The sequence below is a fragment of the Burkholderia sp. LK4 genome, assembly GCF_001043615.1.
Classification (GTDB): Bacteria; Pseudomonadota; Gammaproteobacteria; order Burkholderiales; family Burkholderiaceae; genus Burkholderia; species Burkholderia cepacia.
Genome location: NZ_LDUL01000084.1, coordinates 1 through 56,528, shown reverse-complemented (window position 1 = coordinate 56,528; position 56,528 = coordinate 1). Strand labels below are relative to the sequence as shown.

Here is a 56,528-nt window from a genome sequence, read left to right as displayed (position 1 = left end):
GGTACGTCGCGCCGTCGCGGCCGTTCACACCTCCGCCGCGCGTGTAGTCGTACGCGACGCCGCCGAACAGGTAGGGTGTGAACTGGTAGCGCACGCTGCCCTCGACGTTGTTGAACACCGCATTGCCGGACACGCCGCCGGGGTTCGGCCCGGACGACAGGTCGCCGAGCCCGCGGAACGACGTGTTCGTGTACATCGCGCCGAGCGTCACCGCGCCCATCGCGTAGGTGCCGCCCGCCGCCGCGACCTGCAGCGTGCGCGCCGACGCATAACCGGAATACACGGGCGACAGCATGTTGTTGCCCGGCACGCCGCCGACGACCGGCGCGGGGCTGCCGGTCGTGCCGAAGAACGACACGTTCGGGTTGCGCGCATTCAGGTAGCCGGCCGCGACCACGAGCGGCCCGCGCGTGTAGCCGGCCGTCATCGACCACACCTGGTTGCGCGTCGCCGCGCCCGCGATGCCGCCCACGCCGTACATGGCCGCGAAGCGCAATCCGCCGTAGTCGTTGCTGGTGAACTTGATCGCGTTGTTGGTCGAGTTCGCGTTGTTCACGTTGTCGAGATCGCCGGGGTGCGCAACCATGTAGCCGCCGAACAGCGCGGCGGCCTCGAGCGGCCCGAGGAAGTCGACGTTGGTGTCGTACTGGCGCCCGAGCGTGACGGTACCGAACGGCCCCGACAGCCCGACGAACGCCTTCTTGCCGAAGATCAGCCCGCCCTGCCCGAGCTTGCCGGTGCTCGGGTCGAAGCCGTTCTCGAGCGTGAAGACGGCCGCCAGCCCGCCGCCGAGATCCTCGACGCCGCGCAGCCCCCAGCGGCTCGCCTGCTGCACGCCGCCGAGCATCCGCCACGCCGGCTTGCCGCTCACGGTGCCGTTCGGGCCGGCGACCGCAAGGTTGCTCGTGTAGGTCAGCCCTTCGTCGATAATGCCGTACAGCGTCACGCTGCTCTGTGCGTGCGCCGCACCCGCGATCAGCGCGACGCCCGCGCCTGCCAACAGCCGTTTTTTCATCGGAAGGTCTCCATTGCGCGGGTCGAATGGCAAAACGCAGGCGTGCGCGTCCCCCGCAGGCGCGCGGCCTGCTCCGGAGCAAACCGGAACGGTCAGGGATAAATCGGGGAGGACGGCTAGCGCATCGCGTCGGCGACGACCGCCGGCGGGGCCCAGCGGCGGCCGGCCGCGACTTCGTATGCGTGACCGAACTGCAGCACGCCCCAGTCGTCGCGATAGCGGCCGACGATCTGCATGCCGATCGGCAAACCGGTCGCGCCGAAGCCGCACGGCACCGACAGGATCGGCGCCTCGGTCGACGACAGGTACCAGCACACGCGCATCCAGTCGATGTACGACGTGCTCGCGGCCCCCTGCACGTGCGCAGGCGAGCGCAGGCCGACGTCGAACGGCATCACCTGTGTCGTCGGCAGCACGTAGAACGCGTAGCGCTGCATGAACGTGCGCATCCGCTCGAACAGCCGCGTCTTGCGCACGAACATGCGGCCGAGATCGGCGGCCGTCAGCGACCGATGCAGCCGGTATTCATCGTGAATCTCGGGCTTCAGCGCCGCACGCTGCGCATCGTCGAACCCGTCGACCAGCGTGCCGATCATCCATGCGCGCTCGATGCGGAACACGTCCTCGGCGTCCGACAGATCGGGATCGTCGAATTCGACTTCGCAGCCGAGCGCCGCGAACACACGCGCCTGCGCATCGACCGCCCGCGCGATCTCGGGATCGACCGGCACGCCGGGCAGGCCGCGCGACATCGCGATGCGCGTGCCGCGGAAGTCGCGTTCGAGCGGCTGCGCGAAGCGCGCGCCCGGGTCCGCGAGTTCGGTCGCGGTCTCGCCGCCCGGCCCGGCGATCGCCGACAGCAGCAACGCGGTATCGGCCACGTCGCGCGCCATCGGCCCGTCGACGCCGAGCGTCGCCCAGCCGTTCAGGTCGGGCGCGCGCGGCACGCGGCCCGGCGACGGCCGCAACCCGACGACGTTGTTCCACGCGGCCGGGTTGCGCAGCGAACCGCCCATGTCGCTGCCGCATGCGAGCGGATTCATCCCGCACGCGAGCGAGGCCGCCGCGCCGCCGCTGCTGCCGCCCGCGGAACGCGTCAGGTCCCACGGGTTGCGCGTCGCGCCGAACACGTCGTTGAACGTATGCGACCCGGCGCCGAATTCGGGCGTGTTCGACTTGCCGATCATCAGCGCACCGGCGCTCGCGCAGCGGCGCACGACGAGCGCGTCATGCAGCGGCACGTGATCGGCGAACAACCGCGAACCGTAGGTCGTGCGCACGCCGCGCGTCGCGGTGAGATCCTTCTGTGACACCGGCAGCCCGTGCAGCGGCCCCTGCCATTCGCCGCGCATCCAGCGGGCGTCGATGTCGCGCGCACGGGCGCGCAGCACGTCGGGATCGACGACGGTCACGAGCGCATTCACGCGTGGGTTGACCGTCGCGATCCGCGCGAGATGCGCATCGAGCAGGTCGCACGCGCCGATCTGCCGTGTCTTCAGCAGGTCGAGCATCGTGCGGGCGGACAGGTCGCACAGGTCGCCGGCCATCACGTCGGCGGGCGGGGACGATAGCGAAACGGTGGCGGTCATACGGTTCGGGGCGAAGAGGGAAAAAAGCGGGGAAGAAAGCGGAAAGGAAGGCGGCGGCAGCGGTCACGCATCGTGTTCGCTGCGATCCGATGCGAACGCGAGCGCGACGAGCGACAGCACGCCGCAGACGATCACGTACCACGCTGGCGCCGCCGGATTGCCGGTCGCGCCGATCATCCACGTGACGATGAACTGCGCGAAGCCGCCGAAGATCGACACGCCGCCCGCATATGCGATCGACAGTGCGGTGGCGCGCGTGCTCTTCGGGAACAGTTCCGCGAGGATCACGCCATTCGCGCCCGCGTTGATCGAGTGCAGCGCGGCGAGCAGCATCACGACCGCGTACATCGTCGCGATCGACGGCACCGCGCGGATCAGCCAGAAGCCCGGCAGGATCAGCACGGTCAGCGCGAGGCGCGACCACAGCGCGACGCGCTTGCTGCCGTTGCGATCCGACAGCCGTCCGCCGACGGGCGCGGCGACGAACATCACGGCACCGGACAGGATCCCGCACCACAGCGCGGTATCCATCGGCAGGTGCAGCACCTTGATCGCGTACGTCGACATGTAATACAGCACGATGAAGTGCGCGGCCGTGCCGCCGACCACGAGGCCGAGCGCGGTCAGCACGGCGCCGCCGTCGCGCCGCAGCACGGTGCCGAGCACGGCCGACGAACGCCGCGCGGCCGCGGCCGGCGCGTGCTGCTCGAGCGCGCTGAAGCGTGCGCGCAGGTAGAGGCCGATCGGTGCGATCAGCACGCCCAGCAGGAACGGCACGCGCCAGCCCCACGCTTCGAGCGAGGCGGTATCGAGGAAATGCGACAGCAGGAAGCCGACGAACGAACCGGCCAGCGCCGCGGCGCCCTGGCTCGCGAACTGCCAGCTCGTGTAGTAGCCGCGTTCGCCGGCCGGCGCGCGCTCGGCGAGCAGCGACGTCGATACGCCGACCTCGCCGCCGGCCGAAAAGCCCTGCAGCAGCCGCGCGACGACGACCAGCACGGGCGCCGCGATGCCGATCTGCGCATAGGTCGGCAGCACGCCGATCATCCCGGTGCCGATCGCCATCGTGACGAGCGTGAGGTTCATCGCGGGCACGCGGCCGAAGCGGTCGGCGACGAGCCCGATCACGACACCGCCGATCGGCCGCGCGATGAAGCCGACGCCGAAGGTCGCGACCGACATCAGCAACTGCTGCTGCGCGGAGACCGCGGGAAAGAACAGTTTGCCGAGCAGCACCGCGAAGAAACTGAACACGGTGAGATCGAAGAATTCGAGGCCGTTGCCGATCGTGATCGCGACAATCAGCTGACGATTGGACGGGGATGCGGCAACGTCGCCGACATGCCCGCCGAACATGCTGCCTGCTCGGGGCGCCTTCATGAAGGTGTGTCTCCGTACTGGTGATGCGTGTCGTGTGCACGGCCCGTTGGACGGCCTGCGCATGCAGTCTAGGCATTCAAAATACGCAGCCCGGAGCGACATTTTTCGATCGTGATAACGCACGGTTATCGCGTGCTTTCCGCGCGGAAACGCGGTGTAGGATACGAACGTCGCCACCGCCGCCGCGCCCCGCCTCGCCGTGAAACACCACCAGCTCCGGGCGCTTGCCGCCATCGCCGAACACGGCAGCCTGCGCGCGGCCGCGCGCGCGATCCACCTGTCGCAGCCCGCGCTGACGAAGGCGATCCGCGAACTCGAACTCGATCTCGGCGTGCCGCTCGTCACGCGCAACGCGCGCGGCGCGCAGCTCACGCGTTTCGGGCAGGCCGTCTATGCCCGCGCGCGGCTGATCCTCGCGGAGATGCAGCACGCGCGCGACGACGTGATCCAGCTGTCGGGCGGCAAGGAAGGTGCGCTCGCATGCGCGCTGACGCCGCTGGTGTCGCTCGGCTTCCTGCCGGCCGCGCTCGACGCGTTCCGGCAGCGCATGCCGACGATCCGCCTCGACGTGCGCGAAGGATTTCTCGACACGGCGCTGCCGCGGCTGCGCGACGGCTCACTCGACTTCGTGATCGCGATCGTCGACGCGGCCCGGCTGTCGCCGGAATTCACGTTCCGGCCGCTGCTCGAATCGGAACTGATCCTGATGACGCGCGCGAGCAATCCGCTGCGTCACTGCACGTCGCTCGCGCAATTGCAGGACGCGCAGTGGATCCTCAACACGTCGCCTGAAAGCATCGGCCGGCTGCTGCAGGACGTGTTCGTCGCACACGGTTATCCGGCGCCGCAGCCGATCGTCGAATGCACGTCGTTCAGCGCGGCGTTTTCGCTGTCGGTGCACACCGACACCGTGTCGTGCGTGCCGAAGAGCTTCATGGAAATCGACTGGATTCGCGAGCGGATGGTCGCGATCGACGTGGAGGAAACGATTCCGGCCGTGTCGGTCGGCGTGCTCACGCGCCGCGATGCGCTGAACACGATTGCCTGCGACTACCTGATCCACTGCTTCGTCGAAGCCGTGCGCCGGCACGATCGCGCGACGCTGCTGTGGCGGTAGCGCCAGCGTTCAGACGAACAGCGCGATGCACAGCGCGGCCCCGCACAGGTACGTGCCGAGCGCGCCGATGAAACGCACGGGATTCGGGTTGGCCATCGTCGGCCATGCGAGCAATCCGATCACCAGCAGGCAGCGGCACGCGGTTGCCGCGACGATCAGCACGAGGATCGCGCGAGACGGATCGTGCGCGCCGAAATGGAGAAACAGCACCGCGAGGAACGGCGCGTATTCGGCCGTGTTGCCGTGCGCGCGCACGATCTTGTGCAGCCCGTTCGTCGGGTCGGACGCACACCCGGACCCGATGGTGCATCGAAAGCGCGTGACGGACACGACGAACCCGAGCCCGAACAGCAGCAGCCCGAGGATGGCCGTGCACACGAGTGCGACGGGATGGATCGCCATGGGACTCCGGGCGGAAGCGGACATGCGCCGCACATCCGGCGATCGTACCCGCCGCCGGCGCGCGCGGCTATCGCGGAAACCCGTAGCGTCGCCGTGCGACGCCTCTCTTTCACGAACGGGTTCCGGCCCGAATTGGAACGATGCCGCAGCGCACGAAATCCGTGCATCGTCCGTCGGCCCGGCCACGTGGGCCTGCCCGGCGTCGCCCCTGCCACGCGGACGTCGCCGCGCGCAACGCGCAAACGTTTAAGCCGCAGCGGCGCGCACCATCGCGGCGCGGCGCCCGTTGCCCCGCATCACAGGCATGCACGTTGCGTCGACGCATCTCGGTAGTCGACGCCCTTGGCAGCCCGCTGCGGAGGACTACACTAATCCTTAATGGGGTGCGGCCGGAGCCCGCGCCTTCAGGGAGACGCCGCCATGAATCGGCCGCTGAATCGTATCCTGCCGCGCGTGACCGGTCCCGCATCGGTCTGGACGTGGGTCAAGTGGTCCCTGCTCGCCGCGCTGCTGATCGCGGTGGCGATCGTCGCGCGGCTTGTGCAGAGCGAGATCGAAACGTCCCGGCTGCAGGCGCACTACCTGTCCGATCTCACCCGCGACGTCGGCTACACGCTCGAGGCGGGCCCGAGCGATCGCATCCGCTTCCCCGCGAACGGCCCGTACGACCAGCGCCTCGGCTACGCGATGATTCCGGCGTTCCAGGAGCGGCTGCTCGCGCGCGGCTTCGTCGTCGGCAAGCAGGCGCGCGATTCGCAGCGGATGCTGTCGATCGGCGATCGCGGGCTGTTCCTCCCGTTCGAGGAGAAGGACCAGGCGGGCCTGACGCTGTTCGACTCGACCGGTGCACCGCTGTTCGCGACCGTGTTCCCACAGCGCGTCTATGCCGACTTCGACAGGGTGCCGCGGGTGATCGCCGATTCGCTGCTGTTCATCGAGGATCGCTACCTGCTCGACGCGAACGAGCCGAACCGCAACCCGGCAATCGACTGGGGACGCTTCAGCCGCGCGCTCGCCGACCAGGCGCTGCACGTCGTCAACCGCCACCAGGCGCGCCCGGGCGGCAGCACGCTCGCGACGCAGATCGAGAAGTTCCGACATTCGCCCGAGGGCCGCACCGCGACGCCGCCCGAGAAGCTGCGGCAGATCGCGTCGGCGTCGGTGCGTGCGTACCTGAACGGCCCGCAGACGATGCCCGCGCGCCGTACCATCGTCGTGCGCTACCTGAATTCCGTCCCGCTCGCCGCGCGACCGCACATCGGCGAGATCACCGGCATCGGCGATGGGCTCGCCGCGTGGTACGGCCGCGACTTCAACGACGTGAACCGCATCCTGTCCGCGCCGACGACGGGCGACAACGTCGACGAACAGGGCAAGGCGTTCCGCGAGGTGCTGTCGCTGATCATCGCGCAGCGCGCGCCGTCGTACTTCCTCAATCGCGGTTATCCGGCCCTGGAGCGGCTGACCGACAGCTACCTGAGGCTGCTGTCGAACGGCGGCGTGATCTCGCCGGCGCTGCGCGACGCCGCGCTTGCCGCGCAGATCGAACGCAGCGCGCCGCCGGCCGCCGCGCACGTGCAGTCGTTCGTGTCGCGCAAGGCCGTGACGTCCGCGCGCGCGTCGCTGCTGTCGGCGCTCGGCATCAGCGACCTGTACCAGCTCGACCAGTTCGACCTGCAGGCGACCAGCACGCTCGACAACGGCGTGCAGCAGGCCGTCGCCGAACGGCTCGCACGGGCGTCGACGCGCGACGGCGCGCAGGCGGCCGGCCTGTACGGTTTCGAGATGCTCGCGCCGAAGGACGACCCGTCGCACCTCACGTACAGCTTCACGCTGTACGAACACCGCAACGGCGCGAACCTGCTGCGCGTGCAGACCGACAGCGTGAACGAGCCGTTCGACGTCAATCGCGGCGGCCGCATCAACCTCGGCTCGACCGCGAAGCTGCGCACGCTGATCACCTACCTGCAGATCGTGTCCGACCTGCATGCGCGCTACACGAACCTGTCGAACGCGGAGCTGGCCCGCGTGAAGCCCGACCCGATCGACGGGCTGTCGCACTGGGCGCTCGACTACCTGTCGCATACGCGCGACCGCTCGCTGCAGGCGATGCTCGACGCGGCCGTCGAACGCAAGTATTCGGCGAGCCCCGACGTGTTCTACACGGGCGGCGGCGCACAGGTGTTCTCGAATTTCGAAAAGTCCGACAACGGCCGCATCCTGACGCTGCACGCGGCCTTCGAGCACTCGGTCAACCTCGTGTTCGTGCGGCTGATGCGCGACATCGTCCACTACGAGACGCTGCAGGCGGCCGGCCCGTCGTCGTCGTGGCTCGGCGACCCCGAACAGCGCCGGCATTACCTGCAGCAGTTCGTCGACGGCGAAAGCCAGGTCTACGTGAAGCGCTACTACACGCGCTATGCGGGCAAGGCGCCCGACGACGCGCTCGCGCTGATGCTGAAGGACGTGCGCAAGTCGCCGCCGAAGATCGCGACGGTGCTGCGCAGCGTCGCGCCGAACGAATCGCTCGCGTGGTTCGACGCGCAGATGCGCGCGCAACTGAAGGGCACGCCGGCCGCGACACTGTCCGACGACGATCTCGCCAGGCTCTACGCGAAGTATGCGATCGACCGCTTCAACCTCAACGATCGCGGTTATATCGCGAGCGTGCATCCGCTCGCGCTGTGGACGCTCAACTACCTGCGCGCCCACCCGGCGGCGCCGCTTGCCGATGTCCAGCGCGACAGCCGCGACGCGCGTTTCTACACGTACTCGTGGCTATACAAGACGCGCTACCACGCGACCCAGGACCGGCGCATCCGTCGCATGGTCGAACTGCGCGCGTACGCGGAAATCACGAAGTCGTGGCGGGCACTCGGCTACCCGTTCGCGGAAGTCACGCCGTCGTACGCGGCCGCGATCGGCGCATCGGGCGACCAGCCCGACGCGCTCGCGAAACTGATCGGCCTGATCGCGAACGGCGGGCAGAAAGCGCCGACCGAGACGATCACGCAGCTCGACTTCGCGAAGGGCACGCCGTACGAAACGCGCTTCGTGCGCGCGGCCGCGCAGCCGCAACCGATGCTGTCGCCGGAGATCGTCAACGTCGCGCACACGCTGCTGCGCGACGTCGTGCTCAACGGCACCGCGCGCCGCCTCGCGGGCGGCTTCACGCTGCCCGACGGCAAGACGCTCGACGTGTACGGCAAGACCGGGACGGGCGACCAGCGCTTCAACGTCTATGCGCGCGGCGCACGGCTGATCGAGTCGCGCAAGGTGAACCGCAGCGGCACGTTCGTGTTCGTGCTCGGCGACCGGTTCTTCGGGGTCCTGACGGCAACCGCGCACGAACCGTACGCGGCACGCTACGACTTCACGAGCGCGATGGCCGTGCAGTTGCTGAAGTCGATGGCGCCGGCACTCGCGCCGCTGATCGAACGCCCGGCCGGCACCGGCACGCATACCGCGGGCGCCGCCCCGCAGGCGGCAGCGCCGGCGACGGGTGCCGCGGCCGCGCAACCGTCCTGACGGCCGCACGTCGTGTCATGCGGCGACGCGCCGCTCAGTGCGAGCGGCCGTCGTAGTGCGTGACCGGCAGCGCGTCGAGATCGACACCTTCGAGACAGCGCACATTGATCGCGACCATCGCGGTGCCGTTCGGGTGGACGCCCTCGCCGAACGTGTGAATCCCGCAGCGCTTGCAGAAGCGGTGCTTGATCACGTGCTTGTTGAACATGTAGGTGGCGAGGTGCGCGTCGGGCGTGAGCAGCGTCATGCGATCGCGCGGCACGAACCACATCAGCGCGCCCTTGCGTTGGCAGATCGAGCAGTTGCACGCCATCACGCCCTGCAGGTCGCCTTCCGCCTCGAACTTCACGTCTCCGCAATGACAGCTTCCGCGATAAATCATGGTCGTCTCCCGGTGCGGCCCGTGCGCATCGGCGGCGCCCCGGCGGGACACCGTTGGCCAGACCGATCCAGGCGGGTACAGTAGCGCGCAGATGCGCCGCGCGCAATGTCCGGCGGCGCCCTTCCCGCCCCTGTCCGAACAAGGAAAACCGTCATGCTCGAAATGCGCCCCGGCTGCGAATGCTGCGACAAGGACCTGCCGCCCGATTCGGCGGATGCCCGCATCTGTACGTTCGAATGCACGTTCTGCGCGACCTGCGCCGACGACGTGCTGAAGGGCCGCTGCCCCAACTGCGGCGGCGACTTCGCCGTGCGCCCGCGGCGACCGGCGAGCCTGCTCGCGAAATACCCGGCGTCGACCGAGCGCATCCACAAGCCGGGCGGCTGCGCGAACGCCTGACCGCGCCGCCCGCCGTTTCGCGTCACGACATCTCGATCCGCGCGCGCGTCACCGCGAGCAACGCCGCCATCGCGCGGCGCGCACCGTCCTCGTCGCGCATGCGGATCGCGTCGCTGACGGCCGTGTGCTCGGCGAGCGACGCGTTGTACACGTCCGCGCGGCGCGCGTTCAGGTGCAGCTGCGCCTCGAGCGTGCGATCGATCAGCGTGCCGAGCGGCACCAGCAGTTCGTTGCCGCCGGCCTCGAGCACGCTCAGGTGAAAACGCAGGTCGGCACGCACCCATTCGTCGACGTTGCGCGCAGCGGCCATCGCACGCGCCGCGCCGTCGATCGCCTCGAACGTTGCCGGTGTATGCATGCGCGCGGCGAGCGCGGCCGCGTATGGCTCGACCATCTCGCGCATCTCCTGCAGCTTCAGCGCGAACGCGAGCGGCGGCGCGACGCGCGCATACCAGTCGAGCAGGTCGGCGTCGAGCAGGTTCCATGCGCCGCGCGGCCGCACGCGCGTGCCGATCTTCGGCCGCGACTCGACGAGCCCCTTCGACGTGAGCGTGCGCAGCGCCTCGCGCATCACCGTGCGGCTCACGCCGTACATCTCCATCAGGTCGGGTTCCCTCGGCAGCAGCGACTCGGGCGGGTAGTCGCCGCGCAGGATCGCCGTGGCGAGCCGGAAGGCCGTCTGTCCATGCAGGTCGCGTCGAATGATCGTTCTCCGTTATGCCGGTACCCCGGGTGCACCGGCTGCCCACTATCTGCACAATAGTGCTATTAATACTATTTTTTATCGGTCCGCGCTAGGATAACCGCGAAAGCACGCGACCGCGCGCGGCACCCGACTGCCCGCGCCGGTCAATCATGGAGACCCGCATCGTGAAAATCACCCGCCTCGAAACCTTCGTCGTCCCGCCGCGCTGGCTGTTCCTCAAGATCGAAACCGACGAGGGCATCGTCGGCTGGGGCGAGCCTGTCGTCGAAGGCCGCGCGAACACGGTCGAGGCCGCCGTGCAGGAGCTGGCCGACTACCTCGTCGGCCGCGACCCGCTGCTGATCGAGGATCACTGGCAGGTGATGTACCGCGCGGGCTTCTACCGCGGCGGCCCGATCATGATGAGCGCGATCGCGGGCGTCGACCAGGCGCTGTGGGACATCAAGGGCAAGCATCACGGCGTGCCGGTGCATGCGCTGCTCGGCGGCCAGGTGCGCGATCGAATCAAGGTGTATTCGTGGATCGGCGGCGACCGGCCGAGCGACGTCGCGAACAATGCGCGCGCGGTGGTCGAGCGCGGCTTCAAGGCCGTGAAGATGAACGGCTCCGAGGAGCTGCAGATCGTCGACACCTACGACAAGGTCGAGCAGGTGATCGCGAACGTCGCGGCCGTGCGCGACGCGGTCGGCCCGCACGTCGGAATCGGCGTCGACTTCCATGGCCGCGTGCACAAGCCGATGGCCAAGGTGCTCGCGAAGGAGCTCGACCCGTACAAGCTGATGTTCATCGAGGAGCCCGTGCTGTCGGAGAACGCCGAGGCGCTGCGCGACATCGTCAACCAGACCAACACGCCGATCGCGCTCGGCGAGCGGCTCTACTCGCGCTGGGACTTCAAGCACATCCTCGCGGGCGGCTACGTCGACATCATCCAGCCCGACGCGTCGCACGCGGGCGGCATCACCGAGTGCCGCAAGATTGCGACGCTCGCGGAGAGCTACGACGTCGCGCTCGCGCTGCACTGCCCGCTCGGCCCGATCGCGCTCGCCGCGTGCCTGCAGCTCGACGCGGTCAGCTACAACGCGTTCATCCAGGAGCAGAGCCTCGGCATCCACTACAACCAGGGCAACGACCTGCTCGACTACCTGCGCAACCCCGAGGTGTTCCGCTACGAGGACGGCTTCGTCGCGATCCCGCAGGGCCCGGGGCTCGGCATCGACGTGAACGAGGAGAAGGTGCGCGAGATGGCGAAGACGGGCCACCGCTGGCGCAACCCGGTATGGCGCCACGCGGACGGCAGCGTCGCCGAGTGGTGAGCGCGATGCGCGGCATGAGCGCTGAGTCGCGCTGAGTCGCGCTGAGTCGCGCTGAGTCGCGCTGAGTCGCGCTGAGTCGCGCTGAGTCGCGCTGAGTCGCGCTGAGTCGCGGCAAGTATCAATACGAGAACGGCTGCCCGACAGGCAGCCGTTTTTGCATGCCCGGCGCGGCGCCGGGCACATGGTGAATGCACGTGGCGGATGCGCGTCGGCGGCCTGGCGTCGCGCCGCGCGCAACCGGCCGTCAGCCGAGCGCCGCGAACCCCGGCACGCTGAACGACAGCACCGCGGCCGCGACGAACACGCCGATCATCGTCAGCGCCTCGAGATGCAGGATGTTGCGGAACGTGTGCGCATCCTCGGTCGACGCGGTGCGGCGCAGGCGCGGCAGCGCCGAGAAGCGGTTCAGGCCGCCGAGCACGAGCGCGAGCGCGACGAGCAGCAGCTTCAGCAGCAACACGCGCCCCCACGTGCTGCCGTCGAGCGGCGCAAGCGACCCGCCGAGCCCGCGGATTGCATTGAGCGCGCCGGTGCCGAGCACGAACACGACCGCGACGATCGACGTACGGGACAGGTGCTGGCCGATGCGGATCAGTGCGCCGCGCGCGACCGACGAACCGAGCGCCGGCAGCACCGCGAGCCCGCCCGCGAGCACGAGGCCGCCCCACACGGCGGTCGCGAGCAGGTGCAGCGTCTGCACGCCGACCGCCGCGGACAGCGCACCCGTGTCGGCCGCATGGCCGAGCGAGGCCTTGCCGGCCGCGACCACGATCACCGCGAGCCACAGCACCGCGTGCGCGACCGGGCCTTCCGGCTTCGCCAGCGCGACGATCGCGAGCACCACGGCGCCGGCGAACGCGACGCTCCATGCGAAGCCCGTATGGGTCTGCGTCAGCATCACGGGAATCGCGGCGAACGCGCCGCCGAGCCCCGCGCCGCTCATCGTCGCGGCCTCGTAGACGAGCCAGCCGAGATCCGCGAGCACCAGCGCCAGCGCCGCCGCGACCAGCGAATGTTGCGCGCGCAGCCACGCGGGATGGGACGGCGCGACGACCGGACGTGCCCCGTCCTTGCCGAGCCAAGCCTTGAGCAGCGCCGAGCCGACCGCCATCGCGAACGCGGCGTCCATCAGCGCCGCGAGCGCGACCTGACCGATCCACAAGCTGTCGAACTTCATCGCGCGCACCCTCCCGAAAGCGGCAGGCCGACGATGCGGCAACGGGACGGACAGCGTGAGGAAGGCAACGGCACGGTAGAAAACGTCATCGATGAATCCGGAAACGGGAGAAATGACTGGACCTGCGGCGGAGGCGGCGCCGCGCGACCCGCGAGTGTACGGTCTTCGATGGTGAAAACGCACGCCGGTTCACACAGGTGCGGCGCAATGCGCGTCAAATTGTCGCAAGTCGCAAACGGACAGGAACCGATGTCCTTTTGCCAAATAGCCGTCATTACCCATCGATGATAGAATGCCGCGTCGCAGCAGCCCGGCTGCCTTGCCGTCATGCGCCGAGCCGATCGTAGCCCGGACAGGTCCCCGTCGAATAAACATGGAGTCTCGTGTGTCTTCAAGACGCCTCTTCCGTCCGCTGCTCGCCGTTCTGATGTTCGGCGGCGCGGGCCTTATGAGCGCTGCCCAAGCGCAGACCAAGCCCACGGAGCAAGCGCACGCCCAGCAGGCGCCGCTCAAGGCACCCGATACCATGGCCGAGCGCGTGCGCGGCTGTACGGCCTGCCATGGCGTCCATGGCCAGGGTACGGACAACGACTACTTCCCGCGTCTTGCCGGCAAGCCGGCCGAGTACCTGTACAACCAGCTCGTCAACTTCCGTGACGGACGGCGCAAGTACCCGCCGATGAACTACCTGCTGACGTACCTGAACGACGACTACCTGCGCGAGATGGCCGAGCACTTCTCGGCCGAACGCCCGCCGTACCCGGCGCCGGCGAAGCCGACGCTGCCGGCCGCGACGCTCGCGCGCGGCAAGCAGCTCGTCACGCAAGGCGACCCGTCCCGCAAGCTGCCGGCCTGCGTGGCCTGCCACGGCGCGACGCTCACCGGCATGCAGCCGGCGATCCCGGGCCTGGTCGGCCTGCACGCCGACTACCTGAGCGCGCAGATCGGTGCATGGCGCTCGGGCAACCGCCACGCGAAGGCGCCCGATTGCATGCATGAAGTCGCTTCGAAGCTTTCCGACGAAGACGTGACGGCCGTGACCGCATGGCTCGCCGCGCAACCGGCGCCCGCCAACCCCGTGCCGGCTCCGGCGCGTTCGATGAAGACTCCGCTCGCCTGCGGCAGCGAACCGCAATAAGGCAAGGGAGACAGACACAATGAAACGCAAGTCCCTGTTTGCACTCTCGGCTGTCGCGATCGTCGCGGCCGCCGCCCTCGTGCCGGTCCTGTGGCCGGGCAACGACACGCTGCACGGCGCCGCCGCCGTTGCGGCCACGCCGGCCGACCAGGCCGCACTGATCAAGAAGGGCGAGTACCTCGCGCGCGTTGGCGACTGTATCGCGTGCCACACCGTGCGCGGCGGCAAGTCGTTCGCGGGCGGCCTGCCGATGGCGACGCCGTTCGGCACGATGTACACGCCGAACATCACGCCGGACGACAAGGACGGCATCGGCAAGTGGACGTCGGACGACTTCTACCGCGCGATGCACACCGGCCGTTCGAAGGACGGCAGCCTGCTCTACCCGGGCTTCCCGTTCGCGAGCTACACGAAGGTCACGCGCGCGGATTCCGACGCGATCTACGCGTACCTGCGCTCGGTCGCGCCGGTGTCGGTGCCGAGCCGTCCGCACGAACTGAAGTTCCCGTTCAACAACCGCAACCTGCTGATCGGCTGGCGCACGCTGTTCTTCAAGGAAGGCGAGTACAAGCCGGATCCGACCAAGTCGGTCGAATGGAACCGCGGTGCGTACCTCGTCGAGGGCCTCGGCCACTGCTCGATGTGCCACACGTCGATCAACATGATGGGCGGCCCGGTGAGCTCGGCAGCCTTCGCGGGCGGCCTGATCCCGCTGCAGAACTGGTATGCGCCGTCGCTGACGAACGACAAGGAACTCGGCCTCGGCGACTGGCACGTGCAGGAGCTGTCCGACCTGCTGCAAGCCGGCGTGTCGAACAAGGGCGCGGTGTTCGGCCCGATGGCCGACGTCGTGCACAACAGCCTGCAGTACATGAGCGACGAAGATACGCGCGCGATGTCGACGTACCTGAAGTCGATCCCGCAGAAGGCTGAAGCGCCGAAGAACATGCAGTACGAGCCGTCGAAGCAGTTCGGCAACGCGCTGTTCGACCAGGGCAAGAAGATCTACGCGGACAACTGCGCGACCTGCCACGCCGAAACCGGCGCGGGCAAGCCGCCGGCCTATCCGCCGCTCGCGGGCAACCACTCGATCGTGATGGAATCGGCGGTCAACCCGATCCGCATGGTGCTCAACGGTGGCTATCCGCCGAGCACGTTCAAGAATCCGCGTCCGTACGGGATGCCGCCGTTCGCACAGTCGCTGTCGAACCAGGAGGTTGCGGCGGTCGTCACGTATATCCGGATGTCGTGGGGTAACAACGGTACGCCGATCTCGCCGCAACAGGTGAGCGACCTGCGTTCCGCGCCGCTCGACTAAGAAGCGGCTGACACACACGGGGCGCGGCTGCGGGAAACCGCGGCCGCGCCCTTTTGCATTTTGCAATTTGCGATGTCACCTCCCGCGCGGGCCGCGCGAGACGTCGCCGATCATAAAACTGAAGAGTGGTATCTATGTCTTTCGAATCTCTCGGCCTGGCCGAACCGCTCGTCAAGGCGGTCAACGAGCTCGGCTATACGTCGCCGACTCCCATCCAGCAGCAGGCGATCCCTGCCGTCCTCGGCGGCGGCGACCTGCTCGCCGGTGCGCAGACGGGCACCGGCAAGACGGCAGGCTTCACGCTGCCGATCCTGCAACGCCTGCACACGTTCTACGCCGAGCATCGCGGCGCGAAGCGCGCGGTGCGCGCGCTGATCCTCACGCCGACGCGCGAACTCGCCGCCCAGGTCGAGGAAAGCGTCCGTGCCTACAGCAAGTACCTGAAGCTGCGCTCGACCGTGATGTTCGGCGGCGTCAGCATCAATCCGCAGATCGACGCGCTCAAGCGCGGTGTCGACATCGTCGTCGCGACGCCGGGCCGCCTGCTCGATCACATGCAGCAGAAGACGATCGACCTGTCGGACCTCGACATCCTCGTGCTCGACGAAGCCGACCGGATGCTCGACATGGGCTTCATCCACGACATCAAGCGCGTGCTCGCGAAGCTGCCGCCGCAGCGCCAGAACCTGCTGTTCTCGGCCACGTTCTCCGACGAGATCAAGGCGCTCGCCGACAGCCTGCTCGACTCACCCGCGCTGATCGAGGTCGCACGCCGCAACACGACCGCCGAAAGCGTCGCGCAGAAGATCCACCCGGTAGACCGCGACCGCAAGCGCGAACTGCTCACGCACCTGATCCGCGAACACAACTGGTTCCAGGTGCTCGTGTTCACGCGCACGAAGCACGGCGCGAACCGGCTTGCCGAGCAGCTGACGAAGGACGGCATCAGCGCGATGGCGATCCACGGCAACAAGAGCCAGTCGGCCCGCACGCGCGCGCTGGCGGAGTTCAAGAACAGCACGCTGCAGGTGCTCGTCGCGACCGATATCGCCGCGCGCGGGATCGACATCGACCAGTTGCCGCACGTCGTCAACTTCGACCTGCCGAACGTGCCGGAAGACTACGTGCACCGGATCGGCCGCACGGGCCGCGCGGGCGCGACCGGCGAAGCCGTGTCGCTCGTGTGCGTCGACGAGAAGCAACTGCTGCGCGACATCGAGCGGCTGATCAAGCGCGAGATTCCGCAGGAAGTGATCGCGGGCTTCGAACCCGATCCGAACGCGAAGCCGGAGCCGATCCAGCAGCGCCGCGGGCAACAGCAGCCGCGCGGCGGTGGCGGCGGTGGCGGCAATCGCCAGCCGCGTGCGGGCGGCTCAGGCCAGCCGGCCGCGAAACGCGACGGCAACGCACAGCCGAAAGCATCGCAGCAGAAGGCCGCGAAGCCGCGCGCGCAAGGCGGTGCCGGCGGCAGCGGCGGACGCCCGGCGGGCGGCGGCAATGGCGCACGCCCCGCGAACGGCAACGCCGCGCACCCGAACCGCAACCGTTCGTCGCGCAGCGGCCAGCGCGGTCACTGAAGCCGCGCGGCCGCGCGCCGCAGGTGCTCGACCTGGCGTTGCCAGCGTTCGAGCACCGCGGCGCGCTCCCCTTCCAGCGTGAACGTGACGCCTGTCGCGAGACGCGCATAACCGACCCGCTGCGCATCGCCGTGCGCGATCGTCGCAGCGAATCCGGCCAGTCCGCCAAAGTCCCCTTCGAGCGGCTCCATCGTCAATTGCGCCTGAAAGAACGCGCCGTCCGCGACGAGCGTCAGCGCGGCCGTGCGCCGTTGCGCGACCGCGCGCGCCGCACGCGATTGCGACCAGAGCGCAAGCAGCAGCGTGCGCGCATCGTGTGCATAGATCTCGCCGACGCCGAGCAGCGTCGTGCGCAACTGGCCGTCGTCGGTCGCGACGATCAGCGATGCGGCGAAGTCGGCATGACGCTCGAGCGCCGTGCCGTCGAACAGCGAGACGACGGCCGGCGGCCACGCATCGAACGTCCATTGTTCGAGCGCGTGGCGATGGGTATCGGTCATGGTGGCGTGGCCCCGGTGGAAAGCGGATGAACAAGCCGCAGCATACGCGCGACGGGCCGCGCCGCGGCGATCAGCGCAGGAACACGTGCCGCGTGATCTTCGTGAGCGGATAGTGGACGCCCGGCTGGATCTTCGCGGGCAGGTCGAGCGGCTTGAGCAGCATCTTCACGCACATGTCGGCCGACAGGTTGCGCCGCACCAGCTTGCTGATGCGCGCGGCGCGCTCACGGTTGTACTGGCTGTCGCCGACACGATCCGGATAGCGGACCGCGAACACGTGGCGCAGCGCGATCTCGGAATCCTCGTTCTTGATTTCCATCACGCGACGCGCGAGCGCGCCGAGCACCGCGAGCCGGCCGTTGCCTTCGAGCTGGTTGTACTTCTTGAAGAACTTGAAGAAGTGCTTGTAGTGACGCACTTCGTCCGTGCGGATGTTGTCGGTGATTTCCTTCAGCACGGGCTCGTCCGAGCATTCGTTGATCGCGCGATAGAGCGTGGCCGTGCCCGTCTCGACGACGCAGCGCGCGACCATCTCGAGCGCGCGGGTCTTCTCGAATGCCTCGACCTTGCAGGTCAACGAATACTCGGCGAAGAAATTCGCGAACGCGGTATCCCAGTCGAACTCGGGCCACACGTGCGCGATATACGCCTTCAGCGCGCGCCCGTGCTGCAATTCTTCGTGCTCCCATGCATTGTTGAGCCATGCGGAGACTTCCGGATCGTCGTTGAAGAACTGGCTCAGATTGCTCGTGTAGAGATCCGAGCCGCTTTCGATGAACGACGACGCGCACAGCAGCAGCAACAGATCCTCGTTCGCGGCGGCACGCTGACGATCGATCCGGTTCAGGTCGATGTCCTCGATGCGCCACGGCATCACATGCGTCGTTTTGGTGTCCATGGTGGTGCGCTCCCAGTCGTCGCACGGGCGCCGGCCCATGCCTTCGGCACAGGCGCCGACCGACCCGCAGGCGGCGTTTTACTTGCGTTTATAGTGGATTGGTCCGGCCGAACCATGCTGGCATCTTAGCCGGACTTTGACGTTCGTGCTCCAGAGCACTGACCATACCTGACAAGCGCAGTTCCACGACGTCTGTTGCCGTTCGTTAGACGAGTCCTTCAAACCGCTTGCGCCCGCTCGACGATACGGGCCGCGGCAAACGAAACGGGCGGCCGTCCGGCCGCCCGTGAAGCGCTGGAAATGCCGGTGAAAGCGGACGGCAATCCGTCAGAAACCTGCCGCCAGGCCGTCGCGCCGGCTGTCGCTCGCGGCCACGTAGCCGCGCTCGCGATCGTCTCGGTCGAGACGCCAGATGAACTGCCCGGAACCGAAATCCATGTAAGGATCGTCGATCGACTTGATCGTATGGCCGCGCGCGGCCAGCGCATCGACGGTCGCGCGATTCATCGTGGCCTCGACGTCGAGCGTGAAGTCGCGGTTGACCTTCCAGCGCGGCGCATCGCAGGCGGCCTGCGGTTGCTGCCCGTAGCCGAGCATCCGCACGACGGTCTGCAGGTGCCCCTGCGGCTGCATGTCGCCGCCCATCACGCCGAAGCTCATCACGGCTTGCGTGCGGCCGTCGGCCTCCTCGGTGACGAACGCCGGGATGATCGTGTGGAACGGCCGCTTGCCGCCCGCGACGACGTTCGGCGACGCCGGGTCCATCGAGAAGCCGTGCCCGCGATTCTGCAGCGCGATGCCGGTGCCGGGCACGACGAGCCCCGAACCGAAGCCCATGTAGTTCGACTGGATGAAGCTCACCATCATCCCGCGCTCGTCGGCCGCCGACAGGTAGATCGTGCCGCCCGAACGCGGCCGGCCGGCGCCGAAGTGTGTCGCGCGCGCGGGATCGATCAGCTTCGCGCGTTCGGCGAGATACGCGTCGTCGAGCATCTGCTCAGGCGTGACCTCCATCGCGCGCGGATCGGCGACGTAGCGATAGACATCCGCGAACGCGAGCTTCATCGCCTCGATCTGCAGATGCTGCGAGTCGACCGAATCGACCGGCCATTCCGTCACGCCCGCGTGCTCGGCGATCCCGAGCGCGATCAGCGCGGCGATGCCCTGCCCGTTCGGCGGAATCTCGTGGATCGTGTGACGGCCGAAGCGCTTGCCGATCGGCTCGACCCATTCCGGCCGGTACGCTCGCAGGTCGGCCGCGGTCAGCGCGCCACCGCCTTCGCGCGAGAACGCGGCGATGCGCTCGGCGAGCGCGCCCTCGTAGAACGCGCGGGCCCCCTCCTTCGCGAGCGTGCGCAGCGACTGCGCATGACCGGGCAGGCACACGCGCTCGCCGACGAGCGGCGCGCGACCGCGCGGCATGAAGGTCTCCGCGAAGCCCGGCAGCCCCTGCAGCTCGGGCACGGCGGCCGCCCACTTGTGCGCGACGATCAGCGGCACCGCATAACCGCGCTCCGCGATCTCGATCGCCGGCTCGAGCAGGTCCGCGAACGGCAGCGAACCGAACTTCGCATGCAGCGCTTCCCAGCCCGCGATCACGCCCGGTACGGTGACGGTGTCCCAGCCGCGCGTCGGCTTGTTCGCGATGCCGTTCGCCGCCTCGCCGTGGCGCCGGCGGAAATAGTCGACGTTCCACGCGGCCGGCGCGACGCCCGACGCGTTCAGCCCGGACAGCCGCTCGCCGTCCCACACGAGCGCGAACGCATCGCCCCCGAGCCCGCACGACACGGGCTCGACGACCGTGATCGCAGCCGCGGCGGCCAGCGCCGCGTCGACCGCGTTGCCGCCCTTCCACAGCATCCGGAGCCCGGCCTGCGCGGCGAGCGGGTGCGACGTCGACACGACGTTGCGCGCGAACACCGGAATGCGGGTCGTCGGATACGGGTTGTGCCAGTTGAAGCCAGTCATCGGTTCCACCTCGTCGAAAGCTGAATGAAGCGCCGGGCGCGCACCCGCGCGCGCGGGCAATCCGCCATTGCAGCGCGATCAGCGCGATCGCACAAATTCATTTGTCACATGAATCAATGCAATTTCCGCATGAATTGCCGGCGACCCTGGCGGCCATACCGGCCTAACGGCGTTGCCGCCCTTACAATACCCGCTCCGTCTCACGACACGACCACCGAGCCATGACCCGAGATCCCCGCCTCACCCTCAACGCGCGCCAGCAGGAACTGCTCGAATGGGTGCAGCGCGACGGCTTCGTGACCGTCGACGATCTCGCCGCGCACTTCGCGGTGACGCCGCAGACGATCCGCCGCGACGTGAACTGGCTCGCCGACCTGAACCTGCTGCGCCGCTATCACGGCGGCGCGAGCCTGCCGACCAGCTCCGAGAACGTGTCGTACACGGCGCGCCAGCGGATGTTCCATGACGAGAAGCGGCGCATCGCGGCGCTCGCGGCGTCGCACATTCCCGACCAGGCGTCGCTGTTCATCAACCTCGGCACGACCACCGAGGAAGTCGCACGCGCGCTGAACCGCCACCACGGGCTGCACGTGATCACGAACAACCTGAACGTCGCGTCGATGATGAGCGGCTACCCCGACTGCGAGGTGCTGATCACGGGCGGCATCGTGCGGCCGTGGGACAAGGGGATCGTCGGCGAACTCGCGATCGACTTCATCCGCCAGTTCAAGGTCGACTACGCGATCATCGGCACGTCGGCGATCGAGGCCGACGGCACGCTGCGCGACTTCGACACGCGCGAGGTGCGTGTGGCCGAGGCGATCATGCAGCATGCGCGCACGGTCTACCTCGTCGCCGACCATTCGAAGGTCGGCCGCCCGGCACTGGTGCGCCAGGGCCACCTGAGCCAGGTGCACGCACTCTTCACCGACAAGCCGCTGCCGCCGGAGATGGCCGACGCGGTGGCGGCCGCCGGCACGCAGGTGTACGTCGCGGAGTGACGGCCGCGATGCTGCACCGCACCCGAAACTTCAAGTGAAATCAAGAAGTTGGCGCTGCGAGCAAACCGCTTGCGCGGGGCCCGGCTGTCAAACGGAAAATTAACGGGGCACGATTTGTGGTTGCCCGCATGCTCGACTAGACTCCAGTTCCCCGGCCCGTCCGACCGTTGCGCCTGTGCCAGGGCGCGGACGAATGGCATGGCCGGCGAATGCAGCTTTTCCCCCCAAACCATACCCCGCTGGGTATCGCGCGCCGGCCGTTGCGCCGGCCGCGCGGGCTGACTGGTCGCCATGGAGAGAACGATGCTGAGTCCGCATGAATTCGCCACGCTATTGCTTGTGAAGGACGCTCCCGATCAAACCTCGATGGATCGGGACGAAATCGACGCACTGCTGGAGCAGCAGCTCGTCCGCCTGGAAGGGCTCGGATCGGGGCGCAAATACTGCGTGACCGAGACCGGCGACGCCGCGCTGCGATCCATCAAATACCGCTATTCGTAAAACCACACCGTTGCCGACCTGACCGCGCGGCCCGGATTCCGGGCCGCGCGGCCGCTTCTGCTTCCTCGTTTCCCCGCCTCGCCCCCCACCTGCTTCAGCCGCCGCGCAGCGTCGGATCGACCGCCGCCCGCCAGCTGATGGCTTGCGCGCGCGCGCCGTTGAAATACGCGATCCAGCCGGCACGCGCCGCCGCGTCGGGCGCCGCATAGCGCGTCGAAAGTTCGTTTACGAACGCACAATAGTTCGCTTCGGTCAGCCCGCGATACCGTTTAGCCACGTATGCGTCGTACAGCGTCGAATAGACCGGCTGCGCGTCCGCGCCCCAGTCGCGCGCCGCGCCGCCGCACGACGTCTGCAGATCGACGAACGACGGCGTGCGCCAGTTGCCGACGAGCGGCGGCATACCGGCACTGCACCCCGCCAGAAGGACGGCGCACACGCCGGCCCACATCCCAATACGCATGATTCACCTCGCGAAACGGTCGATTCCGCCAGTATCGTCCGGGATCGCGCAGCGCGCTACTGGCCCCGCTTTATCGAACTTTACTTTTTCGATTTCGTTCGTTAAATTTCGAATTCGAACATTTTCTGTTCAACCATTTCCCTCAGACGATAAGGACAGCAGGTGACCCAACCGAATCGCTACGATCTGCTCGTCGTCGGCGGCGGCATCAACGGCGCGGGCATCGCGCGCGATGCGGCCGGCCGCGGCCTGTCGGTCCTGCTCTGCGAGCAGGACGATCTCGCGTCGCACACGTCGTCGTGCAGCACGAAGCTGATTCACGGCGGCCTGCGCTACCTCGAGTACAACGAGTTCGGGCTCGTGCGCAAGGCGCTGCAGGAACGCGAGACGCTGCTGCGCGCGGCGCCGCACATCATGGGGCCGCTGCGTTTCGTGATGCCGCACATGCCGAACCTGCGTCCGGCCTGGCTGATCCGTATCGGCCTGTTTCTCTACGATCACCTCGCGAAACGCGAACTGCTGCCCGGCTCGCGCGGCATCGACATGCGCCGCCACGCGGCCGGCGCGCCGCTGATCGATTCGATCAAGCGCGGTTTCGTCTATTCGGACGGCTGGGTCGACGACGCGCGCCTCGTCGTGCTGAACGCGCTGGACGCGAAGGAGCGCGGCGCCGAGATCCTCACGCGCACGAAGCTGGTATCCGCCGAACGTCGCGGCGACGAATGGGAAGCGCGGCTGCAGCACGCCGACGGTTCGATCCGCGTCGTGCATGCGCGCGCGATCGCGAACGCGGCCGGCCCGTGGGTCGGCGAACTGCTGCACGGCGCGCTCGGCCGCGGCGCGCATCACAGCGTGCGGCTCGTGAAGGGCAGCCACATCGTCACGCGCCGCCTGTTCGATCACGATCACGCGTACATCTTCCAGAACCCGGACAAGCGGATCATCTTCGCGATTCCGTACGAACACGATTTCACGCTGATCGGCACGACCGACGTCGAATACACGAGCGATCCCGCGCAGGTCGCGATCGATCGCGACGAGACGCAGTACCTGTGCGATTCGATCAACCGCTACTTCAAGCGCAAGATCTCGCCGGCCGACGTGCACTGGACCTACTCGGGCGTGCGCCCGCTGCTGGAAGACGAGAACGCCGCGAACGCATCGGCCGTCACGCGCGACTACCGCCTCGAAATGGACGAAGGCGCGGGTGCGCCGCTGCTGTCGGTGTTCGGCGGCAAGATCACGACGTTCCGCAAGCTCGCGGAAGAAGCCGGCGACATGCTGAGCCGCGCGCTCGGCCGCGACGCGAAGACCTGGACGGCCGGCGTCGCGCTGCCGGGCGGCGACATCGCGAACGCGAACTTCGACGTGTTCGCCGCCGCGTTCGCGAAACGCCACCCGTGGCTGCCCGCCGCGCTCGCCCGCCGCTATGCACGTGCGTACGGCACGCGCGCGGAGCGCGTGATCGACGGCGCGAAGTCGCTCGCCGAACTCGGCACCGAAATCGCCCCGGGCATCCACGACGCCGAACTGCGCTACCTGCGCGACGCCGAATGGGCGACCTGCGCGCAGGACGTGCTGTGGCGCCGCTCGAAGCTCGGCCTGCACGTCGCTCCGGGCACGCTCGACGCGGTGACGGCCGCGATCGACGCGTGGTTCGCCGCCGCGCACGCGCCGCAGGCCTGACCCGAATGCAGTAGCAGTTGCCGTACCGACGTTGACTCACCGACGCGCCGCCCCCCATGCGGCGCGCATCACAACTAAGCCAAATCCACGGATGGAGATGAGAGACATGCAGGATCAGTACATCCTCGCGCTTGACCAGGGCACCACGAGTTCCCGCGCGATGCTGTTCGATCGCCAGGGCAATATCGTATCGATCGCCCAGAAGGAATTCGAGCAGATCTACCCGCAACCCGGCTGGGTCGAGCACGACCCGCAGGAAATCTGGTCGACGCAAGCCGGCGTCGCCGCCGAAGCCGTCACGCGCACGGGCCTGAACGGCACGTCGATCGCCGCGATCGGCATCACCAACCAGCGCGAAACCACGATCGTCTGGGATCGCGAGACCGGCCAGCCCGTCTACAACGCGATCGTCTGGCAGGATCGCCGCACGGCCGACTTCTGCGATTCGCTGAAAGCCCAGGGCCTCGAGGCGAAGGTGCGCGCGAAGACCGGCCTGCCGATCGACTCGTACTTCTCCGGGACCAAGATCCGCTGGATCCTCGACAACGTGCCGGGCGCACGCGAGAAGGCCAGGCAGGGCAAGCTCGCGTTCGGTACCGTCGACAGCTGGCTCGTGTGGAACTTCACGAAGCACGAACTGCACGTGACCGACGTCACGAACGCGTCGCGCACGATGCTGTTCAACATCCACACGCGCGAATGGGACAACGAACTGCTCGAGATGCTCGACATCCCGCGCAGCATGCTGCCGGACGTGAAGGCATCGTCGGAAATCTACGGTCACACGAAGACCACCGTGTTCGCGTCGAAGATCCCGCTCGCGGGCATCGCGGGCGACCAGCAGGCGGCGCTGTTCGGCCAGATGTGCACGCAGTCCGGCATGGTGAAGAACACCTACGGCACCGGCTGCTTCCTGATGATGAACACCGGCGACAAGCCGATCGAATCGAAGAACAACCTCGTCACGACGATCGCCTGGCAGATCGGCGACAACGTGCAGTACGCGCTGGAAGGCAGCATCTTCATCGCGGGCGCGGTGGTGCAGTGGCTGCGCGACGGCGTCGGCATCATCAAGTCGGCCGCCGAAATCGAAGCGCTCGCCGCGAGCGTGCCGCACACCGACGGCGTCTACCTGGTGCCCGCGTTCGCCGGCCTCGGCGCGCCGCACTGGAACGCACGGGCGCGCGGCTCGGTATTCGGCGTCACGCGCGGCACGACCTCCGCGCACCTCGCACGGGCGGCGCTCGATTCGATCGCGTACCAGTCGCTCGACGTGCTGGCCGCGATGGAAGCCGATTCGGGCATCAGCATCGGCGAGCTGCGCGTCGACGGCGGCGCGAGCGCGAACGACCTGCTGATGCAGTTCCAGGCCGACCTGCTCGGCGTCGACGCGGTGCGTCCGCAGATCACCGAGACGACCGCGCTCGGCGCGGCCTACCTCGCGGGCCTCGCGATCGGCTACTGGAAGAACCTCGACGAAGTGCGCAGCCAGTGGCAGCTCGATCGCCGCTTCTCGCCGTCGATGCCGAAGGAACAGGTCGAAAGCTGCATGGCCGGCTGGCAGCGCGCGGTACGCGCCGCGAAGGCGTGGGCCGACGATACCCAGTAATCGTCAGCCATCCATACGAAATACAACAACACCGGCGGACCGCGCTCGCGCGCGAGTCCGCGATGACATACGAGAGACAACCATGTCACCTTATATTGCAGAGTTCATCGGCACAGCGATCCTCGTGCTGCTCGGCAACGGCGCGGTCGCAAACGTGCTGCTTGCAAAGACCAAGGGCAAAGGCGCGGACCTGATCGTGATCGTGATGGGCTGGGCGATGGCCGTATTCGTCGCCGTCTACGTGACCGCGTCGTTCAGCGGCGCGCACCTGAACCCGATCGTCACCATCAGTCTCGCGCTCGCGGGCAAGTTCGCGTGGTCGAAAGTCGGCGGCTACATCCTCGCGCAGATGCTCGGCGGGATGGCGGGCGCCCTGCTCGTGTGGCTCGCGTATCGCCAGCACTTCGCGAAGGAAGCCGATGCGGACCTGAAGCTCGCGGTGTTCTGCACGGCGCCCGCGATCCGCAGCGTCACGCACAACGTGCTGACCGAAGCGATCTGCACGTTCGTGCTGATCCTCGGCGTGCTGTACCTCGCGTCGCCGCAGGTCGGCCTCGGCGCGCTCGACGCGCTACCCGTCGGCCTGCTCGTGCTCGGCATCGGCATTTCGCTCGGCGGCCCGACCGGCTACGCGATGAGCCCCGCGCGCGACCTGTCGCCGCGCATCATGCACGCGCTGCTGCCGATCCCCGGCAAGCGCGACAGCGACTGGCGCTATGCATGGGTGCCCGTCGTCGGCCCGCTGCTGGGCGGCGCCGCGGCGGCCGGCCTGTACCTGCACCTGCACGCGATGGCCTGATCTCGGCCTGACCGAAGCGCGCGGCCGCCACCGCCGCGCGCTTCATGCGCCTTTCTTCGCGCCTCCCCCGCCACGTTCGCGCTGGCGCTCGCCTCCGGCCGACACGAGCGACTTCAGCTTCACGCCCGCATCCGCCACGGCCGCCGGGCTCACGTCGATCCCGCGTTCGACCAGCATGCTCGCCCACGCGCATTTCCTCGACGAACCCCACCGCACGGCCGAACCCGCGCGCGGCGACGAGCCGCGCGACCGGAATCGTCAGGCCACACGCGCGGCATCGGGAAAACCTGCCGAAGCGTCTCGCGGCATGCGCGTGAAAGCACGTATGATGGCGAATTGATCTGCGTCGCCGACATTCCGCTTCTTCACCACCATGCTCGATCACCTCATCTGCGACTGCGACGGCGTGCTCGTCGACAGCGAAGTCATCGCCGACCGCGTGCTGCTCGATACGCTGTCCTCCACGTTCCCGAACATCGATTTCGAAGCCGCCGCGAAGTCGGCGTTCGGCCAGCAGACGTCGCGCTTCCTGGCCGGGATCGAATCCCGCTTCGGGATCGAGATGCCCGCCAACTTCATCGAAACGATCGAGCACAACATCGAGAGCGCGCTGGCGCAATCGCTCGCGCCGATCACCGGCGTGCGCGACGCGCTGCTGCAGGTGAGCCTGCCGGCGGCCGTCGTGTCGAACAGCCGGCTCGCGCGCGTGCGCAGTTCGCTGAAGCGCGCATCGCTCACCGAGATCTTCGGCGATCGCGTGTTCAGCTCCGAGCAGGTGGCGCGGCCGAAGCCCTACCCCGACGTCTACCTGCATGCGGCGCAAACGCTCGGCGTCGCGCCGGCGCGCTGCATCGTCGTCGAAGACAGCGTGTCCGGGCTGAATGCCGCGCGGGCGGCGGGCATGAAGACGATCGCGTTCGTCGGCGCGAGCCACATCCCCGACAACTACGCGGACGCGCTGCGCGCGATGGGCATCACGCGGATCATGCGCAGGATGGACGAGCTGCCGGCGTTCGTCGAAGCCGGCATGCGCGGAGAATTCGCGGACGTACAGTCCTGACGGTCGTTCCGGCGTGCGCCGCTTCACGCACGCCGTGCCACGGGCGCATGAACGCGCCCGCTTTCCCCTTCCCTTTCATTCAGGCCGGTTCGCAGCAGCGCTCGCGCGCGGCGGCCAGCGCCTCGCGGAACTCGACGAGTTCCGCGATCGTCAGCATCGGCAGCCCGTGCCGTTGCGCGAAACGCTCGACATCGTCGCCGCGCGTCATCGTGCCGTCGGGATTCATCAGCTCGCACAGCACGCCGGCCGGCTTCAGGCCCGCGAGGATCGACAGGTCGACCGTGCCTTCGGTGTGACCGCGGCGTGCCAGCACGCCGCCCGGCTGCGCACGCAACGGAAACACGTGGCCGGGGCGCACGATGTCGTGCGGCTTCGCCCCTTCGGCGATCGCCGCGCGAATCGTCGTCACGCGATCGGCCGCCGATACGCCCGTATGCACGCCTTCGCGTGCCTCGATCGAGACGGTGAACGCGGTGCCGTTGCGGCTCTCGTTGGTCTGCACCATCGGCGGCAGCTCGAGCGCGCGCACCGTGTCGTCGGTCAGGCACAGGCACACGATGCCGCTGCACTCGCGGATCAGCAGCGCCATCGTCTCGGGCGTGATGCGCTCGGCGGCAACGATCAGGTCGGCTTCGTTCTCGCGGTCGTGGTCGTCCTGCAGCACGACCGCACGGCCTGCGCGCATCGCATCGAGCGCGGCGGCGATGCGCGGCGGCACCGGTTCGGAATCCAGCAACGGGAGATCGGCAAAGGCGTCGGCAGGTGCCGACGAAACGGACATCAAGGACATGTGAAACGCTCCTCGCAAATACGGTTTGGGCGAAAAACGTTTCAGGGCATTGCAAACAGACAGAACGACAACCCGCTTCGCGCATGTGGCGAAGCGGCCCTGGCGGACATGACTATCTGCACATCTTCTCTCATCCGGACTGTGACCGTCGGCTCTGGCATTCGACCAGATCTGCTGACCCCGCGCGGATGCGCGGGCGCTCGCGGGCTCGCCGGCTTACGCCAGCCTACCGCCGGTGGGGAATTTCGCCCCGCCCTGAAGACGCACTGATTGCCGGACGGGACAACCCCGTCAACGGCGGGCCAAGCATACAACAGCTGCGCGCGCGGCGCAGTGAACTCCAGCTAAAACCTTACCGACGACCCCGTCTAACGGCATCGTCCGAACGGCCGACGGACGACCCGCGATCCCGCCCGAACGACGGGAACGCGGCCCGCTCCGGGCAGCCTGCGCGATCAGCCGGCCGCATGCGCGGCGTGTGCCGCATCGGGCACGAGCCAGCGCGGCGGCACCTCGGGGCTCACCGTCACGCGAAACGCGCGCGCCTCGCTGTCGCCCGGGTTGCGCAGGCTGTACGGCTGGTCGGCATCGAACACGATCGCATCGCCGGTCGCGAGCAACTGGCGGCGGTCGTGCACGCTGACTTCGAGCGTGCCCTCGCTGACGACGAGGTTGACCGTCGTGCCGGGCGCGCGGCGTGCGCCGGGCTCCGTGTGCAGCGGCGCGATCCGCAGCTCATGGAATTCGGCCGCGGCCGGCTCGCCTTCCGGATAAAGCGCGCGTGCCGAGAAGCGGCCGTTCGAGCTGACGACGCGCGACGCGCGCTCGGCCGCCAGGTGCTCGAAGCCGTTCACCGCATGGCGGCGCAGGAAGGCGGCGACCGAAACCTTCAGCGCCGCGGCGATCTTGCAGAGCACCTTGATCGACGGCACGCTGCGCGCCGACTCGATCTGCGCGAGCATCGCGCGCGACACGCCGGACAGCCGCGCGAGCGCATCGAGCGACAACTGCCGCTCGGCACGCAAGCGCGCGAGGTTCACGCCGACGACCTGCTCGAGAACGTCGAGCGACGCGGACGCCCGCGCATCGGCGGCGTCGCCGGACTCGAAGGAAGACACGTCGCGCACGAGCGCCAGGGATGAAGACATAGCATTGCCTCCGGGCCGCTGTGCGGCCCTGCGTATGGGGTAAGCCGGGATGGGGAATCGGGTTGCGCCAGCAACGGCGCGTATCGAAACGCTATCACCCGGCCTTGCACCGGCAAACGAAGTTATCTTCACACCGTTATCAGCATCGCGGAGGAATGCGTTTCTCGCGCCCCGTTTCCCGCCGCTATCGCGTCGCGCCGCCGGGCTCGCTCATTGCGCCGCCGGCGCCGCACCGCGTGCCGACCCGCGCGTGTCGAGCCGCATCGCGAACCACGTGACGACGAGCGCCGCGAACGTCACCGCGACGGCGACCCACGGCAGCGCATCGAGCGCGAGACCGTGTTCCAGCGCAAGGCCGCCGAGCCACGCGCCGCCCGCATTGCCGACGTTGAACGCGCCGATGTTGAGCGTCGACGCGAGATGCGGCGCGCTCGCGGCCTTCTCGACCACGCGCGCCTGCAGCGGCGGCACCGTCGCGAACGCGGCGATCCCCCACACGAACACGGTGACGGCGGCCGCGACCGGCAGGTGGCTCGTCTTCGCGAAGACGGCCATCACGGCCATCAGCGCGACGAGGATCGCGATCAGCGACGGCATCAGCGCGCGGTCGGCGAACTTGCCGCCGAGCGTGTTGCCGATCGTCAGCCCCGCGCCGAACAGCACGAGGATCAGCGCGACCGAGCGCGGCGAGAAACCGGACACGGTCTCGAGGATCGGCGCGATGTACGTGAACACGACGAACACGCCGCCGAAGCCGAGCACGGTCATCAACAGCGCGAGCCACACCTGCGGCTCCTTCAGCACGCGCACTTCGTGGCCGAGGCCGCCCGGCCCGCTGTCGTGACGGTTCGGCACGAGCGCGGCGACGCCGCCGAGCGCCAGCACGCCGAGCCCGGCGACGATCCAGAACGACGCGCGCCAGCCGAGCAGTTGCCCGACGAACGTGCCGAACGGCACGCCGAGCACATTCGACAGCGTGAGCCCCGTGAACATCAGCGCGATCGCGCTCGCGCGCTTGTCGGCCGGCACGAGCGACGCGGCGACCACCGCGCCGATGCCGAAGAACGACCCGTGCGCGAACGACGTGACGACGCGCGCGACCATCAGCATCGCGTAGCCGGACGCGGTCGCGCACAGCACGTTGCCGACGATGAAGATCGCCATCAGCAGCTGCAGCGCGGCCTTGCGCGGCATGCGGCTCGTCAGCACCGCGAGCAGCGGCGCGCCGGCCGCGACACCGAGCGCGTAGCCGGTGACCAGCAGGCCGGCCGACGGCAGCGACACGGCCAGGTCGTGCGCCACTTCGGGCAGCAGGCCCATGATGATGAACTCGGTGGTACCGATGGCGAAGGCGCTGATCGCAAGCGCCAGTAACGGAATGGGCATGACGTTCTCCGGAAGGCGGCGGACGCGGCGCCCGGTCGGTGCCGCACCGCACAAAAGGCAGGATGTGCGCATTGTCCCGAAGACATCGCTATTTGATAATTGGCGTGGCGTTTGAACCATTTTCAAATATTTCTGGAAAATCGCATGGACCGACTGGGCGATATCCGGCTGTTCGTCGAGGCGGCCGAACTGGGCAGCCTGTCCGCCGCCGGGCGCAAGCTGAACCTCACGCCGGCCGCCGCGAGCGCGCGACTCGCGAAGCTCGAGGCGGCGGTCGCCACCCGGCTGCTCGACCGTTCGACCCGGCAGTTGCGGCTCACCGACGAGGGGCGCCTGTACCTGAACGGCTGCCGGCAGGCGTTGCAGGCGCTCGACGACGCAAACGCGCTGCTCCAGGCCGGCCGCAACGTGGTCGCCGGCCGGGTTCGGCTGTCGGCGACGTCCGATTTCGGCCGCCGCCGGCTGCTCGACTGGCTCGACGAATTCACCGCGCTTTACCCGGACGTGACGTTCTCGCTGACGGCGTCCGACTCGACGGTGAACCTGTGGCAGGACGAGATCGACCTCGCGATCCGTTTCGCCGCGCCGCCCGACGGTGCGCTGATCGCCCGCCGGCTCGCCGCGGACCGGCGCGTGCCGTGCGCGGCGCCGTCGTTCGTCGAACGCCACGGCGTGCCGCGCGATCCACACGATCTGGCCCGCTTTCCATGCAACGTGATCACGATCGCGTCCGGGCCGATGAACACGTGGCGCTTCACGCGCGGCGACGACACGCAGACCTGCACGGTGCCGCTCGCCACCGCGTTCGAGACCAACGACGGCGGCCTCGCCCGCGAATGGGCGCTGCGCGGCCGCGGCATCGTGCTGAACTCGATCTGGGATGTCGCCGACGACATCCGCGCCGGGCGGCTCAAGGTCCTGCTGCCCGACTGGCGGCACCAGAGCGCGCCGCTGCACGCGATCTATCCCGGCAAGCGCTACATGGCGCCGCGCGTGCGCGTGCTGCTCGACTTTCTCGCCGAACGCTTCGCACGCGAGGAAGCTGCGCACGACGACCTGCTGAACGCGTGCCGCTGACGGCCGGCGCATCGCGGCTCGAGGGTCGGAACGCGCCGGCCGGCGTCGCGCGGCCGCAACCCGCCGCCCGTCCCGGGCAGCGTGAAAAGCTATAATGGAAAGCTTTCCCGACGGCTTTTCACATGCTGGCTGCGCGCGATCCGCGTGCGGCGCGCGGCCGTCCCGATTCACTCTTGACGACGCCCCCAGGTCAACCACTGCGAACGGCGAATCCCCATGACCAAGAAAGTTTACGTAAAGACCTTCGGCTGCCAGATGAACGAGTACGACTCGGACAAGATGGTGGACGTGCTGAATGCGGCCGAAGGCCTCGAAAAGACCGACACGCCGGAAGACGCGGACATCATCCTGTTCAACACGTGCTCGGTGCGCGAGAAGGCGCAGGAGAAGGTGTTCTCCGATCTCGGCCGCGTGCGCGAGCTGAAGGAAGCGAAGCCCGGCCTGCTGATCGGCGTCGGCGGCTGCGTCGCCAGCCAGGAAGGCGCATCGATCGTGTCGCGCGCGCCGTACGTCGACCTCGTGTTCGGCCCGCAAACCCTGCACCGCCTGCCGCAGATGATCGACGCGCGCCGCGAGAGCGGCCGCGCGCAGGTCGACATCACCTTCCCCGAGATCGAGAAGTTCGACCACCTGCCGCCCGCGCGCGTCGAGGGGCCGAGCGCGTTCGTGTCGATCATGGAAGGCTGCTCGAAGTACTGCAGCTACTGCGTGGTGCCGTACACGCGCGGCGATGAAGTGTCGCGCCCGCTCGACGACGTGCTGACCGAGGTGGCCGGCCTGGCCGACCAGGGCGTGCGCGAAGTCACGCTGCTCGGCCAGAACGTGAATGCCTATCGGGGCGCGCTGGCGGCCGGCTCGACCGAGATCGCCGATTTCGCGACGCTGATCGAATACGTCGCCGACATCCCGGGCATCGAGCGGATCCGCTACACGACGTCGCACCCGAAGGAGTTCACGCAGCGGCTGATCGACACCTACGCGAAGGTGCCGAAGCTCGTGAGCCACCTGCACCTGCCCGTGCAGCACGGCTCCGACCGCATCCTGATGGCGATGAAGCGCGGCTACACGGTGCTCGAATACAAGTCGGTGATCCGCAAGCTGCGCGCGATCCGCCCGGACCTGTCGCTGTCGACCGACATGATCGTCGGCTTCCCCGGCGAGACCGAGGACGATTTCGACAAGATGATGGCGCTCGTGCACGAGATGAGCTACGACACCAGCTTCTCGTTCATCTACAGCCCGCGCCCCGGCACGCCGGCCGCGAACCTGCACGACGACACGCCGCGCGAGGTCAAGCTCAAACGCCTGCAACATCTGCAGGCGACCATCGAGGAAAACGTCGCGCGCATCAGCCAGTCGATGGTCGGGAAGGTCGAGCGGATCCTCGTCGAGGGCCCGTCGCGCAAGGACCCGAACGAACTCGCGGGCCGCACCGAGAACAACCGGGTCGTGAATTTCCCGGCGCCGCTCGCGTCGCACCCGCGCCTGATCGGCCAGATGATCGACGTGAAGATCAACCACGCGTACCCGCATTCGCTGCGCGGCGAGCTCGTGCTCGTGAGCGACGACGCGAGCGCGGCCACGCACTGACGTTCCACTGGAGCCCGACGCCACTTTGAAGCCGACCCAAGCACTGGAATTCGTCGCGCCGCGCGACGACAATGCGCGCCTCGCCAACCTCTGCGGCCCGCTCGACGAGAACCTGCGGCAGATCGAACAGGCGCTCGACGTCACGCTGTCGCGACGCGGCCACCGGATCGCGATCCGCGGGCGCGGCGCCAAGCTCGCGCTCGCCGCGCTCGAGAACTTCTACAACCGCGCGCGCGATGCGCTGTCGGTCGACGACATCCAGCTCGCGCTGGTCGAGGTGCGCCACACGGGCGGCAACGGCCGCCAGGACACGCTCGACGTGCGCTTCCGCGGCGACCCCGACCATCCGTTCGACGACCCCGTCGTCCAGCTCGACGCCAGCGAGCCGGACGAGGAGCCCGCGCCGAAGCTCTACACGCGGCGTGCCGACCTGCGCGGCCGCACGCCGGCGCAGCGCGAATACCTGAAGCAGATCCTGTCGCACGACGTGACGTTCGGCATCGGGCCGGCCGGCACCGGCAAGACCTACCTCGCGGTCGCCTGCGCGGTCGACGCGCTCGAGCGCGACCAGGTCAAGCGGATCGTGCTGACGCGCCCGGCCGTCGAGGCCGGCGAGCGGCTCGGCTTCCTGCCGGGCGATCTCGCGCAGAAGGTCGACCCGTATCTGCGTCCGCTGTACGACGCGCTGTACGACCTGCTCGGTTTCGACAAGACGGCGAAGATGTTCGAGCGCCAGATGATCGAGATCGCGCCGCTCGCGTACATGCGCGGCCGCACGCTGAACCACGCGTTCATCATCCTCGACGAGGCGCAGAACACGACGCCCGAGCAGATGAAGATGTTCCTCACGCGGATCGGCTTCGGCTCGAAGGCGGTCGTGACCGGCGACACGAGCCAGGTCGACCTGCCGCGCGGCCACAAGAGCGGCCTCGTCGAGGCGCAGCAGGTGCTCGGCGGCGTGCGCGGCATCGCGCTCACGCGCTTCACGAGCGCCGACGTCGTGCGCCATCCACTCGTCGCGCGCATCGTCGAGGCGTACGACGAATTCCACGCTCAGCACCAGGACGGCTGACCGGCCGGCGGCACCCGCACGCCGCCCGGCCTGACAGCCCGGCCCGGCCCGCCAGACGGCGCGCCGGGCTTTTTTTCGCCTGCGCGAATTCGGGTGCGATCGGCCGTTTGGTGTATCCTCAACGCGTCCCAATCGCCGCACGCGTCATGAAATCCTCCCGTTCCCGCAAGTCCGGGCGCGCCCAGTCCGCCGCGCCCGCCTCCCCCCGCCTTTCGCTGTTCGATGCGAAAGGCAAGGCCCGGACCGTCAACGCACAAGGGCTGCGCATCGACTTCCCTGACGGCCGCAGCCTGATGTTCGACCTGTCGGGCAGTTCCGGGGAAGCCGCCGTCGCAATCGTCGCGCAGCACAACGATCCGGCCATGCGCGCGAAGATCGCGCTGCAGCCCGAGCACTACGACAGCGTGACGCTGCACGTGGGTGCCGAGCCCGCACCGCGCGAGGACGACACCGAAGACGCACTGCGCGAGCCGGAGCTCGACCTGTCCGTGCAGTACGGCGACGAGATCACGAGCGACGTGCGCAAGACGCTGCCCAAGCGCAAGCTGATCGCCGAATGGCTCGAACCGGCGCTGTTCGCCAGCGCGCAGCTCACCGTGCGCTTCGTCGGCGAAGAAGAAGGCCGCACGCTGAACGCCGGCTACCGCCACAAGGACTATCCGACCAACGTGTTGACCTTCGCGTACGACGCGGCGCCCGACGGCACCGTGATCGGCGACCTCGTGCTGTGCTGCCCGGTCGTCGAGAAGGAAGCGCACGACCAGGACAAGCCGCTCACCGCCCATTACGCGCACCTGCTGGTGCACGGCGCGCTGCACGCGCAGGGCTACGACCACGAGACGAGCGACGAGGACGCAGCCGAAATGGAAGCGCTCGAAGTCGACATCCTCGCGAAGCTGGGCTTCCCGAACCCGTACCAGTAAGCCGTCCGCACGATGCGCAACGCCGCGACGCTCTCGCCCGCCTACCCGCCGTCGATCGGCGACGGGCGCCTGCTGACGGAAGACGAACTCGCGGCGTCGCTCGCGCACACGATGCGCGACTGGGACGGCCGGCAGGATCTGTGGCTGTTCGGCTATGGCTCGCTGATCTGGAACCCGGGATTGCCGACCGTCGCAGCCATACGCGGCAAGGTGCACGGCTATCATCGCGGGCTCTACCTGTGGTCGCGCGTGAACCGCGGCACGCCCGAACGCCCGGGCCTCGTGCTCGCGCTCGATCGCGGCGGCTCGTGCTCGGGCATCGCGTTCCGGCTCGCCGGCCCGACCGCGCAACCGCACCTCGAAACGTTGTGGAAACGCGAGATGCCGATGGGTTCGTACCGGCCCGCATGGCTGCCGTGCTCGCTCGAGAACGGCGAGCGCGTGAACGCACTCGCGTTCGTGATGCGCCGCGAAGCGCCGACCTATACCGGCAAGCTGCCCGACCCCGTCGTCAGGGAAGTGTTCAGTTGCGCGGCCGGCCGCTACGGCACGACGCTCGACTACGTCAGCCGCACGGTCGACGCGCTGCGCGCGAGCGGCATCCCCGATCGCGCGCTCGAAGGGCTGCTCGCGCGATGCCGGTGACGCGGCACGGCGCCCGGCTCGCCGCCACGCGCTGCCGCGCCGTGGGCGCATTCTTGCGAGGGCAAGACCGATGAAACCGTCTCGCTGGTCGCGTTGCAGGGTTGCCGCGCTGATCGTCGCCGCGAGCGTCGCGCTGTCCGGCTGCGGAATACTCGGCTGCGGCGGCGCCGCGACCAACGGCGCGGCCGCCGGCGGCTGCTCGGCCGGCATGCGGTTCTGAACCGCGGCCGGGCGAAGTCCGCGTGCGGCAGAATGCCGCCGCTCACCACCCCGGCCGAACGCTTTTCCGCGTCACGGCTCCGCTTCCCGTCCGCACCCGTTTTTTTCGCCGCTGCCCCGCCGCCCTTTTCTGGGATAGGATGGACGCGAGGACGATGTCGCGCCCGGCGCGGCCGTCCGAGAGCGGGGCCCGTACGCGCTGCCCACCCTGGCCGTGCGGCCGGTGTGACACGGTCGCGTCGTGCCCTTGGTGTATCCTTGCCTACTCCGTGACAGCGCGCTCCGGCATGACCCGGGCGCACCACCATGAACGATTCGTATCCCAGTCGTAAGCCAACCGACAAACCGCAAGAAAAGCGCTCGCTGCTCGAGCGCCTGACCGACTTCATCTCGCCCGAGCCAGAATCCCGCGGCGAGCTGCTGGAAATCCTCCAGGACGCCCACGAACGCAACCTGATCGACGCCGATTCGCTGTCGATGATCGAAGGCGTGTTCCAGGTGTCCGACCTGTGCGCGCGCGACATCATGGTGCCGCGCGCACAGATGGACGCGATCAACATCGCCGACAAGCCCGAGGATTTCATCCCGTTCGTCCTCGAAAAGGCGCACTCGCGCTACCCCGTGTACGAGGAGAACCGCGACAACGTCATTGGCGTGCTGCTCGCGAAGGATCTGCTGCGTTTCTATGCCGAAGAGGAATTCGACGTGCGCGGGATGCTGCGCCCGGCCGTGTTCATTCCCGAATCGAAGCGCCTGAACGTGCTGCTGCACGACTTCCGCGTGAACCGCAACCACCTTGCGATCGTCGTCGACGAATACGGCGGCGTCGCGGGCCTGATCACGATCGAGGACGTGCTCGAGCAGATCGTCGGCGACATCGAGGACGAATACGATTTCGACGAGGAAGCCGGCAACATCATCTCGGGGCCCGACGGCCGCTACCGCGTGCGTGCGCTTACCGAGATCGAACAGTTCAACGAGACGTTCGGCACCGATTTCCCGGATGACGAAGTCGATACGATCGGCGGGCTGATCACGCATCATTTCGGCCGCGTCCCGCATCGCGGCGAGAAGCTGCAGCTCGGCAACCTCGTGTTCGAGATCCAGCGCGGCGATGCGCGCCAGGTCCACGTGCTGCTGGTGCGCCGCAATCCGCTCGCGAGCCGTCGCGCCGAAACCTCGCACGAGGACTGACCGTCGCGCGCCAGCCGCGCGTTCCACAACCGCTCGCCCACCTTCGCTTCACATGGACGATCCGATCCTGTCCCGCCCGGCTGGCGGTCTTCTCGCGCCGCCTCCCGGGCGCGCGCTGCCGCGCTGGCACTACCCGGCCGCGCTGCTCGCCGGCGCCGCCAATACGCTCAGCTTCGCGCCGACGCCGCATGGCGGCTGGCTGCAACTCGTCGTATTCGTCTGGTTTTTCGCGCAGCTCACGCGCACCGGGAGCTGGCGCAGCGCCGCGCTCACCGGCGGCGCGTTCGGCTTCGGCAACTTCATCAGCGGCATCTGGTGGCTCTACATCAGCATGCACGTCTACGGCGAGATGGCCGCGCCGCTCGCGGGCGGCGCGCTCGTGCTGTTCTCGCTGTACCTGTCGCTGTACCCGGCGTTCTCCGCCGGGCTGTGGTCGTTCTGCGCAGGCCATGCGTGGCATCGCCGCACGCCCGACCCGCGGCCGTTTTCGCCGACCTGGCACGGCGCATTCGCATTCGCGAGCGCATGGGCACTCGGCGAATGGCTGCGCGGCACCGTCTTCACCGGCTTCCCGTGGCTCGCAAGCGGCTATCCGCAGGTCGACGGCCCGTTCGCGGGCTTCGCGCCGGTCGCCGGGGTGTACGGGATCGCGTGGGTGCTCGCCTTGTTCGCCGCGCTCGTCGTACAGGCGCTCGCCGCCGCCCGGCCGTCGCCGCTCGCCGAACCCCGTGCCGGCAATGCGCGTGTGCGCATCGCCGCGCCGGCCGGCATCGCGGTCGCGCTGATCGCGGCCGGTCTCGGGCTGTCGCAGGTCACGTGGACCGTGCCCGCGAACGCGCCGCTCACCGTGCGGCTGCTGCAGGGCAACGTGAAGCAGGACATCAAGTTCGAGGAAGCGGGCATCGACGCGGCGATCAAGATGTACACGCAGATGATCGTCGAGAAGCCGGCCGACCTGATCGTCACGCCCGAAACCGCGATCGCGGTGATGATCCAGGAATTGCCCGAGCCGTTCGCCGTCGCGATCCGCAAGTTCAGCGACACGACGGGCTCGGCCGTGCTGTTCGGCGCGGTCGGCGCATCGGTGACCGAGGACGGCCACTACGTCGACTATACGAACAGTCTCTACGGCGTGACGCCGAATTCGCGCGACATCTATCACTACGACAAGCACCACCTCGTGCCCTTCGGCGAATTCATCCCGTGGGGTTTCCGGTGGTTCGTCGACCTGATGAAGATGCCGCTCGGCGACTTCGCGCGCGGCGCGCCGGTGCAGAAGCCGTTCCTCGTGCACAACCAGCCGGTGATGGCCGACATCTGCTATGAGGACTTGTTCGGCGAGGAAATCGCCGCGACGATCCGCGACAACCCGCAGCCGCCGGGCGTGCTCGTCAACGTGACGAACCTCGCGTGGTTCGGCGACACGATCGCACTCGACCAGCACCTGCAGATCGCACGGATGCGCTCGCTCGAGACGGGCCGGCCGATGCTGCGCTCGACCAACACCGGGATGACGGCCGCGATCGATGCGCGCGGCCGCGTGCTCGGCCAGCTGAAGCCGTTCACGATCGGCTCGCTCGACGTGCGGATCGAAGGCACGAGCGGCTTCACGCCTTACGTGACGAGCGGCAACAACATCGTGCTCGCGGTGTCGCTGGTGCTGCTCGCGTTCGGCTTCACGTTCGGCCCCGGGCTGCGCCGGCGCAACGGCAGGAACAACGGCGACGCCCCGCCGAAATGATGCGGCACGCCGCCACCGCGCAGCGCGTGGTGGCGGCCGCCGCATGCAGCGGCCGTTGACCGCGAACCGGCCGGCCGCTCAGGCCCGCCGGGCCGACCCCGCCGACCCCGCCGCCTGAACCGGCTGCGCAGACAGGCGCCGCAGGTCGCGGCTCACCGCATCCATCACGGGCTCCCACGCGCCGAACGCCGGCTGCCGGTACAGGGTCGCGGTCGGGTACCACGGACTGTCCGTGCGTTCGAGCAACCACGGCCAGTGCGGATTCACGTCGAGCAGCACCCACGTGCGCGCGCCGAGCGCGCCCGCCAGATGCGCGACCGACGTGCACACGGTGATCACGAGATCCAGCGCGCCGATGAACGCGGCCGTATCGTCGAAGCTCGTCAGTTCCGCCGTGAAGTCCTCGATCGCGAAGCCGGCCGCGCGCGCCGCCGCGACATCCGCCTGCGCACCCGGCTGCAGCGAATGAAACGCGACGCCGTCGATCCCGCGGAATGCGTCGGCATAACGCTCGAGCCCGACGCGCCGGAACGGATTGCGCTGGTGCCCCGCGCTGCCCGTCCACACGAGCCCGACCTTCAGCCGGCTGTCGCCCGCGAGCCGCGCGCGCCACGCGTCGCGCGCGGGCGGATCGGCATGCAGGTACGGCACCGACGACGCGAGCGTCGACGCTTCCATGCCGAGCATCAGCGGCAGGCCGATCAGCGGTATTTCGTAATCGAAGGCGGGCAGCACGTCGACGCCGCCGCCCGCGCTGAACGCATCCGCATGCGCGCCGAGGCTGCGCTGCATCAGCGTGCCCACCTGCGGAAACGTGTTCCATATGAGCCGGCCGCCCTCGCGATGCACGCGCTCGGCGAGCGGCGCGACGAAGCGGCAGAACTGCAGCACGTCGCCGAGCCCCTGCTCGCCCCACACGAGCAGCGTCTTGCCGGCGAGCGGCTCGCCCTGCCAGCGCGGGCCCGGCAACACCGGCCGGCGGCCGCGCAATTCGCCCGCGCCGTCCCAGCGCGCCTCGTGGCCGCGCCAGCCGGCCGCGTGGTTGCCGCGCACGAGCTGGATGATCGCCAGGTTGAAACGGTAGGACGCGTCGTCGGGCGCCAGCTCGCACGCGCGCGCCGCGCAGCGCTCGGCGTCGTCCCAGCGCTGCGCCTCCTTCATCGCCATCGCGACGTTGTTCATCGCGAGCGCGTTGTCGGGCGCAAGTTCCACGAGCCGCGCGGCGCACGCGAGCGCGCCGTCCAGGTCGTGCGTCGCGATCCGCGCGACGACGAGGTTGATCCATGCCTGCACGTCGGACGGATCGGCGCGCACGGCCGCGTCGAGCAGCGCGATCTCCTCCGCGCGGTCGCTGCCCGACAGCCGCAGCGCGATCGCGAGGTTGTTGCGCAGCGACGGCCGCCCGGCATCGAGCGCCAGCGCCGCGCGATACGGCGCCACGGCGTCCGCGTGACGACCGGCCATCTGCAGCGCGTAGCCGAGATTGAAGTACGCGGTCGCGCCCGGCTGCACGCGCGCCGCGCATTCGGCGAGCGCGACCGCATCGGCCGTGCGCTGCCGCGTGACGAGCGCGCCGGTGAGCTGCGCGAGCGCATCGGCGTCGACCGCATGCAGGTGCGCGGCGGCGGCCAGCCACAGATCGTGCGCGGCGGCCTCGCCGCGCGCCTGCGCGTCGGCGGCCTGCCCGAGCAGCGCGAGGAAGGGCGGAAGCAGCGGAATGAGGATGTCGGTCGGTTCGTCCATGCAGTCGGGATCGGCAAGCGGTGGCGCGGCACGCGTCGCGCGCACCGCAATACGCGCATCTTAACGCCCGTGCGAAGCCGTGCGGCACGCGCGTCGCGACCTGCCGCGCGCGGCCGCCCGGCGCGCGCCGGCCATGCCCGCGCAGGCCGCCCGGACGGGGCCGACGGCACGCCCGCCCGCGTTCCGGCCGCATCCGCTCGCCGATCCGGTAAAATTACGCGTTTCAGCACACTAACAAGCCGCGCCGCCGCGCGAGCCGACCCTCCGGGCCCCGCCCGGAGCGCCGCCCGCAACGGAGCGCCAGCGCCACGAAGGCTCTTCATGCTTACGTTTCAGCAAATCATCCTGACGCTGCAGTCCTACTGGGACAAGCAGGGTTGCGCCCTGCTCCAGCCCATCGACATGGAAGTCGGTGCAGGCACGTCGCACGTGCACACGTTCCTGCGCGCGGTCGGCCCCGAGCCGTGGCGCGCCGCGTACGTGCAGCCGTCGCGCCGCCCGAAGGACGGCCGCTACGGCGAGAACCCGAACCGCCTGCAGCACTACTACCAGTACCAGGTCGTGCTCAAGCCGGCACCGGAAAACATCCTCGACCTGTACCTCGGCTCGCTCGAGGCGCTCGGCTTCGACCTGCAGCAGAACGACGTGCGCTTCGTCGAGGACGACTGGGAAAACCCGACGCTCGGCGCGTGGGGCCTCGGCTGGGAAGTGTGGCTGAACGGGATGGAAGTCACGCAGTTCACGTATTTCCAGCAGGTCGGCGGCCTCGACTGCAAGCCGGTGCTCGGCGAGATCACGTACGGCCTCGAGCGCCTCGCGATGTACCTGCAGAAGGTCGAGAACGTGTACGACCTCGTGTGGACCGAGTGGGAAGAGCAAGGCCCGAACGGCCCCGAGCTGCGCCGCCTGTCGTATGGCGACGTCTATCACCAGAACGAGGTCGAGCAGTCGACCTACAACTTCGAGCACGCGAACGTCGACCTGCTGTTCACGTTCTTCAACAGCTACGAAGCGGAAGCGAAGAAGATGATCGACGCGCAGCTCGCGCTGCCCGCGTACGAGCTCGTCCTCAAGGCCGGCCACACGTTCAACCTGCTGGACGCGCGCGGCGCGATCTCGGTCACCGAGCGGGCAGCGTACATCGGCCGCATCCGCGCGCTGTCGCGTCTCGTCGCACAGGCCTACTACGACTCGCGCGAGAAGCTCGGCTTCCCGATGCTCGGCAACCCGCCGGGCGTGCCGGGCCTCACCACCGACGCCCAGGATGCCGCGCAGCCGGCATGGGCGCCGCCGCTCAAGGTCGAACGCAAGATCGATCAGGACTGACGAGACGAGATTTATTCCAGACATGACGCACAATCATCCCGCCCCCCTGCTCGTCGAACTGCTGACCGAAGAGCTGCCGCCGAAGGCCCTCGCGCGCCTCGGCGACGCATTCGCCGAAGGCCTCGCGCAACGCCTCGCGGCACGCGACCTCGTCGACGGCGAACTCGTGTTCGAACGCTACGCCACGCCGCGCCGCCTCGCCGTCGTCGTGCAGAACGTGCGCGCCGTCGCCCCTGAAAAGCAGGTCCGCGAAAAGGTCCTGCCCGTGTCGGTCGCGCTCGACGCCGAAGGCAAGCCGACCGCCCCGCTCGCGAAGAAGCTCGCGGCGCTCGGCCACCCGAACCTGTCGATCGCCGATCTCGAGCGCGCGCAGGACGGCAAGGCCGAAGCGTTCTTCATCAACTATTCGGCAGCCGGCGCGACGCTCGCCGACGGCCTGCAGGCCGCGCTCGACGAAACGCTCGAGAAGCTGCCGATCCCGAAAGTGATGACCTACCAGCGCCCGGACGGCTCCGACGTGAAGTTCGTGCGCCCGGTGCATCGCCTGACGGTGCTGCACGACGACCGCGTCGTGCCCGTCACCGCATTCGGCGTCGATGCCGGCGATACGACGCTCGGCCACCGCTTCCTGTCCGACGGCCTCGTCGCGATCCAGCATGCGCGCGCGTACGCCGACACGCTGCGCGACAAGGGCCGCGTGATCGCCCACTTCGCCGATCGCCGCGAAACGATCCGCACGCAGCTGAACGAACACGCGAACGGCGATACCGTCGTGATGCCCGAGTCGCTGCTCGACGAAGTGACGTCGCTGGTCGAATGGCCGGTCGTCTACCCGTGCCGCTTCGAGGACGAATTCCTGCAGGTTCCGCAGGAATGCCTGATCCTCACGATGCAGACGAACCAGAAGTATTTCGCGCTGACCGACGTCGCCGGCAAGCTGCGCTCGCGCTTCCTGATCGTGTCGAACATCGAGACGAAGACGCCGGGCGAGATCATCGAAGGCAACGAGCGCGTCGTGCGCCCGCGCCTCGCCGACGCGAAGTTCTTCTTCGAGCAGGACAAGAAGAAGCCGCTCGCCGACCGCGTGCCGCAGCTCGCGAACGTCGTGTATCACAACAAGCTCGGTTCGGCGCTCGCGCGCGTCGAGCGACTCGAGGCGCTGGCCGGCGAGATCGCCCCCGCGATCGGCGCCGACGCCGCGCACGCGAAGCGCGCCGCGCGCCTCGCGAAGGCCGACCTGCTGACCGACATGGTCGGCGAGTTCCCGGAACTGCAGGGCACGATGGGCACGTACTACGCGCGCCACGACGGCGAAGCCGACGACGTCGCGCTCGCGTGCGCCGAGCACTACCAGCCGCGTTTCTCCGGCGACGCATTGCCGACCACGCCCGTGTCGACCGCCGTCGCGCTCGCCGACAAGCTCGAGACGATCGTCGGCATCTGGGGGATCGGCCTCGCGCCGACCGGCGAGAAGGATCCGTTCGCGCTGCGCCGCCACGCACTCGGCGTGCTGCGCCTGCTGCTCGAGAAGCAGCTGCCGCTCGATCTCGTGTCGCTGCTGCGCACGGCTCATGCGCGCTTCGAAGGCGTGCCGGGCGTCGCCGAATCGACCGACGCGATCCTCGCGTTCTTCATGGATCGCCTGCGCGGCCTGCTGCGCGAGCGCGGCTATTCGGCCGGCGAAATCGACGCGGTACTGAGCCTGAACCCGACGCGCGTCGACGATCTCGTCGCACGCCTCGACGCGGTGCGCGAATTCACGCGCCTCGCGGAAGCCGAAGCGCTCGCCGCCGCGAACAAGCGGATCTCGAACATCCTGAAGAAGTCGGAAGGCGGTGCGAACGGTGCGGTGCAGCCGACGCTGCTCGTCGAGGCCGCCGAGAAGGCGCTGCACGAACAGCTCGCGGCCGTGACGCCGCACGTGCAGTCGCAGCTCGAGGCGCGTGCGTACACGGGCGCGCTGTCGGCGCTCGCCGCGCTGCGCGCACCGGTCGACACGTTCTTCAACGACGTGATGGTCAACGCGGAAGATCCGGCACTGCGCGCGAACCGTCTCGCGCTGCTGTCCGCGCTGCACCAGCAGATGAATTGCGTCGCCGACATCTCGAAGCTCGCCGCATAAGGGCCGCACGATGCCGACCAGCCCCAACCGAAAGCTCGTCGTCCTCGACCGGGACGGCGTGATCAACGTCGATTCGGATGCGTTCATCAAGACGCCCGACGAATGGATCGCGCTGCCCGGCGCCCTCGAGGCGATTGCCCGGCTCAACCACGCGGGGTATCGCGTGGTCGTCGCGACCAACCAGTCCGGCATCGGTCGCGGGCTGTTCGACATGGCCGCGCTCAACGAGATGCACCTGAAGATGCATCGCGCGGCGGCCGCGGTCGGCGCGCGGATCGACGCGGTGTTCTTCTGCCCGCACACGGCCGAGGATCACTGCGACTGCCGCAAGCCGAAACCCGGGATGATGCAGATGATCGCCGAGCGCTTCGAGATCGATCCCGATCACACGCCGGTGGTCGGCGATTCGCTGCGCGACCTGCAGGCCGGCGTCGCGGTCGGCTGCCAGCCGCACCTCGTGCTCACCGGCAAGGGCAAGAAGACGCTCGCCGCCGGCAACCTGCCGCCCGGCACGAAGGTCCACGACGACCTGCGCGCGTTCGCGCTCGATTTCCTTTCACACGAACACGAGTGATGCGGCCGCCGCGCGCATCCTCCCTAACGCCAGACTTACGCCGATGCGCTTCGTCCGCTCCCTGCTGCTGCTGATCTACTTCGTCGTGTACACGGTGCCGTACGCCACCGCGTGCTTCATCGCCTTTCCGTTCATGCGCGCCGACGCGCGCTACTGGATGGCGGCCGGCTGGTGCAAGTCCACGCTGTGGGTCGTGCGCTGGCTGAACGGCATCCGCTACCGGATCGAGGGCTACGAGAACCTGCCCGACGGCCCGGCCGTGCTGCTGTCGAAGCACCAGTCCGCATGGGAAACGCTCGCGTTTCCCGCGCTGATGCCGAAACCGCTCTGCTACGTGTTCAAGCGCGAGCTGCTGTACGTGCCGTTCTTCGGCTGGGCGCTCGGGCTGCTGCACATGGTCAACATCAACCGCAAGGAAGGCAAGAACGCGTTCACGTCGGTGATCCGCCAGGGCAAGAAGCGCCTGTCGGAAGGCGCATGGATGATCATGTTCCCGGAAGGCACGCGCACGCCGGTCGGCAAGCAGGGCAAGTACAAGACGGGTGGCGCGCGCTTCGCGATCGAAACCGGTGCACCCGTCGTACCGATCGCGCACAATGCAGGCCGGGTGTGGCCGCGCAACTCGTTCACGAAATTCCCGGGTGTCGTCACCGTGTCGATCGGCAAGCCGATCCCCAGCGAGGGGCTGACGCCCGATGCATTGAACTCGCAGGTCGAAGCATGGATCGAAGCGGAAATGCGCCGGATCGATCCGGATTCGTATCGCCAGGCGGGCAACGCCGGCACGCGCGATGCCGCGCGTGTCTGACGCCCCCGGGTGGCAGCCGTTGCGTACGACAAAAAGAAGCGAACTGATGAAACAGCGTCCGCGGCCACGGCCTGCCGTCGTGGCCCTCGATCATCGCCAGATGGATCTGCCGCTCTTCGACGGGCCGGCCGCCGCACCGTCTGCGCCCGCCGCTCCGCCCGCGCCGACCGAAGCGGCCCCCGCTGCGCCCCTCGATCCGGGCCCCGCGCCCGACCGCTCGCGCGTGCGGACGTTCGCACTCGACAGCCGCGTGCTCGAATACCGCCTGAAACGCTCGGCGCGCCGTACGATCGGCTTCACGATCGACGGCAGCGGGCTGTCGATCACCGCGCCGCGCTGGGTCACGCTCGCCGACATCGAAGCCGCGATCGCCGAGAAACAACGCTGGATCTTCGCGAAGCTCGCCGAGTGGAAGACGCGCACCGAGCAGCGCGCGCTGCCGCAGATCGACTGGCGCGACGGCGCGCAGCTGCCCTATCTCGGCAAGACGGTGACGATCGCGCTCGGCGCGGGCGCGGTCGCATTCGACGCCGATGCATTGCGGCTCTCGCTGCCGCTGCCCGTGCAGGCCGACATGCAGCAGATCAAGGATCGCGTGCAGGGCTGGCTGCAGGGCGAAGCCCGGCGGATCTTCGGTGAACGCCTCGCGGTGTACGCGGAGAAGCTCGGCGTCACGTATTCGATGTATGCGCTGTCGTCGGCCGCGACGCGCTGGGGCAGTTGCTCGAGCGACGGCAAGATCCGCCTGAACTGGCGGCTGATCCATTTCCCGATGTCGATCATCGACTACGTCGTCGCGCACGAGCTGTCGCACCTGCGCGAAATGAATCACAGCCCGGCCTTCTGGCAGACCGTCGAGTCGATCTTCCCCGAGTTCCGCGAAGCGCGCCACACGCTCAAGCATCACCCGCCCGAGCTGCTGCCGTCGCTTTGATGCGCACGGCTTCGCCGCCCACGAAAAAGGGCGATGCGGGTCACTCCGCATCGCCCTTTTTTGCCGCCGCGCGCATCACACGCCACGGCCCGGTTCATCCGGCGCTCAGTGCGCCTTTTTCTGAATGAACTCGATCTTGTAGCCGTCCGGATCCTCGACGAACGCGATCACGGTCGTGCCGTGCTTCATCGGGCCCGCTTCGCGCGTGACCTTGCCGCCTTGCGCCTTGATCCTGTCGCAGGCCGCGTACGCGTCGTCGACTTCCAGCGCGAGATGGCCGAAGCCGTTGCCGAGATCGTAGGCCGGCGTATCCCAGTTATGGGTCAGCTCGATCACCGTGCCCGTGCTTTCGTCCTCGTAGCCGACGAATGCGAGCGTGAACTTGCCTTCCGGATAGTCGTCGCGGCGCAGCACCTTCATGCCGAGCAATTCGGTGTAGAACTTGATCGAGCGGTCGAGATCGCCGACTCGCAGCATCGTATGCAGAAATCGCATGTGTTGTACTCCTGTGGGGACTTTCCAGAACCGGGAACTCTACCAGAGTCGGGTGAACTTCGTTGGGGGCGCCTAGCCGGGGCGCCCGGCGGGTAACGCGCCTGCCGGCGCAAGGGCAACGGCGGAACACAACACGACCCTGCTCGCCCGGCCACCGTGCGGATCGGGTAACATCCTTCCACCTCGCACCAAAAGCGGGCATGCGATCCACCGCCCGAACGCGACCACCCACTCCCCCTTACCGCCACACTGCCGTGCGACACCGCCGATTCGAGCGCGCCGGATGCGCCCGCCTCCCGATCCCGCAGCCGCCGCACCGAACCGGCGCGGTTCGCCGATGAGTGCACTCGCTGCCCCCGTGCGCCGCGCGCTCGACATGCGCGCCGTCGGCCTGATGTTGCTGCTGTGCGCGATCTGGGGCTTCCAGCAGGTCGCGATCAAGAGCACGAACGCCGCGATCGCGCCGATGTTCCAGGCCGGGCTGCGCTCGGTGATCGCGGCGGCGCTGCTGTGGGGCTGGGCCCGCTCGCGCGGTACGCCGCTGTTTCAGGCGGACGGCACGTTCGGCGCGGGCCTCGCGGCCGGCGCGCTGTTCGCCGGCGAATTCATCTGCGTGTTCTTCGGGCTGACGCTGACGAGTGCGTCGCACATGGCGATCTTCCTGTACACGGCGCCGTGCTTCACCGCGCTCGGCCTCCACCTGTTCGCACCCGGCGAACGGCTGCAGCGCACGCAGTGGGCCGGCGTCGGCCTGGCATTCGCCGGCATCGCGCTCGCGTTCGCGGACGGCTTCCTGAAACCGCGCGCGCCAGGCGCCTCCGTGCTGGCCGGGCTCGCCGGCGATGCGCTCGGGATCCTCGGCGGCGCGATGTGGGCCGCGACGACCGTCGTCGTGCGCTCGACGGCACTCGCACGGGCGAGCGCAAGCAAGACGCTGTTCTACCAGCTCGCGGTATCGGCGGTCGTGCTGGTCGCGCTGGCCGCACTGTTCGGCCAGGTGTCGTTCGCGCACGTCACGCCGATCGCGGTCGCGAGCCTCGCGTACCAGTCGGTGATCGTCGCGTTCGTCAGCTACCTGTCGTGGTTCTGGCTGCTGACGCGCTACAGCGCGTCACGACTGTCCGTGTTCACGTTCCTGTCGCCGCTGTTCGGCGTTGCGTTCGGCGTGCTGCTGCTCGGCGAATCGGTCGGCTGGCGCTTCATGTCGGCGGCCGCGCTCGTACTGACGGGCATCGCGCTCGTCAACGCGCCGCCGCGCCGACGCGCGTAACGACACCCGGTGGCCGCCCGGCATCGACGAAAACGGCGCGGGGAAAATGAAAAAGGCTGCCCGACTGGGCAGCCTCGTGAACCTCGAGCCGGCGTGCGACGCGCGCATGACGCACGCGCTGCCGTTACTCAGCGGCCTTGCGCACTTTCGCCAGCGCCTGCGCCACGCCGACGTATTCGGCCACGCTCACATCCTCCGCACGGCGCGCGAGATCGAAGCCGAGCGCATCGAAATCGATCGTCTCGCGATAGTCGCCGAGCGTATTGCGCAGCATCTTGCGGCGCTGCGAGAACGCCGCGGTGACGATTTCGCCGAGCAGCCCGGGATCGACATCCGGCAGTTCGTGCGGCTCGTACGGAATCATCCGGACGATCGCCGAATCGACCTTCGGCGGCGGCTGGAACGATTCCGGCGGCACGTCGAGCATCTTTTCCATCACATAGCGGTACTGCAGCATCACCGACAGACGCGAAAACGCCTTCGTGCCCGGCTCCGCGACCATCCGTTCGACGACCTCGTTCTGCAGCATGAAGTGCTGGTCGATGACCGCGTCGGCGAACGTCATCAGATGAAACAGCAGCGGGCTGGAAATGTTGTACGGCAGGTTGCCGACGATCCGCAACGACGGCTTGTCGCCAGGTGCCGCGAGCGAGCGGAAGTCGAACGCGAGCGCATCGCCTGCATGCAGTTCGAGCAGCGCGCCGAAGCGTTGCTGCAGGCGCCCGATCAGGTCGCGGTCGAGCTCGACCGCATGCAGCGGCGACTCGGGCGTCGCGAGGCGTGCGATCAGCGGCTCGGTCAGCGCGCCGAGCCCGGGGCCGATCTCGACCATGCGCTGGCCGCGCGCGGGGCCGATCGTCGCGACGATCGAGTCGATCACGCCGTGATCGACGAGGAAGTTCTGCCCGAAGCGCTTGCGCGCGAAATGGCCTTGGTGCTGTCTGCTGTTCGACATCGACTGAGTAAAACGAAAAATACGACGAATGAGGTAAAGCCGGGCCGCGTCAGGCGGTGCGGCGATGGCGCGCCATCGTGACGGCCGTGTCGAGCGCGGCGATCATGCTGCCCGGATCCGCGCGGCCCGTGCCGGCCAGATCGAGTGCCGTGCCGTGATCGACCGACGTACGGATGATCGGCAGCCCGAGCGTCACGTTGATGCCCTCGCCGAACGTCGCGTACTTCAGCACGGGCAGGCCCTGGTCATGGAACATCGCGAGCACGCAATCGGCATCGGCGAGGTGGCGCGGCTGGAACAGCGTGTCGGCCGGATACGGGCCGCGCGCGTCGATGCCCTGCGCGTTCGCGCGGGCCAGAGCCGGCGAGATCACGTCGATCTCCTCGCGGCCGAGATAACCGTTCTCGCCCGCGTGCGGGTTCAGGCCCGTCACGAGAATGCGCGGCGCGGCCAGACCGAAGTCGCGCCGCAGGTCGCGATCGATGATCGCGAGCGTCTCGACGAGCCCGTCGACCGTCAATGCGGCCGACACGTCCTTCAGCGGCAGATGCGTGGTCGCGAGCGCCACGCGCAGCGGCCGGTGGCCGGTACCGGCCAGCATCATCACGACACGCGGCGTATGCGTGCGCTCCGCCAGGTATTCGGTATGGCCGGTGAACGGCACGCCCGCATCGTTGATCGTGCTCTTCTGCAACGGCGCGGTGACGATCGCGTCGTACCGGCCCGCCAGCGCACCATCGATCGCCGCGTCGAGCAGCCCGAGCACGTAAGGGCCGTTCGCCGCGTCCAGCCTGCCCGCCTGTGCGGGCACGGCGAGCGCGTGATGCGCGACCGACACCGGCCCGCTGCCGGCCAGCGTGGCCCGGTCGGCGCCGACGGCTGCCGCGCGCGCGTCGAGCAGCGCCGCATCGCCGAGCACGGTGAAATGCGCGTCGGGCCAGCGCTGCGCGGCATCACGCAGCGCCTGCACGGTCAGTTCCGGGCCGACCCCCGCGGGTTCGCCGGTCGTGATCGCGATCTGCAGCGCGGGCGTGGTCATCGGAAGCTCGCTCAGTTCGCCGGGCCGACGCCGCCGATCTTGTACTGCACGTACGACGAATCGCGCAGCTCGCGCAGCCAGTCGGCATACGCCTGCTCGGCCTTGCGCTGGCCGATCGCCTGGCGCGCGATATCCATCTGCTGCTGCACCGAACCTTCCGCTTCGCGGCGGCCCAGCACCTGGATCAGGTGATAGCCGTACTCGGTGCGGATCGGCTGGCTGATCTGGCCGTCCTGCAGGTTGTTCATCGCGCGCTCGAATTCCGGCACGGTCTCGCCCGGGCTGATCCAGCCGAGATCGCCGCCCTGCGACGCCGAACCGTCCTGCGAATACGTGCGCGCGAACTTCGCGAAATCGCCGCCGGCTTCGACCTGGTTGCGGATGTCGGCCAGTTGCTGGCGCGCCTGGCCTTCGGACTTGCCTTCGCCCACGCGCAACAGGATGTGGCGCACGTGCGTCTGGACGATCTTCGGTGCCGCGGCCGACGCGCCCTGGCTCTGGCGACGATCGACGAGACGCACGATCTCGAAGCCGTCCGGCACGCGGATCAGCGTCGGGTTGACCTGGCCCGGGCGCAGCTTCGATGCGGCGTCGACGACGTCGGCCGGCAGCGCGCTCGGCGACTTGAAGCCGAGGTCACCGCCCTTCTTCGCGTCGTTCGCTTCCGAATTGTTCTTCGCGAGCTTTTCGAAATCGGCACCCGACTTCGCCTGCTGCAGCAACGCGTCAGCCTTCTTCTGCGCGGCTTCGATGTCGGCCTGCGGCGCGTTGGTCGGTGCCTTGATGAAGATGTGCTGGAAACGCAGGTCCTGCTGCTGCGACGCGTTCGGCCCGCGCTGGCTCGCGATGTAGTTCGCGACCTCGGCGTCCGACACGGTGATCTTGCCGTCGACCTCGCGCTCGCGCAGCTTCGACAGCATCAGTTCGGTGCGCGCATCGCTCGTGAAGATGCTCCAGGGCACGCCTTGCGCCTCGAGACGCGCGCGGTATTGGTCGAGCGTCATGCCGTTCGCCTGCGCGAGGCGCTGCAGCGTGGACTGTACCGTCGCGTCGTCGATGCGAATCCCGTCGTCCTTGGCCTTCTGCACCTGGATACGCTCGAGCACCATCTGGTTCAGCACCTGCGCGCGCAACTGGTCGGTCGGCGGCACGGGGGCGTTCTGCTGCTGCAGCCGGCGCGCGATCAGGCCGGCACGCTGGTCGAGTTCGCGGCCGGTGATCACGTCGTTGTTGACGACCGCGACGACTTCGTCGGCGAGCTGCGCACCTTGCGAACCGAGCGCCTGCGCCGCGGCCGGCGCAGAGGCGAGCAGCGCGGCGGCCGCAGCGAGGCTGGACACGACTGCCGCGAAACGAAGGGTTTTCTTCATTGCCACTGGAACTCCATTGAAATCGTGCTGACCGGTGCAGACAAGCCGGCGTTACTCGTAGTTGCTGAAGCGGGACATCGGCGGCGGCGGCGGCGGCAGCGGCGTGTAGCCCGGCACCCCGGCGCGGAACGCGGACACGAGGCCGTTGTCGATGGTCGACAGGCCCTTGAGCGTGAGCTGCATCATGAAGCGCGTCGACGAATTCTGCTGCCCGGACGAATTGATGCCGTTCGCCGCCCGCTGCACCCCGACCCCGAGCGCCCAGCAATCCGCGTCGTATTGTAAGCCGACCAGACCATCGACCACGCGATCGCCGGCGAGATCGTAGTTGAAGCGGCCGATCGCATACAGGCGGCGCGTGAGCGGCCATTGCGCGGACACCAGGAACTGGTTGATCGGCTGGTTGTCGAGCGTGGGCGTCGCCCGCGTATAGCGGTAGCCGACGTTGATCACCTTGCGCTCGCCCGGGCTGTAACCGAACCCCACGCTCGACTTCGCAAGCTGGTTGTTGTTCTGGTTGTACTGGAACGCCGTTTCCGACATGAAGCCCGAGCCGAGCTTAAACGAAGCGCCGACGATCAGGTCCGAATGGCGCGCCTGCGCGGCCGGCTGGGTGGAATTCAGCGTGACGCGCTGATCGGCGAAGTAGTACTGCTGCGCGATCACGAAGCGCGCGCGCTCGTCGCCCGTACGCGGATCGATGAAGCGAGACGTGAGCCCGGCCGTGATCCGGTTCGCATCGGCGATCCGGTCGTTGCCGACGTACGTGTTCGGCTGGTAGATCTCCGCGAGGCCGAAGTCCGAATCGACGGTGTCGAACAGCGGTGCGTTCGACTGGTTGCGATACGGCGTGTACACGTAGTACAGGCGCGGCTCGAGGGTCTGGATGAAGTCCTGGCCGAACAGGTGCACCGATCGGTCGAAGACGAGGCCCGAGTCGAAGCTCACGGTCGGAATCGACTCGGTGAAGCGCTTCGGGTTGTTCGGCGTGGTCGACGACAGGTAGTTCAGGTCGTACGACGCGAAGTGGTACTGGACCTTCGGCACGACGAAGTAGCCGGGGCCGTACACGCCGTACGCGATGTACGGATTGAAGACGACCCGGTCGCCTTCGGTCGAATCGGCCGTCGTGATGCGGAACCGGGAATAGTCGGCTTCCGCACCGAAGTCGAACCCGCCGACGTTGTACTTCGCGTACTTCACGTTCAACTGCGGCTCACGGCTGTACGGCGCGATCGACTGCGGCAGCGTCTGCCAGTGCTGGTAGCGCGCGAGCACCGACCACGGGCCCTTGTTGTACGTGAGGCCCGCTTCCTGCTGGTACAGCGTCTGCGTCCCGTTGATGAACTGGTTCGACGAACCCAGTTGTTCGGGATACAGATTGTCCGAGACCTTGTTGTAGTAGACGTAGCCGCCGAAACCGCCGCCGAAGTTCTGCTGGTGCTGCCAGTAGATCGCGTAGCGGTTGCGGTGCTCGAGCCGATCATCCGGCAGGTAATTGGCCGTGAACGTGCCCGAATACGACGGCGACAGGTAGCGGAACGTCGCCTCGGTCATCACGCCGCGCCGCGAGATGATGCGCGGCGTGAGCGTCAGGTCGCGGTTCGGCGCGATGTTGAAGTAGTACGGCAGCGTCAGCTCGAAGCCGTTGCTCGAGTTCACCGAGAACGTCGGCGGCAGCAGGCCGCTGCGCCGCTCGCCCGACAGCGGGAACGTCATCCACGGGCTCGCGAAGATCGGCACGCCCTGGAAGAACAGCACGCCGTTGCGCGCGGTGCCTTCGTCGGCGCCCGTGTCGAAGTCGAAGCGGCTGCCCTTGATGTACCACGCGGGGTTCGTCGAGCACTGGCACGCGGTATACGTACCGTTGACGAACACCGAGCGCTCGTTGTCGACCATGTCGACACGCTCCGCGCTGCCCGAGCCGCCCGTCACGTTGAAGTGATACTTCGGCGCCGTCATGAAGCCCTGGTTCGCCTCGATCTTCAGGTGCGCCTCGGGGCCCGCGAACGACGTGCCGGAATTGATCACCCTGACCTGGCCGTACGCATCGGCCATGTCGGTATCCTGATCGTAGTGGATCGCGTCGGCCTTCACGACGGCGTCACCGCGCCGCAGCTCGGCCGAACCCTTCGCGGCGAGATCCTGCTCGGCCGTGCCGCTCGTGTGGTCGGCGATCACGAAGGCGGCCGGCTTCGCGCCCTCCTTCAGCGGGCGATCCTCGAGCTGGGGCGCGAGACGCAGATCCCACGGCGAGTCGAGCGGCTGCGGCTGCGCGGCCGCGCCCGACAGCTGCGCGTACGACACGGCCGGCACGAGGCCGGGCACGGCCAGGAGCGCGAGCGCGAGCCGCCGTTTGCGCGGCACCCCGTCACCGGGGAAAACATTCGGGAATAGCGGTTTGGGCGGCATCTATCGTTTGGCGAATCGCCCCTTGTCAACCGCGCCGTCGCGGCACATTCGCGCACGGCGGGCCGCGCCGTCGCACCGCGACTGCGGCTGAGCGCAAACCGGGGGGGCGATCGGGTGGCGGCGCGACAGGCGGCGGGCCTGCACGGCGGAAAGCTGACGCGGGGTGCGTCAAAAAAGTCGTGGGGTATTATATGGCAAGACGTTCCCCCCTCCTCCGAGTTTCATGACGCCCCCATCCGCCGCATCCCAGCCCGACGCCCGCCTCGAAGCGCTCACCGCGTGGCTGCACCCGCTCGCCGAGCGCTACGCGCTCGACCTGTCGACCCTCGCGCCCGCATCGTCGGACGCCAGTTTCCGCCGCTATTTCCGGATTGCGTCGGCCACGAGCGCCGGCGGCACGCTGATCGCCGTCGACGCGCCGCCGCCCGAGAAGTGCCGCGAGTTCGTCAAGGTCGCGCAGTTGCTCGCCACGGCCGGCGACCACGTGCCGGACGTGCTGGCCCACGATTTCGACGCGGGTTTCATGCTCGTGACCGATCTCGGCCGCAAGCCGTACATCTCGGTGCTCGATCCGGCGGACTCGGCCGCCGCGAAACCGCTGATGCGCGAAGCACTCGACGCGCTGATCCGCTTCCAGCTCACGTCGAAACCCGACGTGCTGCCGCCGTTCGACGAGGCATTCCTGCGCCGCGAGATGGAGCTGATGCCCGAATGGTTCGTCGGCCGCCACCTCGGCAAGCCCGTCACCGACGCGATGCGTGGCACGCTCGACCGCACCTTCGCGCTGCTGGTCGCGAGCGCCCACGCGCAGCCGCAGGGTTTCATGCTGCGCGACTTCATGCCGCGCAACCTGATGGTGTGCGAGCCGAACCCGGGCATCCTCGACTTCCAGGACGCCGTCTACGGGCCGCTGACGTACGACGTCGTGTCGCTGCTGCGCGACGCCTTCATCAGCTGGGACGAGGAGTTCGAGCTCGACTGCTTCGCGTACTACTGGGAAAAAGCGAAAAAGGCCGGGCTGCCGGTCGATCCCGATTTCGGCGAGTTCTACCGCCAGCTCGAATGGATGGGGCTGCAGCGCCACATCAAGGTGCTCGGCCTGTTCGCGCGCATCAACTACCGCGACGGCAAGCCCCATTACCTGAACGACCTGCCGCGCTTCATCGCGTATGCGCGCAAGGTCGCGCTGCGCTACCGCCCGCTCGTGCCGTTCGCGAAGCTGCTCGACGAGCTCGAGGGCAACGCGCCGGCCGACGTGGGCTATACGTTCTGATCGTTCCGACTCTCCTGACACCCGGCCGAACATGAGCACCACCCTGACGACGGCGATGATCTTCGCCGCCGGGCGCGGCGAACGGATGCGCCCGCTCACCGACACCCGCCCGAAGCCGCTCCTCGAAGCAGGCGGCAAGCCGCTGATCGTGTGGCAGATCGAAGCGCTCGCACGCGCGGGTATCGAGACGATCGTGATCAACCACGCGTGGCTCGGCGAACAGATCGAGGCCGCGCTCGGCGACGGGTCGCGCTGGGGCGTGCGGCTCGCGTACTCGGCCGAAGGCGAGGCACTGGAAACCGCGGGCGGCATCGCGCAGGCGTTGCCGCTGCTCGAGCGCGACGGACAACCGGCCGTGTTCGCGGCGGTCAGCGGCGACGTGTACTGCGCCTTCGACTACCGGACGCTCGCGCCGCGCGCCGCCAGGATGGCCGCGCTCGACGCGCCGGCGATGCACCTCGTGATGGTGCCGAACCCGCCGTTCCACCCGGCCGGCGACTTCGCGCTCGGCGACGACGGCCGCCTGGCGCTCGACGGCGCCGCGCGCTTCACGTTCGGCAACATCGGCCTGTACGACACACGGATGTTCCGCGATCTCGCGCCCGGCACGCGGCGCGCGCTGACGCCGTACTATCGCGCGGCGATCGAAGCCGGCCGCGCGAGCGGCGAACTGTACGAAGGGTTGTGGGAGAACGTCGGCACGCCCGCGCAGCTCGGCGAGCTCGACGCGCGGCTGCGCGCCGCGGGCTGATCGTTTCGCGGCTGGGTGGCTGGGTGGCTGGGTGGCTGGGTGGCTGAGCGGCTGAGCGGCTGAGCGGCTGAGCGGCTGAGCGGCTGAGCGGCGGTTCGGCGGTTCGGCGGTTCGGCGGTTCGGCGGTTCGGCGGTTCGGCGGTTC

At 68.5% G+C, this 56,528-nt stretch carries 49 protein-coding genes, 1 pseudogene and 1 riboswitch (1 of these 51 running past the window's edge); of the genes and pseudogenes, 29 read left to right on the top strand and 21 right to left on the bottom strand.

Going from position 1 to position 56,528, the window contains the following annotated elements; genetic code table 11:
* The 3 genes from VK92_RS33910 to VK92_RS33900 all read right to left on the bottom strand — a co-directional run.
* A protein-coding gene (locus VK92_RS33910; protein WP_048026346.1) for a porin crosses the window boundary here: on the bottom strand, positions 1–1,015 show its 5' portion. Its footprint begins 188 nt before the window's first position; 1,015 of the gene's 1,203 nt are visible here — the first part of the coding sequence; its start codon is at positions 1,013–1,015; the stop codon falls past the left edge of the window.
* Between the two features lie 116 nt (positions 1,016–1,131).
* Positions 1,132–2,604, bottom strand: coding sequence for an amidase (locus VK92_RS33905; RefSeq protein WP_048026344.1), 1,473 nt, complete (start codon positions 2,602–2,604; stop codon positions 1,132–1,134).
* A gap of 63 nt (positions 2,605–2,667) precedes the next feature.
* On the bottom strand, positions 2,668–3,984 hold the full coding sequence (locus tag VK92_RS33900) for an MFS transporter (protein WP_021160182.1): 1,317 nt from the start codon (positions 3,982–3,984) through the stop codon (positions 2,668–2,670).
* A gap of 199 nt (positions 3,985–4,183) precedes the next feature.
* Here VK92_RS33900 and VK92_RS33895 point away from each other — a divergent pair, with 199 nt between their 5' ends.
* Positions 4,184–5,101: a LysR substrate-binding domain-containing protein gene (locus tag VK92_RS33895; RefSeq protein WP_021160181.1), complete on the top strand. Its 918-nt coding sequence runs from the start codon at positions 4,184–4,186 to the stop codon at positions 5,099–5,101.
* Between the two features lie 9 nt (positions 5,102–5,110).
* Here the strand turns inward: VK92_RS33895 and VK92_RS33890 are convergent, their stop codons facing one another.
* Positions 5,111–5,503 carry an MAPEG family protein gene (locus VK92_RS33890; protein WP_048026343.1) on the bottom strand — a complete coding sequence of 131 codons (393 nt, stop codon included), beginning with the start codon at positions 5,501–5,503 and terminating at the stop codon, positions 5,111–5,113.
* A gap of 420 nt (positions 5,504–5,923) precedes the next feature.
* On the opposite strand from VK92_RS33890, the gene VK92_RS33885 reads away from it, so the two are divergent.
* Positions 5,924–9,031: a transglycosylase domain-containing protein gene (locus VK92_RS33885; protein ID WP_048026341.1), complete on the top strand. Its 3,108-nt coding sequence runs from the start codon at positions 5,924–5,926 to the stop codon at positions 9,029–9,031.
* 34 nt (positions 9,032–9,065) lie between these two features.
* On the opposite strand, the gene VK92_RS33880 is transcribed toward VK92_RS33885, so the two are convergent.
* A complete protein-coding gene (locus VK92_RS33880; protein WP_048026339.1) occupies positions 9,066–9,413 on the bottom strand; it encodes a GFA family protein in 348 nt (115 codons plus the stop codon).
* Positions 9,414–9,566: 153 nt separating this feature from the next.
* On the opposite strand from VK92_RS33880, the gene VK92_RS33875 reads away from it, so the two are divergent.
* Positions 9,567–9,812 (top strand): DUF1272 domain-containing protein, encoded by a 246-nt coding sequence (locus VK92_RS33875; protein WP_021160177.1) that lies wholly within the window; start codon positions 9,567–9,569, stop codon positions 9,810–9,812.
* A 22-nt stretch (positions 9,813–9,834) separates the two neighbouring features.
* Here the strand turns inward: VK92_RS33875 and VK92_RS33870 are convergent, their stop codons facing one another.
* On the bottom strand, positions 9,835–10,467 hold the full coding sequence (locus VK92_RS33870) for a FadR/GntR family transcriptional regulator (protein ID WP_331457556.1): 633 nt from the start codon (positions 10,465–10,467) through the stop codon (positions 9,835–9,837).
* A 215-nt stretch (positions 10,468–10,682) separates the two neighbouring features.
* On the opposite strand from VK92_RS33870, the gene dgoD reads away from it, so the two are divergent.
* Complete coding sequence (gene dgoD, locus VK92_RS33865; RefSeq protein WP_048026353.1) at positions 10,683–11,831, top strand: galactonate dehydratase; 1,149 nt, start codon at positions 10,683–10,685, stop codon at positions 11,829–11,831.
* A 244-nt stretch (positions 11,832–12,075) separates the two neighbouring features.
* Here dgoD and VK92_RS33860 read toward each other — a convergent pair whose 3' ends face one another.
* The gene (locus tag VK92_RS33860) at positions 12,076–13,008 is read right to left on the bottom strand and encodes a CopD family protein (protein ID WP_021160174.1); all 933 of its coding nucleotides are present in this window, start codon (positions 13,006–13,008) and stop codon (positions 12,076–12,078) included.
* 373 nt (positions 13,009–13,381) lie between these two features.
* On the opposite strand from VK92_RS33860, the gene VK92_RS33855 reads away from it, so the two are divergent.
* From VK92_RS33855 to VK92_RS33845, 3 genes are all read left to right on the top strand, one after another.
* Positions 13,382–14,146 carry a c-type cytochrome gene (locus tag VK92_RS33855; protein ID WP_042975501.1) on the top strand — a complete coding sequence of 255 codons (765 nt, stop codon included), beginning with the start codon at positions 13,382–13,384 and terminating at the stop codon, positions 14,144–14,146.
* A gap of 19 nt (positions 14,147–14,165) precedes the next feature.
* Entirely contained in the window at positions 14,166–15,464 is a 1,299-nt protein-coding gene (locus VK92_RS33850) for a c-type cytochrome (protein ID WP_021160171.1), read from the top strand.
* 134 nt (positions 15,465–15,598) lie between these two features.
* A complete protein-coding gene (locus VK92_RS33845; protein ID WP_048025984.1) occupies positions 15,599–17,041 on the top strand; it encodes a DEAD/DEAH box helicase in 1,443 nt (480 codons plus the stop codon).
* Here the strand turns inward: VK92_RS33845 and VK92_RS33840 are convergent.
* The 3 genes from VK92_RS33840 to VK92_RS33830 form a co-directional block, all read right to left on the bottom strand.
* Positions 17,035–17,541, bottom strand: a complete 507-nt coding sequence (locus VK92_RS33840) for a hypothetical protein (protein WP_048025983.1) — start codon at positions 17,539–17,541, stop codon at positions 17,035–17,037. The genes VK92_RS33845 and VK92_RS33840 overlap by 7 nt on opposite strands.
* Positions 17,542–17,611: 70 nt before the next feature.
* Positions 17,612–18,439, bottom strand: a complete 828-nt coding sequence (locus VK92_RS33835) for a ferritin-like domain-containing protein (RefSeq protein WP_027789191.1) — start codon at positions 18,437–18,439, stop codon at positions 17,612–17,614.
* A gap of 327 nt (positions 18,440–18,766) precedes the next feature.
* Entirely contained in the window at positions 18,767–20,407 is a 1,641-nt protein-coding gene (locus VK92_RS33830) for a gamma-glutamyltransferase family protein (RefSeq protein ID WP_048025982.1), read from the bottom strand.
* A 221-nt stretch (positions 20,408–20,628) separates the two neighbouring features.
* Between VK92_RS33830 and VK92_RS33825 the strand changes: the two genes are divergently transcribed.
* Both VK92_RS33825 and VK92_RS33820 read left to right on the top strand, forming a co-directional pair.
* On the top strand, positions 20,629–21,408 hold the full coding sequence (locus VK92_RS33825; protein ID WP_048025981.1) for a DeoR/GlpR family DNA-binding transcription regulator: 780 nt from the start codon (positions 20,629–20,631) through the stop codon (positions 21,406–21,408).
* Between the two features lie 303 nt (positions 21,409–21,711).
* Complete coding sequence (locus VK92_RS33820; RefSeq protein ID WP_021160166.1) at positions 21,712–21,909, top strand: hypothetical protein; 198 nt, start codon at positions 21,712–21,714, stop codon at positions 21,907–21,909.
* A 94-nt stretch (positions 21,910–22,003) separates the two neighbouring features.
* Here VK92_RS33820 and VK92_RS33815 read toward each other — a convergent pair whose 3' ends face one another.
* Complete coding sequence (locus tag VK92_RS33815; protein WP_042975499.1) at positions 22,004–22,372, bottom strand: hypothetical protein; 369 nt, start codon at positions 22,370–22,372, stop codon at positions 22,004–22,006.
* A gap of 162 nt (positions 22,373–22,534) precedes the next feature.
* Here VK92_RS33815 and glpD point away from each other — a divergent pair, with 162 nt between their 5' ends.
* From glpD to VK92_RS33800, 3 genes are all read left to right on the top strand, one after another.
* Positions 22,535–24,058 (top strand): glycerol-3-phosphate dehydrogenase, encoded by a 1,524-nt coding sequence (glpD, locus tag VK92_RS33810; protein WP_048025980.1) that lies wholly within the window; start codon positions 22,535–22,537, stop codon positions 24,056–24,058.
* 106 nt (positions 24,059–24,164) lie between these two features.
* Positions 24,165–25,667, top strand: a complete 1,503-nt coding sequence (glpK, locus tag VK92_RS33805) for a glycerol kinase GlpK (protein WP_021160163.1) — start codon at positions 24,165–24,167, stop codon at positions 25,665–25,667.
* A gap of 82 nt (positions 25,668–25,749) precedes the next feature.
* Positions 25,750–26,466, top strand: coding sequence for an MIP/aquaporin family protein (locus VK92_RS33800; RefSeq protein ID WP_021160162.1), 717 nt, complete (start codon positions 25,750–25,752; stop codon positions 26,464–26,466).
* A gap of 42 nt (positions 26,467–26,508) precedes the next feature.
* Here the strand turns inward: VK92_RS33800 and VK92_RS41070 are convergent.
* Positions 26,509–26,713 (bottom strand): annotated as a pseudogene (locus VK92_RS41070) (hypothetical protein); the annotation flags it as partial.
* 126 nt (positions 26,714–26,839) lie between these two features.
* Between VK92_RS41070 and VK92_RS33795 the strand changes: the two are divergent.
* A complete protein-coding gene (locus VK92_RS33795; protein WP_048025979.1) occupies positions 26,840–27,526 on the top strand; it encodes an HAD family hydrolase in 687 nt (228 codons plus the stop codon).
* A 79-nt stretch (positions 27,527–27,605) separates the two neighbouring features.
* On the opposite strand, the gene ribB is transcribed toward VK92_RS33795, so the two are convergent.
* From ribB to VK92_RS33780, 3 genes are all read right to left on the bottom strand, one after another.
* Positions 27,606–28,316 (bottom strand): 3,4-dihydroxy-2-butanone-4-phosphate synthase, encoded by a 711-nt coding sequence (gene ribB / locus VK92_RS33790; protein ID WP_027789183.1) that lies wholly within the window; start codon positions 28,314–28,316, stop codon positions 27,606–27,608.
* 118 nt (positions 28,317–28,434) lie between these two features.
* Positions 28,435–28,583, bottom strand: a riboswitch (FMN riboswitch).
* 188 nt (positions 28,584–28,771) lie between these two features.
* Positions 28,772–29,464, bottom strand: coding sequence for a helix-turn-helix domain-containing protein (locus VK92_RS33785; protein WP_021160158.1), 693 nt, complete (start codon positions 29,462–29,464; stop codon positions 28,772–28,774).
* Between the two features lie 210 nt (positions 29,465–29,674).
* Entirely contained in the window at positions 29,675–30,850 is a 1,176-nt protein-coding gene (locus VK92_RS33780) for an MFS transporter (RefSeq protein ID WP_021160157.1), read from the bottom strand.
* 144 nt (positions 30,851–30,994) lie between these two features.
* Here VK92_RS33780 and VK92_RS33775 point away from each other — a divergent pair, with 144 nt between their 5' ends.
* The 8 genes from VK92_RS33775 (at position 30,995) to lnt (ending at position 39,311) form a co-directional block, all read left to right on the top strand.
* A complete protein-coding gene (locus VK92_RS33775; RefSeq protein WP_048025978.1) occupies positions 30,995–31,927 on the top strand; it encodes a LysR family transcriptional regulator in 933 nt (310 codons plus the stop codon).
* 216 nt (positions 31,928–32,143) lie between these two features.
* Positions 32,144–33,517: a tRNA (N6-isopentenyl adenosine(37)-C2)-methylthiotransferase MiaB gene (miaB, locus tag VK92_RS33770; RefSeq protein WP_048025977.1), complete on the top strand. Its 1,374-nt coding sequence runs from the start codon at positions 32,144–32,146 to the stop codon at positions 33,515–33,517.
* 25 nt (positions 33,518–33,542) lie between these two features.
* Positions 33,543–34,589, top strand: a complete 1,047-nt coding sequence (locus VK92_RS33765) for a PhoH family protein (RefSeq protein WP_021160154.1) — start codon at positions 33,543–33,545, stop codon at positions 34,587–34,589.
* Between the two features lie 146 nt (positions 34,590–34,735).
* Positions 34,736–35,512, top strand: a complete 777-nt coding sequence (gene ybeY / locus VK92_RS33760) for an rRNA maturation RNase YbeY (protein WP_048025976.1) — start codon at positions 34,736–34,738, stop codon at positions 35,510–35,512.
* 12 nt (positions 35,513–35,524) lie between these two features.
* A complete protein-coding gene (locus tag VK92_RS33755) occupies positions 35,525–36,157 on the top strand; it encodes a gamma-glutamylcyclotransferase (RefSeq protein ID WP_048025972.1) in 633 nt (210 codons plus the stop codon).
* A 70-nt stretch (positions 36,158–36,227) separates the two neighbouring features.
* Positions 36,228–36,377 (top strand): hypothetical protein, encoded by a 150-nt coding sequence (locus VK92_RS42665; RefSeq protein ID WP_021160151.1) that lies wholly within the window; start codon positions 36,228–36,230, stop codon positions 36,375–36,377.
* 305 nt (positions 36,378–36,682) lie between these two features.
* The gene (locus VK92_RS33750) at positions 36,683–37,570 is read left to right on the top strand and encodes an HlyC/CorC family transporter (RefSeq protein ID WP_021160150.1); all 888 of its coding nucleotides are present in this window, start codon (positions 36,683–36,685) and stop codon (positions 37,568–37,570) included.
* A gap of 52 nt (positions 37,571–37,622) precedes the next feature.
* Positions 37,623–39,311: an apolipoprotein N-acyltransferase gene (gene lnt, locus VK92_RS33745; RefSeq protein WP_021160149.1), complete on the top strand. Its 1,689-nt coding sequence runs from the start codon at positions 37,623–37,625 to the stop codon at positions 39,309–39,311.
* Positions 39,312–39,389: 78 nt separating this feature from the next.
* On the opposite strand, the gene VK92_RS33740 is transcribed toward lnt, so the two are convergent.
* A complete protein-coding gene (locus VK92_RS33740; protein ID WP_048025985.1) occupies positions 39,390–41,054 on the bottom strand; it encodes a tetratricopeptide repeat protein in 1,665 nt (554 codons plus the stop codon).
* Between the two features lie 321 nt (positions 41,055–41,375).
* Here VK92_RS33740 and glyQ point away from each other — a divergent pair, with 321 nt between their 5' ends.
* From glyQ to VK92_RS33715, 5 genes are read left to right on the top strand one after another with little or no spacing between them, the layout of a single operon-like run.
* Complete coding sequence (glyQ, locus tag VK92_RS33735; protein WP_011885965.1) at positions 41,376–42,380, top strand: glycine--tRNA ligase subunit alpha; 1,005 nt, start codon at positions 41,376–41,378, stop codon at positions 42,378–42,380.
* A gap of 22 nt (positions 42,381–42,402) precedes the next feature.
* The gene (gene glyS, locus VK92_RS33730; RefSeq protein WP_048025971.1) at positions 42,403–44,502 is read left to right on the top strand and encodes a glycine--tRNA ligase subunit beta; all 2,100 of its coding nucleotides are present in this window, start codon (positions 42,403–42,405) and stop codon (positions 44,500–44,502) included.
* 10 nt (positions 44,503–44,512) lie between these two features.
* A complete protein-coding gene (gmhB, locus tag VK92_RS33725) occupies positions 44,513–45,076 on the top strand; it encodes a D-glycero-beta-D-manno-heptose 1,7-bisphosphate 7-phosphatase (RefSeq protein ID WP_042976157.1) in 564 nt (187 codons plus the stop codon).
* Positions 45,077–45,119: 43 nt separating this feature from the next.
* Positions 45,120–45,884, top strand: coding sequence for a lysophospholipid acyltransferase family protein (locus VK92_RS33720; protein WP_021161198.1), 765 nt, complete (start codon positions 45,120–45,122; stop codon positions 45,882–45,884).
* A gap of 46 nt (positions 45,885–45,930) precedes the next feature.
* Positions 45,931–46,818, top strand: coding sequence for a M48 family metallopeptidase (locus tag VK92_RS33715; protein WP_027789172.1), 888 nt, complete (start codon positions 45,931–45,933; stop codon positions 46,816–46,818).
* Between the two features lie 105 nt (positions 46,819–46,923).
* Here the strand turns inward: VK92_RS33715 and gloA are convergent, their stop codons facing one another.
* Positions 46,924–47,313 carry a lactoylglutathione lyase gene (gene gloA, locus VK92_RS33710; RefSeq protein ID WP_021161200.1) on the bottom strand — a complete coding sequence of 130 codons (390 nt, stop codon included), beginning with the start codon at positions 47,311–47,313 and terminating at the stop codon, positions 46,924–46,926.
* Positions 47,314–47,650: 337 nt separating this feature from the next.
* Here gloA and VK92_RS33705 point away from each other — a divergent pair, with 337 nt between their 5' ends.
* Complete coding sequence (locus VK92_RS33705; RefSeq protein WP_042976163.1) at positions 47,651–48,583, top strand: DMT family transporter; 933 nt, start codon at positions 47,651–47,653, stop codon at positions 48,581–48,583.
* Positions 48,584–48,707: 124 nt separating this feature from the next.
* On the opposite strand, the gene rsmA is transcribed toward VK92_RS33705, so the two are convergent.
* Genes rsmA through VK92_RS33685 form a run of 4 tightly spaced genes read right to left on the bottom strand, consistent with a single transcriptional unit; the run spans position 48,708 to position 54,359 of the window.
* Positions 48,708–49,538 (bottom strand): 16S rRNA (adenine(1518)-N(6)/adenine(1519)-N(6))-dimethyltransferase RsmA, encoded by an 831-nt coding sequence (gene rsmA / locus VK92_RS33700; protein ID WP_027789169.1) that lies wholly within the window; start codon positions 49,536–49,538, stop codon positions 48,708–48,710.
* A gap of 49 nt (positions 49,539–49,587) precedes the next feature.
* A complete protein-coding gene (gene pdxA, locus VK92_RS33695; protein ID WP_021161203.1) occupies positions 49,588–50,577 on the bottom strand; it encodes a 4-hydroxythreonine-4-phosphate dehydrogenase PdxA in 990 nt (329 codons plus the stop codon).
* Positions 50,578–50,588: 11 nt separating this feature from the next.
* Complete coding sequence (locus VK92_RS33690) at positions 50,589–51,947, bottom strand: peptidylprolyl isomerase (RefSeq protein WP_027789167.1); 1,359 nt, start codon at positions 51,945–51,947, stop codon at positions 50,589–50,591.
* A gap of 51 nt (positions 51,948–51,998) precedes the next feature.
* The gene (locus VK92_RS33685) at positions 51,999–54,359 is read right to left on the bottom strand and encodes an LPS-assembly protein LptD (protein WP_048025969.1); all 2,361 of its coding nucleotides are present in this window, start codon (positions 54,357–54,359) and stop codon (positions 51,999–52,001) included.
* Between the two features lie 223 nt (positions 54,360–54,582).
* Between VK92_RS33685 and VK92_RS33680 the strand changes: the two genes are divergently transcribed.
* Positions 54,583–55,632 carry an aminoglycoside phosphotransferase family protein gene (locus VK92_RS33680; protein ID WP_048025968.1) on the top strand — a complete coding sequence of 350 codons (1,050 nt, stop codon included), beginning with the start codon at positions 54,583–54,585 and terminating at the stop codon, positions 55,630–55,632.
* A 31-nt stretch (positions 55,633–55,663) separates the two neighbouring features.
* Positions 55,664–56,383, top strand: coding sequence for an N-acetylmuramate alpha-1-phosphate uridylyltransferase MurU (gene murU / locus VK92_RS33675; RefSeq protein ID WP_048025967.1), 720 nt, complete (start codon positions 55,664–55,666; stop codon positions 56,381–56,383).
* Positions 56,384–56,528 lie beyond the last annotated feature (145 nt).

What these genes read in the sequence shown, in the direction of transcription:
- VK92_RS33905 (WP_048026344.1), bottom strand. Translation starts at nt 2,604, where the DNA reads ATGACCGCCACCGTTTCGCTATCGTCCCCGCCCGCCGACGTGATGGCC.
- VK92_RS33900 (WP_021160182.1), bottom strand. Translation starts at nt 3,984, where the DNA reads ATGAAGGCGCCCCGAGCAGGCAGCATGTTCGGCGGGCATGTCGGCGAC.
- VK92_RS33890 (WP_048026343.1), bottom strand. Translation starts at nt 5,503, where the DNA reads ATGGCGATCCATCCCGTCGCACTCGTGTGCACGGCCATCCTCGGGCTG.
- VK92_RS33885 (WP_048026341.1), top strand. Translation starts at nt 5,924, where the DNA reads ATGAATCGGCCGCTGAATCGTATCCTGCCGCGCGTGACCGGTCCCGCA.
- VK92_RS33880 (WP_048026339.1), bottom strand. Translation starts at nt 9,413, where the DNA reads ATGATTTATCGCGGAAGCTGTCATTGCGGAGACGTGAAGTTCGAGGCG.
- VK92_RS33875 (WP_021160177.1), top strand. Translation starts at nt 9,567, where the DNA reads ATGCTCGAAATGCGCCCCGGCTGCGAATGCTGCGACAAGGACCTGCCG.
- VK92_RS33860 (WP_021160174.1), bottom strand. Translation starts at nt 13,008, where the DNA reads ATGAAGTTCGACAGCTTGTGGATCGGTCAGGTCGCGCTCGCGGCGCTG.
- VK92_RS33855 (WP_042975501.1), top strand. Translation starts at nt 13,382, where the DNA reads ATGGAGTCTCGTGTGTCTTCAAGACGCCTCTTCCGTCCGCTGCTCGCC.
- VK92_RS33850 (WP_021160171.1), top strand. Translation starts at nt 14,166, where the DNA reads ATGAAACGCAAGTCCCTGTTTGCACTCTCGGCTGTCGCGATCGTCGCG.
- VK92_RS33845 (WP_048025984.1), top strand. Translation starts at nt 15,599, where the DNA reads ATGTCTTTCGAATCTCTCGGCCTGGCCGAACCGCTCGTCAAGGCGGTC.
- VK92_RS33840 (WP_048025983.1), bottom strand. Translation starts at nt 17,541, where the DNA reads ATGACCGATACCCATCGCCACGCGCTCGAACAATGGACGTTCGATGCG.
- VK92_RS33835 (WP_027789191.1), bottom strand. Translation starts at nt 18,439, where the DNA reads ATGGACACCAAAACGACGCATGTGATGCCGTGGCGCATCGAGGACATC.
- VK92_RS33830 (WP_048025982.1), bottom strand. Translation starts at nt 20,407, where the DNA reads ATGACTGGCTTCAACTGGCACAACCCGTATCCGACGACCCGCATTCCG.
- VK92_RS33825 (WP_048025981.1), top strand. Translation starts at nt 20,629, where the DNA reads ATGACCCGAGATCCCCGCCTCACCCTCAACGCGCGCCAGCAGGAACTG.
- VK92_RS33820 (WP_021160166.1), top strand. Translation starts at nt 21,712, where the DNA reads ATGCTGAGTCCGCATGAATTCGCCACGCTATTGCTTGTGAAGGACGCT.
- VK92_RS33815 (WP_042975499.1), bottom strand. Translation starts at nt 22,372, where the DNA reads ATGCGTATTGGGATGTGGGCCGGCGTGTGCGCCGTCCTTCTGGCGGGG.
- glpK (WP_021160163.1), top strand. Translation starts at nt 24,165, where the DNA reads ATGCAGGATCAGTACATCCTCGCGCTTGACCAGGGCACCACGAGTTCC.
- VK92_RS33800 (WP_021160162.1), top strand. Translation starts at nt 25,750, where the DNA reads ATGTCACCTTATATTGCAGAGTTCATCGGCACAGCGATCCTCGTGCTG.
- VK92_RS33795 (WP_048025979.1), top strand. Translation starts at nt 26,840, where the DNA reads ATGCTCGATCACCTCATCTGCGACTGCGACGGCGTGCTCGTCGACAGC.
- ribB (WP_027789183.1), bottom strand. Translation starts at nt 28,316, where the DNA reads ATGTCCTTGATGTCCGTTTCGTCGGCACCTGCCGACGCCTTTGCCGAT.
- VK92_RS33785 (WP_021160158.1), bottom strand. Translation starts at nt 29,464, where the DNA reads ATGTCTTCATCCCTGGCGCTCGTGCGCGACGTGTCTTCCTTCGAGTCC.
- VK92_RS33780 (WP_021160157.1), bottom strand. Translation starts at nt 30,850, where the DNA reads ATGCCCATTCCGTTACTGGCGCTTGCGATCAGCGCCTTCGCCATCGGT.
- VK92_RS33775 (WP_048025978.1), top strand. Translation starts at nt 30,995, where the DNA reads ATGGACCGACTGGGCGATATCCGGCTGTTCGTCGAGGCGGCCGAACTG.
- miaB (WP_048025977.1), top strand. Translation starts at nt 32,144, where the DNA reads ATGACCAAGAAAGTTTACGTAAAGACCTTCGGCTGCCAGATGAACGAG.
- ybeY (WP_048025976.1), top strand. Translation starts at nt 34,736, where the DNA reads ATGAAATCCTCCCGTTCCCGCAAGTCCGGGCGCGCCCAGTCCGCCGCG.
- VK92_RS33755 (WP_048025972.1), top strand. Translation starts at nt 35,525, where the DNA reads ATGCGCAACGCCGCGACGCTCTCGCCCGCCTACCCGCCGTCGATCGGC.
- VK92_RS42665 (WP_021160151.1), top strand. Translation starts at nt 36,228, where the DNA reads ATGAAACCGTCTCGCTGGTCGCGTTGCAGGGTTGCCGCGCTGATCGTC.
- VK92_RS33750 (WP_021160150.1), top strand. Translation starts at nt 36,683, where the DNA reads ATGAACGATTCGTATCCCAGTCGTAAGCCAACCGACAAACCGCAAGAA.
- lnt (WP_021160149.1), top strand. Translation starts at nt 37,623, where the DNA reads ATGGACGATCCGATCCTGTCCCGCCCGGCTGGCGGTCTTCTCGCGCCG.
- VK92_RS33740 (WP_048025985.1), bottom strand. Translation starts at nt 41,054, where the DNA reads ATGGACGAACCGACCGACATCCTCATTCCGCTGCTTCCGCCCTTCCTC.
- glyQ (WP_011885965.1), top strand. Translation starts at nt 41,376, where the DNA reads ATGCTTACGTTTCAGCAAATCATCCTGACGCTGCAGTCCTACTGGGAC.
- glyS (WP_048025971.1), top strand. Translation starts at nt 42,403, where the DNA reads ATGACGCACAATCATCCCGCCCCCCTGCTCGTCGAACTGCTGACCGAA.
- gmhB (WP_042976157.1), top strand. Translation starts at nt 44,513, where the DNA reads ATGCCGACCAGCCCCAACCGAAAGCTCGTCGTCCTCGACCGGGACGGC.
- VK92_RS33720 (WP_021161198.1), top strand. Translation starts at nt 45,120, where the DNA reads ATGCGCTTCGTCCGCTCCCTGCTGCTGCTGATCTACTTCGTCGTGTAC.
- VK92_RS33715 (WP_027789172.1), top strand. Translation starts at nt 45,931, where the DNA reads ATGAAACAGCGTCCGCGGCCACGGCCTGCCGTCGTGGCCCTCGATCAT.
- gloA (WP_021161200.1), bottom strand. Translation starts at nt 47,313, where the DNA reads ATGCGATTTCTGCATACGATGCTGCGAGTCGGCGATCTCGACCGCTCG.
- VK92_RS33705 (WP_042976163.1), top strand. Translation starts at nt 47,651, where the DNA reads ATGAGTGCACTCGCTGCCCCCGTGCGCCGCGCGCTCGACATGCGCGCC.
- rsmA (WP_027789169.1), bottom strand. Translation starts at nt 49,538, where the DNA reads ATGTCGAACAGCAGACAGCACCAAGGCCATTTCGCGCGCAAGCGCTTC.
- pdxA (WP_021161203.1), bottom strand. Translation starts at nt 50,577, where the DNA reads ATGACCACGCCCGCGCTGCAGATCGCGATCACGACCGGCGAACCCGCG.
- VK92_RS33690 (WP_027789167.1), bottom strand. Translation starts at nt 51,947, where the DNA reads ATGAAGAAAACCCTTCGTTTCGCGGCAGTCGTGTCCAGCCTCGCTGCG.
- VK92_RS33685 (WP_048025969.1), bottom strand. Translation starts at nt 54,359, where the DNA reads ATGCCGCCCAAACCGCTATTCCCGAATGTTTTCCCCGGTGACGGGGTG.
- VK92_RS33680 (WP_048025968.1), top strand. Translation starts at nt 54,583, where the DNA reads ATGACGCCCCCATCCGCCGCATCCCAGCCCGACGCCCGCCTCGAAGCG.
- murU (WP_048025967.1), top strand. Translation starts at nt 55,664, where the DNA reads ATGAGCACCACCCTGACGACGGCGATGATCTTCGCCGCCGGGCGCGGC.